At 38.5% G+C, this 57,472-nt stretch carries 59 protein-coding genes (2 of these 59 only partly in view); 31 read left to right on the top strand and 28 right to left on the bottom strand.

All coding sequences use genetic code 11. From position 1 onward, the window contains the following. The 7 genes from ACZ5L8_RS10505 to ACZ5L8_RS10475 all read left to right on the top strand — a co-directional run. Positions 1-924, top strand: partial view of a CsgG/HfaB family protein gene (locus ACZ5L8_RS10505; protein ID WP_464437280.1) — the 3' portion only. 486 nt of this gene lie to the left of the window's left edge; the window shows 924 of its 1,410 coding nt (coding positions 487-1,410); its start codon lies off the left edge, out of view; the stop codon is at positions 922-924. Continuing rightward, positions 924-2,435 carry a carboxypeptidase regulatory-like domain-containing protein gene (locus tag ACZ5L8_RS10500; protein WP_464437279.1) on the top strand — a complete coding sequence of 504 codons (1,512 nt, stop codon included), beginning with the start codon at positions 924-926 and terminating at the stop codon, positions 2,433-2,435. The genes ACZ5L8_RS10505 and ACZ5L8_RS10500 overlap by 1 nt, the downstream gene beginning before the upstream one ends. Before the next feature lie 88 nt (positions 2,436-2,523). Beyond that, on the top strand, positions 2,524-3,702 hold the full coding sequence (locus ACZ5L8_RS10495; RefSeq protein WP_464437277.1) for an AIR synthase related protein: 1,179 nt from the start codon (positions 2,524-2,526) through the stop codon (positions 3,700-3,702). Between the two features lie 19 nt (positions 3,703-3,721). Beyond that, positions 3,722-4,717, top strand: coding sequence for a DUF3078 domain-containing protein (locus tag ACZ5L8_RS10490; RefSeq protein WP_464437275.1), 996 nt, complete (start codon positions 3,722-3,724; stop codon positions 4,715-4,717). Positions 4,718-4,757: 40 nt separating this feature from the next. Continuing rightward, positions 4,758-5,492, top strand: a complete 735-nt coding sequence (locus ACZ5L8_RS10485; RefSeq protein ID WP_464437273.1) for a hypothetical protein — start codon at positions 4,758-4,760, stop codon at positions 5,490-5,492. 95 nt (positions 5,493-5,587) lie between these two features. Beyond that, positions 5,588-6,121: a hypothetical protein gene (locus ACZ5L8_RS10480; protein WP_464437272.1), complete on the top strand. Its 534-nt coding sequence runs from the start codon at positions 5,588-5,590 to the stop codon at positions 6,119-6,121. 38 nt (positions 6,122-6,159) lie between these two features. Beyond that, the gene (locus ACZ5L8_RS10475; protein ID WP_464437270.1) at positions 6,160-6,864 is read left to right on the top strand and encodes a Bax inhibitor-1/YccA family protein; all 705 of its coding nucleotides are present in this window, start codon (positions 6,160-6,162) and stop codon (positions 6,862-6,864) included. 44 nt (positions 6,865-6,908) lie between these two features. On the opposite strand, the gene rpe is transcribed toward ACZ5L8_RS10475, so the two are convergent. The 10 genes from rpe to tamL all read right to left on the bottom strand — a co-directional run bounded on the left by rpe (position 6,909) and on the right by tamL (position 19,312). Further along, a complete protein-coding gene (rpe, locus tag ACZ5L8_RS10470) occupies positions 6,909-7,568 on the bottom strand; it encodes a ribulose-phosphate 3-epimerase (RefSeq protein WP_464437268.1) in 660 nt (219 codons plus the stop codon). A 231-nt stretch (positions 7,569-7,799) separates the two neighbouring features. Then, a complete protein-coding gene (locus ACZ5L8_RS10465; RefSeq protein WP_462597376.1) occupies positions 7,800-8,663 on the bottom strand; it encodes a sigma-70 family RNA polymerase sigma factor in 864 nt (287 codons plus the stop codon). 173 nt (positions 8,664-8,836) lie between these two features. Next, positions 8,837-10,036: a glutamate-5-semialdehyde dehydrogenase gene (locus ACZ5L8_RS10460; protein ID WP_464437265.1), complete on the bottom strand. Its 1,200-nt coding sequence runs from the start codon at positions 10,034-10,036 to the stop codon at positions 8,837-8,839. A gap of 8 nt (positions 10,037-10,044) precedes the next feature. Next, positions 10,045-10,827 (bottom strand): glutamate 5-kinase, encoded by a 783-nt coding sequence (gene proB / locus ACZ5L8_RS10455; RefSeq protein WP_464437263.1) that lies wholly within the window; start codon positions 10,825-10,827, stop codon positions 10,045-10,047. Then, positions 10,824-11,630 carry a pyrroline-5-carboxylate reductase gene (proC, locus tag ACZ5L8_RS10450; protein WP_464437261.1) on the bottom strand — a complete coding sequence of 269 codons (807 nt, stop codon included), beginning with the start codon at positions 11,628-11,630 and terminating at the stop codon, positions 10,824-10,826. Before proC ends, proB begins: the two co-directional genes overlap by 4 nt. A 275-nt stretch (positions 11,631-11,905) precedes the next feature. Next, positions 11,906-14,152, bottom strand: a complete 2,247-nt coding sequence (locus tag ACZ5L8_RS10445; RefSeq protein ID WP_464437259.1) for a polyribonucleotide nucleotidyltransferase — start codon at positions 14,150-14,152, stop codon at positions 11,906-11,908. A 194-nt stretch (positions 14,153-14,346) separates the two neighbouring features. Beyond that, positions 14,347-14,616, bottom strand: a complete 270-nt coding sequence (gene rpsO, locus ACZ5L8_RS10440) for a 30S ribosomal protein S15 (RefSeq protein ID WP_462597381.1) — start codon at positions 14,614-14,616, stop codon at positions 14,347-14,349. Between the two features lie 101 nt (positions 14,617-14,717). Then, complete coding sequence (gene accD, locus ACZ5L8_RS10435; RefSeq protein WP_462597382.1) at positions 14,718-15,575, bottom strand: acetyl-CoA carboxylase, carboxyltransferase subunit beta; 858 nt, start codon at positions 15,573-15,575, stop codon at positions 14,718-14,720. Between the two features lie 33 nt (positions 15,576-15,608). After that, positions 15,609-16,676, bottom strand: a complete 1,068-nt coding sequence (gene fbaA, locus ACZ5L8_RS10430; RefSeq protein ID WP_464437257.1) for a class II fructose-bisphosphate aldolase — start codon at positions 16,674-16,676, stop codon at positions 15,609-15,611. 71 nt (positions 16,677-16,747) lie between these two features. Then, positions 16,748-19,312 carry a translocation and assembly module lipoprotein TamL gene (gene tamL / locus ACZ5L8_RS10425; protein WP_464437255.1) on the bottom strand — a complete coding sequence of 855 codons (2,565 nt, stop codon included), beginning with the start codon at positions 19,310-19,312 and terminating at the stop codon, positions 16,748-16,750. A 40-nt stretch (positions 19,313-19,352) separates the two neighbouring features. On the opposite strand from tamL, the gene ACZ5L8_RS10420 reads away from it, so the two are divergent. Then, complete coding sequence (locus ACZ5L8_RS10420) at positions 19,353-20,075, top strand: TrmH family RNA methyltransferase (protein ID WP_464437253.1); 723 nt, start codon at positions 19,353-19,355, stop codon at positions 20,073-20,075. A 23-nt stretch (positions 20,076-20,098) separates the two neighbouring features. Here the strand turns inward: ACZ5L8_RS10420 and porT are convergent, their stop codons facing one another. Together porT and ubiE are read right to left on the bottom strand one after the other, a co-directional pair. Further along, complete coding sequence (porT, locus tag ACZ5L8_RS10415) at positions 20,099-20,824, bottom strand: type IX secretion/gliding motility protein PorT/SprT (protein WP_464437252.1); 726 nt, start codon at positions 20,822-20,824, stop codon at positions 20,099-20,101. Between the two features lie 4 nt (positions 20,825-20,828). Then, complete coding sequence (gene ubiE, locus ACZ5L8_RS10410; protein ID WP_462597387.1) at positions 20,829-21,557, bottom strand: bifunctional demethylmenaquinone methyltransferase/2-methoxy-6-polyprenyl-1,4-benzoquinol methylase UbiE; 729 nt, start codon at positions 21,555-21,557, stop codon at positions 20,829-20,831. Between the two features lie 129 nt (positions 21,558-21,686). Between ubiE and trkA the strand changes: the two genes are divergently transcribed. The 4 genes from trkA to ACZ5L8_RS10390 all read left to right on the top strand — a co-directional run bounded on the left by trkA (position 21,687) and on the right by ACZ5L8_RS10390 (position 26,220). Beyond that, positions 21,687-23,033 carry a Trk system potassium transporter TrkA gene (gene trkA, locus ACZ5L8_RS10405; RefSeq protein ID WP_462597388.1) on the top strand — a complete coding sequence of 449 codons (1,347 nt, stop codon included), beginning with the start codon at positions 21,687-21,689 and terminating at the stop codon, positions 23,031-23,033. Positions 23,034-23,044: 11 nt separating this feature from the next. Then, positions 23,045-24,544 (top strand): TrkH family potassium uptake protein, encoded by a 1,500-nt coding sequence (locus ACZ5L8_RS10400; protein WP_464437249.1) that lies wholly within the window; start codon positions 23,045-23,047, stop codon positions 24,542-24,544. A 39-nt stretch (positions 24,545-24,583) separates the two neighbouring features. After that, on the top strand, positions 24,584-25,552 hold the full coding sequence (locus tag ACZ5L8_RS10395; protein ID WP_464437247.1) for a YpdA family putative bacillithiol disulfide reductase: 969 nt from the start codon (positions 24,584-24,586) through the stop codon (positions 25,550-25,552). 110 nt (positions 25,553-25,662) lie between these two features. After that, a complete protein-coding gene (locus tag ACZ5L8_RS10390) occupies positions 25,663-26,220 on the top strand; it encodes a fasciclin domain-containing protein (protein ID WP_464437246.1) in 558 nt (185 codons plus the stop codon). Between the two features lie 51 nt (positions 26,221-26,271). On the opposite strand, the gene ACZ5L8_RS10385 is transcribed toward ACZ5L8_RS10390, so the two are convergent. From ACZ5L8_RS10385 to ACZ5L8_RS10375, 3 genes are read right to left on the bottom strand one after another with little or no spacing between them, the layout of a single operon-like run. After that, positions 26,272-26,589 (bottom strand): cupin domain-containing protein, encoded by a 318-nt coding sequence (locus ACZ5L8_RS10385; protein ID WP_464437244.1) that lies wholly within the window; start codon positions 26,587-26,589, stop codon positions 26,272-26,274. A gap of 11 nt (positions 26,590-26,600) precedes the next feature. Further along, positions 26,601-27,800 (bottom strand): pyridoxal phosphate-dependent aminotransferase, encoded by a 1,200-nt coding sequence (locus tag ACZ5L8_RS10380; protein WP_464437243.1) that lies wholly within the window; start codon positions 27,798-27,800, stop codon positions 26,601-26,603. Positions 27,801-27,815: 15 nt separating this feature from the next. Continuing rightward, the gene (locus tag ACZ5L8_RS10375; protein ID WP_464437241.1) at positions 27,816-28,919 is read right to left on the bottom strand and encodes a fatty acid desaturase family protein; all 1,104 of its coding nucleotides are present in this window, start codon (positions 28,917-28,919) and stop codon (positions 27,816-27,818) included. A gap of 133 nt (positions 28,920-29,052) precedes the next feature. On the opposite strand from ACZ5L8_RS10375, the gene rsmG reads away from it, so the two are divergent. Next, entirely contained in the window at positions 29,053-29,682 is a 630-nt protein-coding gene (gene rsmG / locus ACZ5L8_RS10370) for a 16S rRNA (guanine(527)-N(7))-methyltransferase RsmG (protein ID WP_462597395.1), read from the top strand. Positions 29,683-29,702: 20 nt separating this feature from the next. Here rsmG and ACZ5L8_RS10365 read toward each other — a convergent pair whose 3' ends face one another. The 5 genes from ACZ5L8_RS10365 to ACZ5L8_RS10345 all read right to left on the bottom strand — a co-directional run bounded on the left by ACZ5L8_RS10365 (position 29,703) and on the right by ACZ5L8_RS10345 (position 34,861). Then, the gene (locus ACZ5L8_RS10365) at positions 29,703-29,978 is read right to left on the bottom strand and encodes a hypothetical protein (protein WP_464437239.1); all 276 of its coding nucleotides are present in this window, start codon (positions 29,976-29,978) and stop codon (positions 29,703-29,705) included. 158 nt (positions 29,979-30,136) lie between these two features. After that, positions 30,137-31,762, bottom strand: coding sequence for an L-glutamate gamma-semialdehyde dehydrogenase (gene pruA / locus ACZ5L8_RS10360; RefSeq protein ID WP_464437238.1), 1,626 nt, complete (start codon positions 31,760-31,762; stop codon positions 30,137-30,139). Between the two features lie 128 nt (positions 31,763-31,890). Continuing rightward, positions 31,891-32,277: a Co2+/Mg2+ efflux protein ApaG gene (gene apaG / locus ACZ5L8_RS10355; protein ID WP_464437236.1), complete on the bottom strand. Its 387-nt coding sequence runs from the start codon at positions 32,275-32,277 to the stop codon at positions 31,891-31,893. A 62-nt stretch (positions 32,278-32,339) separates the two neighbouring features. Beyond that, complete coding sequence (locus ACZ5L8_RS10350) at positions 32,340-33,569, bottom strand: DUF3667 domain-containing protein (RefSeq protein WP_464437233.1); 1,230 nt, start codon at positions 33,567-33,569, stop codon at positions 32,340-32,342. Between the two features lie 32 nt (positions 33,570-33,601). Further along, on the bottom strand, positions 33,602-34,861 hold the full coding sequence (locus tag ACZ5L8_RS10345; protein WP_464437231.1) for a type IX secretion system plug protein: 1,260 nt from the start codon (positions 34,859-34,861) through the stop codon (positions 33,602-33,604). A gap of 229 nt (positions 34,862-35,090) precedes the next feature. Between ACZ5L8_RS10345 and ACZ5L8_RS10340 the strand changes: the two genes are divergently transcribed. The 8 genes from ACZ5L8_RS10340 (at position 35,091) to ACZ5L8_RS10305 (ending at position 42,584) form a co-directional block, all read left to right on the top strand. After that, positions 35,091-36,443, top strand: a complete 1,353-nt coding sequence (locus tag ACZ5L8_RS10340; protein ID WP_464437229.1) for a Na(+)-translocating NADH-quinone reductase subunit A — start codon at positions 35,091-35,093, stop codon at positions 36,441-36,443. Between the two features lie 6 nt (positions 36,444-36,449). After that, positions 36,450-37,661 (top strand): NADH:ubiquinone reductase (Na(+)-transporting) subunit B, encoded by a 1,212-nt coding sequence (locus ACZ5L8_RS10335; protein ID WP_462597402.1) that lies wholly within the window; start codon positions 36,450-36,452, stop codon positions 37,659-37,661. A 2-nt stretch (positions 37,662-37,663) separates the two neighbouring features. Further along, entirely contained in the window at positions 37,664-38,398 is a 735-nt protein-coding gene (locus ACZ5L8_RS10330; RefSeq protein WP_462597403.1) for a Na(+)-translocating NADH-quinone reductase subunit C, read from the top strand. Positions 38,399-38,400: 2 nt separating this feature from the next. Further along, on the top strand, positions 38,401-39,048 hold the full coding sequence (locus ACZ5L8_RS10325) for an NADH:ubiquinone reductase (Na(+)-transporting) subunit D (RefSeq protein WP_462597404.1): 648 nt from the start codon (positions 38,401-38,403) through the stop codon (positions 39,046-39,048). A gap of 41 nt (positions 39,049-39,089) precedes the next feature. Then, on the top strand, positions 39,090-39,812 hold the full coding sequence (gene nqrE / locus ACZ5L8_RS10320) for an NADH:ubiquinone reductase (Na(+)-transporting) subunit E (protein ID WP_464437226.1): 723 nt from the start codon (positions 39,090-39,092) through the stop codon (positions 39,810-39,812). Between the two features lie 2 nt (positions 39,813-39,814). Beyond that, positions 39,815-41,119, top strand: coding sequence for an NADH:ubiquinone reductase (Na(+)-transporting) subunit F (gene nqrF, locus ACZ5L8_RS10315; protein WP_464437224.1), 1,305 nt, complete (start codon positions 39,815-39,817; stop codon positions 41,117-41,119). A gap of 101 nt (positions 41,120-41,220) precedes the next feature. Continuing rightward, complete coding sequence (locus tag ACZ5L8_RS10310) at positions 41,221-41,583, top strand: Na(+)-translocating NADH-quinone reductase subunit F (RefSeq protein ID WP_464437223.1); 363 nt, start codon at positions 41,221-41,223, stop codon at positions 41,581-41,583. Then, complete coding sequence (locus tag ACZ5L8_RS10305) at positions 41,580-42,584, top strand: FAD:protein FMN transferase (protein WP_464437222.1); 1,005 nt, start codon at positions 41,580-41,582, stop codon at positions 42,582-42,584. The genes ACZ5L8_RS10310 and ACZ5L8_RS10305 overlap by 4 nt, the downstream gene beginning before the upstream one ends. On the opposite strand, the gene ACZ5L8_RS10300 is transcribed toward ACZ5L8_RS10305, so the two are convergent. The 3 genes from ACZ5L8_RS10300 to map are packed head-to-tail and all read right to left on the bottom strand — an operon-like array spanning position 42,581 to position 44,723. Beyond that, a complete protein-coding gene (locus ACZ5L8_RS10300; protein WP_464437219.1) occupies positions 42,581-43,357 on the bottom strand; it encodes a class I SAM-dependent methyltransferase in 777 nt (258 codons plus the stop codon). The genes ACZ5L8_RS10305 and ACZ5L8_RS10300 overlap by 4 nt on opposite strands. Further along, the gene (locus tag ACZ5L8_RS10295; RefSeq protein ID WP_462597409.1) at positions 43,354-43,893 is read right to left on the bottom strand and encodes an HNH endonuclease; all 540 of its coding nucleotides are present in this window, start codon (positions 43,891-43,893) and stop codon (positions 43,354-43,356) included. Before ACZ5L8_RS10295 ends, ACZ5L8_RS10300 begins: the two co-directional genes overlap by 4 nt. Before the next feature lie 11 nt (positions 43,894-43,904). Beyond that, positions 43,905-44,723, bottom strand: coding sequence for a type I methionyl aminopeptidase (map, locus tag ACZ5L8_RS10290; RefSeq protein ID WP_464440946.1), 819 nt, complete (start codon positions 44,721-44,723; stop codon positions 43,905-43,907). Positions 44,724-44,977: 254 nt separating this feature from the next. On the opposite strand from map, the gene ACZ5L8_RS10285 reads away from it, so the two are divergent. Continuing rightward, on the top strand, positions 44,978-48,049 hold the full coding sequence (locus ACZ5L8_RS10285) for a lamin tail domain-containing protein (RefSeq protein ID WP_464437217.1): 3,072 nt from the start codon (positions 44,978-44,980) through the stop codon (positions 48,047-48,049). A gap of 20 nt (positions 48,050-48,069) precedes the next feature. Then, complete coding sequence (locus ACZ5L8_RS10280) at positions 48,070-48,249, top strand: hypothetical protein (protein WP_464437214.1); 180 nt, start codon at positions 48,070-48,072, stop codon at positions 48,247-48,249. Positions 48,250-48,286: 37 nt separating this feature from the next. Here ACZ5L8_RS10280 and trxA read toward each other — a convergent pair whose 3' ends face one another. Next, on the bottom strand, positions 48,287-48,583 hold the full coding sequence (trxA, locus tag ACZ5L8_RS10275; RefSeq protein ID WP_464437211.1) for a thioredoxin: 297 nt from the start codon (positions 48,581-48,583) through the stop codon (positions 48,287-48,289). Positions 48,584-48,696: 113 nt separating this feature from the next. Here trxA and ACZ5L8_RS10270 point away from each other — a divergent pair, with 113 nt between their 5' ends. Beyond that, entirely contained in the window at positions 48,697-49,269 is a 573-nt protein-coding gene (locus ACZ5L8_RS10270) for a hypothetical protein (protein WP_464437209.1), read from the top strand. On the opposite strand, the gene ACZ5L8_RS10265 is transcribed toward ACZ5L8_RS10270, so the two are convergent. Continuing rightward, positions 49,253-50,281, bottom strand: a complete 1,029-nt coding sequence (locus ACZ5L8_RS10265; protein ID WP_464437208.1) for a response regulator — start codon at positions 50,279-50,281, stop codon at positions 49,253-49,255. The two genes, ACZ5L8_RS10270 and ACZ5L8_RS10265, sit on opposite strands and share 17 nt — an antisense overlap. Positions 50,282-51,235: 954 nt before the next feature. Here ACZ5L8_RS10265 and ACZ5L8_RS10260 point away from each other — a divergent pair. After that, positions 51,236-51,811, top strand: coding sequence for a Panacea domain-containing protein (locus ACZ5L8_RS10260; protein ID WP_464437205.1), 576 nt, complete (start codon positions 51,236-51,238; stop codon positions 51,809-51,811). Continuing rightward, entirely contained in the window at positions 51,811-52,257 is a 447-nt protein-coding gene (locus ACZ5L8_RS10255; protein ID WP_464437203.1) for a hypothetical protein, read from the top strand. Before ACZ5L8_RS10260 ends, ACZ5L8_RS10255 begins: the two co-directional genes overlap by 1 nt. A 58-nt stretch (positions 52,258-52,315) precedes the next feature. On the opposite strand, the gene ACZ5L8_RS10250 is transcribed toward ACZ5L8_RS10255, so the two are convergent. The 3 genes from ACZ5L8_RS10250 to ACZ5L8_RS10240 form a co-directional block, all read right to left on the bottom strand. Further along, complete coding sequence (locus tag ACZ5L8_RS10250) at positions 52,316-52,477, bottom strand: hypothetical protein (RefSeq protein WP_464437200.1); 162 nt, start codon at positions 52,475-52,477, stop codon at positions 52,316-52,318. A gap of 73 nt (positions 52,478-52,550) precedes the next feature. Then, the gene (locus tag ACZ5L8_RS10245; RefSeq protein WP_464437198.1) at positions 52,551-52,751 is read right to left on the bottom strand and encodes a hypothetical protein; all 201 of its coding nucleotides are present in this window, start codon (positions 52,749-52,751) and stop codon (positions 52,551-52,553) included. A gap of 1 nt (position 52,752) precedes the next feature. Continuing rightward, complete coding sequence (locus tag ACZ5L8_RS10240; RefSeq protein ID WP_464437196.1) at positions 52,753-53,121, bottom strand: helix-turn-helix domain-containing protein; 369 nt, start codon at positions 53,119-53,121, stop codon at positions 52,753-52,755. Positions 53,122-53,297: 176 nt separating this feature from the next. Between ACZ5L8_RS10240 and ACZ5L8_RS10235 the strand changes: the two genes are divergently transcribed. The 5 genes in view from ACZ5L8_RS10235 to ACZ5L8_RS10215 are tightly spaced (at most 12 nt apart) and all read left to right on the top strand, a layout consistent with a single transcriptional unit that may run on beyond the window. After that, entirely contained in the window at positions 53,298-53,570 is a 273-nt protein-coding gene (locus ACZ5L8_RS10235; RefSeq protein ID WP_464437195.1) for a hypothetical protein, read from the top strand. Between the two features lie 12 nt (positions 53,571-53,582). Beyond that, positions 53,583-54,065, top strand: coding sequence for a hypothetical protein (locus ACZ5L8_RS10230; RefSeq protein WP_464437193.1), 483 nt, complete (start codon positions 53,583-53,585; stop codon positions 54,063-54,065). 12 nt (positions 54,066-54,077) lie between these two features. Continuing rightward, positions 54,078-54,509 (top strand): hypothetical protein, encoded by a 432-nt coding sequence (locus ACZ5L8_RS10225; RefSeq protein ID WP_464437191.1) that lies wholly within the window; start codon positions 54,078-54,080, stop codon positions 54,507-54,509. Between the two features lie 3 nt (positions 54,510-54,512). Then, positions 54,513-54,707: a hypothetical protein gene (locus ACZ5L8_RS10220; protein ID WP_464437189.1), complete on the top strand. Its 195-nt coding sequence runs from the start codon at positions 54,513-54,515 to the stop codon at positions 54,705-54,707. Continuing rightward, a protein-coding gene (locus ACZ5L8_RS10215; protein ID WP_464437187.1) for a primase-helicase family protein crosses the window boundary here: on the top strand, positions 54,704-57,472 show its 5' portion. The gene runs 192 nt beyond the window's last position; 2,769 of the gene's 2,961 nt are visible here — the first part of the coding sequence; its start codon is at positions 54,704-54,706; the stop codon falls past the right edge of the window. Before ACZ5L8_RS10220 ends, ACZ5L8_RS10215 begins: the two co-directional genes overlap by 4 nt.

Genomic DNA, 57,472 nt, shown 5'->3' with positions numbered 1-57,472 from the left:
GCAAGATATTTTGGTTTAGGAGGTTCAGCAAGATATCGTCAGGATAGGATCACCCTTTATTTACGAATGGTTTCAACCAGTAATGGTGAGATATTGAAAACCGTTTATGTTTCAAAAACCATTCTTTCTCAGGCGCTAGATGCTAACTTCTTCAGGTTTGTGAAATTTCAACGTTTGCTAGAGGCCGAAACTGGAATTACGCAAAATGAGCCGGTACAGTTAGCTGTAAAAGATGCGGTAGAGAAGGCTGTACATTCACTAATTGTAGAAGGAGTTCAAGATGGATACTGGTCTGCAAAAGGTGGTAGAGAGATAAATGATACGCTTGTCGCGAAATATGTTGAGGATAAAAAATATGAAGAGTCAATAGATCTTTATGACAGAGTCTATAAAGAAAGAGATTCTAAACTTTCTCTAGGTATTTCTGGCGGAGCAAGTTTAATAGATGGGGATTATGCAGATCAGCAATTAGGCTTTATGGGGAGACTTGGTCTTAAATATAAGCTCAATGAATTCTTTAGTGTTGAAGGTGCTGCCACAGTATCACAATTAGATAACGGAATGCAATTTTCAAGTAAAATCGCTGCATTAGATCTTAACGCACATCTTAATATTCTACCTAAGGATGATTTTGCACCTTTTATTTATGCCGGTACAGGAATGCTCACCAATTTAGAAAATACAGGAGAAGTAAAGAAAAACACTTACGTGAAATTTCAATACGGAGCAGGCCTTGAGTATTTCGTTTCTAATAGCTTCGGAGTAAAGGTTTTTGCAGAACACAACATCACATTCACAGATTACTTAGATAAAGTTGTAAGTGGTAAACGAGATGATTTCTATCTCAATTTTGGCGTAGGCCTTAACTACTATTTTAAATCTTCTAAGAAAAAAGAACGCCCAGTCATAAATATTGAAAACTAATGAAAAAGATTATTACATACTTCTTTTTTGCAGCATCCTTGTGTTATTACGGGTGTAGCGAAGACCGAATAGAAGGAACAGGCGAAGGAAAATTAACAGGTACGGTAGTAATTAAAACAACTAACGAACCGGTTGAGAACGTTAAGATCACAACCACTCCTGCAAGTACAACTGTTTTTACTAATGCAGATGGTGATTTTGTAATTAACAGTATTGAGAATGATGAATATTCAGTAAAAGCTGAGCTTGATGGTTATTTAACGGCATTTGAAGCGGCAACTGTACTTGTGGGAGAAACAAGTAATGTGGTTATTGAATTGCAAACATCTAATGAAAATAATAGATCACCTAAAGAGCCGCAATTGCTATCTCCTGCAGATGGAGCTACAGATGTAACTACAGAAGCAGAATTTATCTGGTCTTCTAGTAAAAATGATGACGATGATCTTACTTATATTCTAGAATTAAGAAATAGTGCTTCGAATGATGTTGAAACATACGAAGTTGTAAATGACACAACTTATGCTGTAAATGATCTCGCTCTAGGCGTAAAGTACTTCTGGCAGGTAAGTGTAAATGATGGTTTAAATGCAGAAGTTCGCAGTTCTGTGTCTCAATTTAGCACTCAAGCTCCACCGTCAAACCAGTACCTCTTTACACGAATGATAAATGGTAACAGTGTTATCTATTCAGGAGATTTTAGTTTAGAATCTAATGAAGGAAGTGAGTTTAAATTAACTAGTGAAAGTTTTAATAGCTTCAGACCTAAGAGAAATTTAAATACAGATAAGATCGCATTTTTAAGAACAACAGGAGAAGGCGTGCATATTTACACAATGGATCTGGATGGCACTAATGTGAAAAAGATCACGTCAAATATTCCTGTTAATGGTTTCCGTATTGATCAAATCACATTTGCTTGGGCAGAAAGTGGAGCAAAGATTTTCTATCCTAATTTTGATAAACTGTATAGCATCGACCCAGATGGAGGCGGTGTAGAATTGATCTATAAAACGGCTGATGGTAGTTTTATCAGTGAGGTCTCTACATCTGATCTTAATACAAATGTAATCGCTGTGAAGACAAATGACTTTGAAGGTTATAACGCTAGGATATTCACGGTTAATCTACAAACATCTGCTGAGCAAGATGTGATCTTTGAAAATATGCCTGGAGCTGTTAGCGGGATTGATATTCAGGATAATCTTGATAAAGTGATTTACAGTTATGATGTTTCGGGTTCTGAGAATACGATTTATAGAAGATTTCAAAGCAGGATCTTTATTTATGATATCGCAACTTCTAGCGAAGAGCAATTAAATACTGATGTAAATGCGGGAGATAATGATCTCTTCCCGCAATGGTCTCCTACAGAGGGTAGTGTGGTCTTTACACGTGCTGGTAATAATATTGGGAGCACGCCTAGCGTATATCTTATTGGTTTAGATGACGATTTTAACAATGCGGATAAGAAATTGTTCAACAACGCATCTCAACCTAACTGGGAATAAATAGTGTATAAAATGTTAAATACCATAAAGCGTCCCATCTACAGTGGGACGCTTTTATTTACTATTTTTGCGACATATTTTTACAAGCATGAGTGAAAACGTCTCAAAACGTTATGCCCAGCGTGGTGTTTCAGCGGCAAAAGAAGATGTGCATAAAGCCATTAAGAATGTAGATAAAGGTCTTTTTCCTAAGGCTTTTTGTAAGATCATTCCAGATCATTTAACCGGTAGTGAGGATCACTGTCTTGTGATGCATGCAGATGGAGCTGGTACAAAATCATCTCTGGCTTATATGTACTGGAAGGAAACAGGAGATATTTCTGTCTGGAAAGGGATCGCGCAAGACGCACTCATCATGAATATTGACGACTTACTTTGTGTAGGCGCGACAGATAATATTCTGCTTTCTTCAACCATCGGTAGAAATAAAAATCTTATTCCTGGCGAAGTCCTTTCCGCTATTATCAACGGTACAGAAGAGCTTATAGAAGAGCTTGGTAATTTTGGCGTAAGCATAAAAAGTACAGGTGGCGAAACTGCAGATGTGGGCGATCTTGTACGCACGATCATTGTAGATAGCACGGTTACAGCAAGAATGCGCCGTGATGAAGTGATAGATAATGCTAATATTAAAGGAGGCGATGTAATTGTTGGTTTAGCTTCTTTTGGTCAAGCCAAATACGAGAAAGAATACAACGGCGGTATGGGAAGTAATGGTCTTACTTCTGCGCGTCATGATGTTTTTAGTAAGAGCCTTGCGGCGAAATTTCCCGAGAGTTTTGACGATGCAGTGCCAGAAGAATTAGTTTATTCTGGTGGTAAGTCATTGACTGATGCTGTAGAAGATAGTCCGCTTGACGCTGGTAAATTGGTGCTGTCTCCTACAAGAACGTATGCGCCAATTATTAAGGAGATCTTTAACCAGATTGATAGAAAAAATGTACATGGAATGGTGCATTGTAGCGGTGGTGCGCAAACTAAGATCATGCACTTTGTAGAAGGTTTGCATGTGATTAAGGATAATCTTTTTGAAATTCCACCGTTATTTAAACTCATACAACAAGAAAGCGGTACTGAGTGGAAAGAGATGTACCAAGTGTTTAACATGGGCCATCGTATGGAATTGTATGTAGAAGAAGAAATTGCAGAAAAATTAATTGAGATCTCAAAATCATTTGGCGTAGATGCTAAGGTAGTGGGCAGAGTAGAGAGCGCTGAAAAAAATAAACTTACGATCGAAAGCCCTTATGGCACTTTTGAATACTAAATTTTAAACCTACCATATTTTGAAACTTCGCTCACTTCTATTTACACTATTTGTATTGGTTTGTGCTTCTAAAGCATTCTCTCAGTTTCAATTTCCATTGCCTGTAAATCCTCAATATTTTGCAGATTGGGATAAGAATCAAAGACAAAAAGAGATAAAGTCTCAATGGGTGAAAAAGAACAGAGCCGGCCTTGATCTTAACGAGGTTGCCTTTGTAAACTGGAATGCCGGTGGTGCAAATTCTGTTTCTGCTCTTGCAGAAATGAGCTTTGAGCGTAATTATAGTGATATCATGACTAAGTTTCGTAACCGTCTTGTGATGCGTTATGGTGTGAACAGTCAAGAAGATCGCGAACTTAGAAAAACTGACGATAAGCTAGAATTCAACTCAGAGTTTGGACATCGTAAGGATTCTTCAAGCAATTGGTTTTATTCTGCTAAACTTCGTTTACAAACACAGTTTACAAACGGTTATAATTATCCTGATAGAGATAATCCTATTTCAAAATTCATGGCACCAGGTTATGGATTTCTTGGTGTGGGAGCAGAGTATGGTAAGAAATTAGAAAATCTTTCAATTTATCTTTCTCCTGTAACGTATAAAGCAACATTTGTATTTGATCAAGATTTGGCAAATAAAGGCGCTTTTGGTGTAGAAGGCGCTCAATATAATGAAGCTGGCGAAATCATTAGAGAAGGAAAAACAAACCGTAGTGAGGTGGGTATTCTTGTGCAAAGTCAATTTAATGCACGCGTGGTTGAGAATATCGCACTATCTAATAACGTAACTTTTTACACAGATTATCTTAATAGTTTCGGTAATGTAGATGTTGATTGGGAAGTGAATTTCAACTTCAAAGTTAACAGCTTTGTACTGGCAAAACTGGGCTCGCACCTCAAATATGATAATGATGTGAAGTTTACTGAGAAAAATGATGCCGGCGAAACGATCGCCATGGGAGCAAGAACTCAGTGGAAACAACAATTAGGTATAGGCGTAATAGTTGATTTCTAATACTTTTGACTTACTTTTGCACTCTTGATGCATACAAGAGATGTCCCTAAAACCCCTATCATTTTTATCTAAGAATCTAGTGATTCTTGGTATTGTACTAATTCTCGTCAATCTGGCGGTTATTTTCTTTGGTACCATAGAGCATAGCAGATTGATACGGCTAGTAACCATTTGCGTAGTTTCAGCTATATTCTATCTTAAGAGAAGTGCTAACAATTTCTGGATCTTAGGTGTACTTTGTCTATTTGTCGTAAGAGATCTTTTCTTTCAATTTTATGAAAATTCTTGGGGATACAAAGGGTATCTCACGTTCGGTATTTTGGCGTATGCCACATTAATAGCAGAGCGCTTACCAAAGCTTAAAGATATTAAGATCACAAGTGGTTTTGTGCTTATCACTAGCGGACTTATCGCTGCTAATACCTATACCTTGTACTCCATCATGGAGATGTTGAGCTACGATTTTAATGACGCGCTAGAGGTGGTTTTATTCTATCTTTTTGGTGCTGTGATGATGATCATGGCGGTTGTGGCTATAAGCTATAACAACAAGTTTAATAGCACGCGCTCGCTGCTGTATAACTATCTGGTTTTTGTCTTCATATTCTCTGATGTTGCCGCGCTCATGGCATATTATTTTGGACTTTTTGAGTTTTACTATGTAGATCGTGCATTTATGATTACTGGCGTTTTGTTGCTGGTAAATTATGGTTCAAACTATCAAAGTGCAAAAGAAGAGTTTTATCAATACGAGATGATAGATAAGAAGCTTTAATAGGCTTTCGCCAAAAGAAATCTGCCACACGAATTCACTAAAAGAATTGTAAATCATACACTGATTTTTTTAGCTTTACGCTAAAAGTAATCAGCATGAAACAATTATTAGGAATAGGATCAAGAATCAAACACGCAGACCACGGCGCTGGTGTTGTGACAAATGTAACTTCAAAGCATTATTGGGTAACTTTTATTGAAAGTGGCCTTGAAACATTGCCACTAGATGAAGAGTTTGAAGTAGTTGAAGCCGTAGAAGATGAGGTAGATTCTGTAAGCTTTTATGAGGTTGAAAGTACACTAAGAAAGCTCCTGAAAAAGTATAGCGACATTAGTGAGATCGTGCCTATAGCAGATAAATACAAAGGCGGAAAATTTGTTCTTGTGCCAGCAGATGAGAATCTTGCGTCAAAGGAAGTAGGCATTGAGACCTTTTTTCATAAGATCGTGATGGTAAGAGATCGCCTGCGTGTGATGGAACAAAAGATCAATAGCAGTAAAAATCTTGATGATACTGAAAAGATAGACCTGCAGCAATATATCACAAGAATTTATGGGAGTTTGACAACCTTTAATGTCTTATTTAAAAATAACTCTCAATCCTTTAAAGGCGAAAGTTCTAAGAAATAACTATATTTCAAAACAATAACCTAATCAATTAAAATTATATGGAAGAAGTTCAACTGCCTGTTGAAACCGTTTCAACGCTTTCGCAGGAGCGACAAGTTGCATTTTACCGCAAAACGTATATGCACGTTGCACTAGCTGTGCTATTATTTATCGTGGTAGAAACTATTTATTTTCAAATTCCACCATTGCTAGAATTTGCTTTGTCTTTAACTGATGGTTGGACGTGGCTTTTACTTCTAGGTGGATTTATGTTTGTGACTAATTATGCTGAGAGAACAGCCTTAAAAAGCTCAGATAAATCTAAGCAATACTTAGCGCTGGTATTTTATGTACTTGCAGAAGCATTTATTTTTATACCGCTAATATTCATCGCGATCATGACTGCAGAAGAAGGCGGTTTTCAGATTCTTAATCAGGCAGCTGTGTTGACATTGTCACTTTTTACGGGTCTTTCTGCCATTGTTTTGCTGACTAAAAAAGACTTTAGTTTCTTAAAGTCTATAGTTGCAGTTGGATTTTTTATCGCGCTGGGACTTATGATCGCTGGTGTCGCTTTTGGATTTAATCTTGGGCTTTGGTTTAGCGTTGGGATGATCGTCCTTGCGGCAGGTTCGATTTTATATCAAACTTCAGATATGATCCACAAATATCAAGAAGAGCAATATGTTGCTGCAGGTTTAGGTCTGTTTGCTTCTTTAATGTTACTATTCTGGTATATTTTGAGCATTCTTTCTAGAGACTAGAAAAAATACAGATAATAAAAAAGGCGCTCAATGAGCGCCTTTTTTTATGAGTTGATCTCTTTGTTTAAATTCTTGATCGTCGCTTCAGGATCGTCCGATTTAAAAATATAGCTTCCGGCGACTAAGGCGTCTGCACCGGCATCAATAAGCTGTTTTGCATTCGCATCGCTTACGCCTCCATCTATCTCTATTATAGCAGAAGAACCGCTCTCTACGATCGTTTGTTTTATTTGTTTCACTTTCGCGAAAGTGTTATCAATAAAAGATTGCCCCCCGAAACCTGGATTTACGCTCATCACAAGAATAATGTCAATGTCTTTGATAACATCTTGAAGTAAACTGGTGTTTGTATGTGGATTTAAAGCAACGCCGGCTTTCATACCGTGAGATTTAATCTCTTGCAAAGTTCTGTGTAAATGTGGGCAAGCCTCGATATGAACTGATAGATTATCAGCACCTAGATCTGCAAAATCTTTAATATAACGTTCTGGCTGGATTATCATCAGGTGAACGTCTAACGTTTTTTTGGCGTGTTGAGCAATAGCCTTAACCACCGGCATCCCAAAAGAAATGTTAGGAACAAAAACACCATCCATCACATCTATATGAAACCAATGTGCTTCACTGTTATTTACCATCTCAATATCGCGCTGAAGATTAGCAAAGTCTGCGGCGAGTAGGGAAGGAGCGATAATTTTAGTCATAGAAATGTGGTTTTTATCAAAGATAAAGGATAAAATTTATTTTGGGTTTAACCCAAAATGAAAAATCCCCGGTAATCAGCCGGGGACCATTCATCAATCAAAAAACGAACAGTTATGATGAACTGTTGTTACTGTGTATATTGTAAAAGCTCAATGCTTCTTTTTCAAATCTAAGGCGAAATTTACTAATTTTTTTTTAGTTAATCACGCATTTAACCTTGCTATAACGTATCAGCCTAAATATGTCTTAAGAATTTTGCTGCGTGATGTGTGTTTAAGACGGCGAATTGCTTTCTCTTTTATTTGGCGCACACGCTCACGAGTAAGATCAAAAGTTTCTCCTATTTCTTCTAAAGTCATAGGGTGCTGATCACCAAGACCAAAATACAATCTTATAACATCTGCTTCACGAGGAGTTAATGTCTCAAGAGCTCTCTCGATCTCAGTCTTTAATGACTCGTGTAGCAATTCTCTGTCAGGATTAGGTGACTCACCGCTACGCAAAACGTCATAAAGGTTACTGTCTTCTCCTTCAATAAGAGGAGCATCCATACTTACGTGACGGCCAGCGTTTTTAAGGCTTTCTTTCACGTCGTTGATGGTCATGTCTAGCTCTTTCGCGATTTCTTCAGGGCTAGGAGGACGCTCGTTTGCTTGCTCAAGAAAAGCATAGGTCTTATTAATTTTATTAATAGAACCAATCTTGTTAAGTGGTAAACGCACTATACGAGATTGCTCTGCCAAAGCTTGAAGGATAGATTGTCTAATCCACCATACCGCATAAGAAATAAACTTAAAACCTCTAGTTTCATCAAAACGTTGAGCAGCTTTAATAAGCCCCATGTTCCCTTCATTAATAAGGTCTGGAAGCGTAAGCCCTTGGTTTTGATATTGCTTTGCAACCGAAACTACAAAGCGTAGGTTAGCTTTAGTCAACTTCTCTAACGCACGCTGGTCACCCGCTTTAATACGCTGTGCCAGTTCCACTTCTTCATCTGCAGTAATAAGGTCTACTTTACCTATTTCCTGAAGATACTTGTCCAATGACGCGGTCTCTCTGTTAGTGACCTGCTTGGTGATTTTGAGTTGTCTCATTTGACTACAAAAACAATTAGATTAGATAATACAGTGTGATTCCTGTATAGTCTTATACGTAAGCAGGTCAAAAAATGTTACAGAAAGGTTAAACCATTTTGAAAATAATTTTTAATTGATTATAAATCAATTAATTGCAAAATGTTAAAATTTAATTTTTAGTTCACTAAGACTTAGACCCTTACGTGTCCGTCTCCGTAAACGTAATATTTGTTTGTTACTAACTGCTTCAAACCTAACGGTCCTCTATGATGTAGCTTGTCTGTACTTATCGCCAGCTCTGCGCCAACGCCCATCTGACCGCCATCTGTAAAACGCGTAGAAGCATTGTGATAAACCGCTGCACTATCTACAAGTTCCATAAAGGCATGAGCTACATCTTCATCTTCGGTAAGTATTGAAGCACTGTGGCCACCGCTGTATTTATTGATTCTATTTACAGCTTCGTCAAGACCTGTTGTGGTATCAATCAAGATCTTTAATGCTAAGAATTCCTCATACCATGTTTGATCAGATGGTATTTCTTTGGCTTCCGCCAAAAGAGGTTTTACTTTGGCTCCAGCCAAAATATCTACATTCTTACTTTTAAGTACTTCTCCTAGTTCCTTAACCTTAGCCTCAAATTCTGGAATGTTCTCATCGATAAGAACTTTATCTAAAGCATTACATCCAGAGATTTTATCAGTTTTTGCATTTACAATAACCTCTACGGCTTTCTTCCAGTCTGCATTTTTATGAACGTATAAAAAGTTATTACCACGGCCACTTATAAGAACAGCACATTTAGCATGTAGTTTTACAAACTCAATTAGGCGTTCGCCTCCACGAGGTACGATAAGGTCTAATGGTCTTCCTGGATTTTTCAAAAACTCTTGAGTTTCCTCACGATTAAGTTCTAGCATTGTGATCCAGTCTTCTTCAAGTCCATTTGCTGCTAACGCTTCGTGCCAGCATTTCACTAGGATCTTGTTACTGTGATATGCTTCTTTGCCACCTTTAAGTAAGATCTTATTATTTGCTTTAAAAGCTAAAACCGCTGCTTCTATCGTAACATCTGGTCTACTTTCATAAATAATCATGATAGTCCCAAAAGGAGCTGTTCGGTTTACGATATTCAGTCCGCTATCTAGTGTTGTGTTAGAGATCTCACGATTTACAGGATCGTCTTGATCTTTAACTTCCTTGATAGCTCTTATCATATCGTCCACCTTAGCATCGTTCACAACCAGACGGTCATAAAGCGCTTGATCATCACGATTAAAAGCTTCTAGATCTTTTTTATTTGCTTCAATTATTTCGTCACGTTTAGTGTCTATGATATTGATCATAGATTCTAATACGTCATTTTTTTTCTGTTTATTTAAAATTTGCATTTCTGTTTTTAAGCTTGAAATTTTGTTCCTATTTTTCTTCCATCTAAAATGTCTACGATGACATTTTTCCTCTTTCCATCAGCAATATAGGTTGTGATGTCTTTTTTGGCGGAAGCCTTAGCAATCTTAAGTTTGCTTTTCATCCCGCCTCGACCTTCACCTTCAGCTTTAGAACTTTCTTGTACGTATTGTTCTACAGGTTCTTCTGGGTGAACTTCATTTAATTTTTCTGAATCCTCATCATCTGGATGACCAGTATAAAGTCCATCAGTATCTGTAAGCAGTATCAAAGTGTCTGCTTGCGTTAATTCTGCCACAAGACTTGCCAATTCATCATTATCAGAGAACATAGACATGGTAAGTGATACAGCATCATCCTCATTTGCAATGGGTATGATACCTTCGGCTAACAAGCCTTCGTAGCACTTAATCATGTTCTCGCGGTGTTTACCTGGGGCAAAATCTCGTTTTGTCGCAAGTACCTGCGCACAGCGCATACCGTAATTATTGAAGAGACTATAATAATGTCTCATCATTCTAGGTTGACCTACAGAAGAAAATATCTGTCTTCTTATCGAAGGATCTTGCTGTGCGCAGTCACCCAAAATCTCTTTACCAGCAATCGCTGATCCAGAGGATACTAAGATTGGCATAATGCCTCGTTCATAAATTTCTGCGATCTGTCTTACAAGTTCCTGTAGTACGGGGCCAACAATTCTATTATCCCGGTTTGTCATAACGTTGGTACCTACCTTAATTACGACACGGGGTGTTTGTTTTTCAAAATTCATGATTCTTCTCCTAGTTCTGTTGCTCTGTTAAATGCCGCGTATGCAGCTTCTTTAATTAATTCTTTTACATTATTATCTTCCATGCTGTCAAGAGCAGCTTGGGTTGTTCCACCTTTTGAAGCAACACGATCCATCCAAGTCTGGGGTGAAAGGTCTGATTCATTAAATAATTTTACTGCTCCTTCAAAAGTTTGAGAAACCAATACTCTTGAATCGTTTGAACTAAAGCCCATTTTTAATGCAGCTTCCATCATAGATTGCATGAAGTAGAAAATGTAAGCAGGACCGCTACCAGAGATACCAGTAGATTTGTCAATGTAATTTTCATCCTCTACGTGTATAGATTCTCCTGTTGTGTCTAGTAGATTTCTTACCATAATAAGTTCTACGCGACTTACATCTTCAGATTCTGTATATGAAGTAACTCCTTTTCCTACTTTAGCGGGAAGGTTAGGCATTGTGCGTACTACCTTAGAAACTCCAAGACCATCTTGAATAGTTTTAATAGTAACACCTGCCATTAGTGATATGACCACTTGTTCATCACGCACAAGGTCTTTAATGTTTCCAAAGAGCTCTTCGGCGTGATATGGCTTTACTGCTATAAAGATCATGTCTGCCACTGGCACACATTCTTCTATATCATCATAAACTGCAAATTGATCCATTTCTTGAAGTTTCAATCTTTTTTCGGCTGAAACATCAAAAAGCATCAATTTTCTTTTGTTGAGATATGGCGAAGCTGCCATTCCCTCTGCGTAGGTTAGGCCCATATTTCCAGCGCCTAATACCAGTACTTTCATTACGTGTGTTTTTGTTTTTATAATTCGCTCTATTAAGCGCAATGACCGTGCGAGGCTGCCAAAAACCCTGTGTCAGGTACTTATTGAGAAAAATAAACGCTGTTAGGCCTTATTCTCTTTGGCTTAAAGCCAAATAGCTAAACAAATGTTAAAGAAATTACGGTAAACTGCAGTTTTGACACTTTTCGCCGAAAAGGCACATTTTACTGAAAGAATGACAGAAAACGAAAAAAGGCGCCACAAGGGCGCCTTTAAGAATTATATCAAAAAATAACTTAGTCGTTATTGCGATTACGGTTGCGATCGCGGTTGTCACGATTTCCACCACGTTTGTCGCGGTTTCCATCACGACTACCACTGCGCTTGTCGTCGCTACGTGGAGCACGTTCTTTGTAACCTTCTGGCTTAGGAAGGATCGCTTTGCGCGAAACTTTCTCTTTCTTAGTTCTTGAGTCAATACCGAAGTATTTAACATCGATGATATCGCCAAGATTTACAACATCAGTAACATTGTCCGTGCGTTCCCAAGCTAGTTCGCTAATGTGAAGCAATACTTCATTTCCTGGAGCGTCAGTATATTCTACAACAGCACCAAAGTCTAGAAGCTTGATCACTTTTACTTCATAAACGCTACCTACTTCTGGTTTGAAGGTGATAGAGTCAATCTTAGCAAGAACGGCGTTGATACCTTCTTGACCAGTACCAAGGATCTCAACAATTCCTTCTTCAGTCTCAGGGTCTTCGTTAATAACGATAGTAGTTCCTGTTTCTTTTTGAAGTTCTTGGATCACTTTACCACCAGGTCCTATAAGTGCACCAATGTATTCGTTTGCGATACGAGTGGTAACCATTTTAGGAGCATACTCTTTAACGTCTTCACGAGGAGTAGCAATAGTTTCGGTGATTTTGTCTAGGATGTGTAAACGGCCATCGCGCGCTTGTTTTAAAGCATTTACAAGAATCTCATAAGAAAGACCTTTTACTTTAATATCCATTTGACAAGCAGTGATACCATCTGCAGTACCAGTAACTTTAAAGTCCATATCACCTAAGTGATCTTCATCACCTAAGATATCTGATAGAACTGCGTATTTTCCTGATTCACCATCAGAGATCAATCCCATAGCGATACCAGAAACAGGTTTCTTAAGTTGAACACCAGCATCCATCATTGCCATTGTACCTGCACAAACGGTAGCCATAGAAGAAGAACCGTTAGATTCTAAAATCTCAGAAACAACACGTACAGTGTATGGGCAATCTGCAGGAACCATTCCTTTTAAAGCACGTTGTGCTAAGTTACCGTGACCTACCTCACGACGAGAAGTACCACGAATAGGACGCGCTTCACCAGTTGAGAAAGGAGGGAAGTTGTAGTGAAGATAGAATGTTTCTTCACCTTCATAAGATGGCATATCAATTTGATTTGCCTCTCTAGATGTTCCTAAAGTAACCGTTGCTAATGCTTGAGTTTCCCCACGTGTAAAGATCGAAGAACCATGTACGGATGGCAAATAATCAGTCTCACACCAGATAGGGCGAATGTCTGTAGTCTTACGACCATCAAGACGAAGACCTTCATTTAAAGTAAGATCTCTTACTGCAGCTTTTTCAGCTTTGTAGAAATATTTAGAAACTAAGTCTCCAAAATCTTCTAATTCCTCTTCAGAGAAAGTAGCTTTTACTTCTTCTTTGATAGCGTCAAAAGCAGCACTGCGCTCATGCTTAGATGAACCAGCTTTTGCTACTTCATAAACTTTATCATAAGTAAGTTCACGAACTTTTTGCTCAAGTTCTGCATCTTCACGCTCTGGCTCGTACTCACGAGTTTCTTTTTTACCGAAAGCTTCAGCTAAACGCAACTGAGCAGCGCACTGTACTTTTATCGCTTCGTGTGCAGCTTTGATCGCTTCAGTCATTTCTTCTTCAGAGATCTCGTTCATCTCACCTTCTACCATCATTACAGAATCTGCAGAAGCACCAATTACCATATCAATATCAGATTCGGCTAACTGAGCGCGTGATGGGTTGATGATGAATTCTCCATTTACACGACCTACGCGAACTTCAGAAATTGCGCACTCAAAAGGAAAATCAGAAAGTTGGATCGCTGCAGAAGCTGCAAGACCTGCCATAGCATCTGGCATTACATCCTCGTCATGAGACATTAACTGAATCATAACCTGAGTCTCTGCGTGATAATCTTTTGGGAAAAGTGGGCGAAGAACGCGGTCTACAAGACGCATTGTTAAAACTTCACCATCACTAGGGCGAGCTTCTCTTTTAAAGAAGCCTCCAGGGTAGCGACCTGCTGCCGCAAATTTTTCGCGATAATCTACTGTTAAAGGAAGAAAATCAACATCACTTTGCTTGTAGTTAGAAACTACCGTACAAAGCAACATACATTTACCAGATTGAACTACAACAGAGCCATGAGCCTGTTTTGCTAGTTTACCGGTCTCGATAGAGATCTCTCTACCATCGCCAAGGTCAATGACCTCTTTGTAAGTTTGTGGAATCATATAATGTTTTTCATCGTTTTCACACTTGCGTGCGAAAGGTTAAAATAAATGCCTCTTTGAAATCAGTTGAGGCTTGTGTTGTTGTGTTGTGTGTTGTAGTGCCTAAACCAATGAAAAACTAAGGGTAGCTTTTGTGTCCTAGTTAAAGGATAATCTGTAAAAGAACAAAAGGGGCAAAAATGCCCCTTTGTGAATTATTTTCTTAAACCTAATTCCTTAACGATCGCACGGTAACGGTTGATGTCTTTTTTAGTAAGATAGTCAAGTAAAGCTCTACGCTTACCTACTAGCATTACTAGAGAACGCTCAGTGTTAAAATCCTTACGGTTTTTCTTAAGGTGCTCAGTTAAGTGGTTGATACGGTAAGTAAACAAAGCGATCTGTCCTTCAGCAGAACCTGTATCGTTTTTTCCTTTTCCGTGTTTTTCAAAAATTTCTTCTTTTGTTTCTTTAGTCAAATACATGCCAATATTCTTTTAAATGATTTTTATGTACTAAACAGGCTTTTCCTGTTTAAGGGCGCAAAGATACTCTAAAAAATAACTTTGCAAAACCTGAATTTTAATTAATTACGCACCGGCTGGTTTCTGATCAAATCTAGATATAGATTCACTTGTTTCTTAAGCTCTTTTCTATGAACGATAAAATCCATAAATCCGTGTTCTTTAAGAAATTCAGATGTTTGGAAACCTTTAGGTAATTCTTTACCAGTTGTGTCGCGTACAACACGAGGACCAGCAAAACCTATTAGCGCACCTGGTTCAGCAATATTTATATCTCCTAGCATCGCAAATGATGCTGTTGTACCACCTGTTGTAGGATCTGTACATAATGAGATATAAGGTATTTTGGCATCAGCCAACTGTGCTAATTTTGCAGAAGTTTTTGCAAGCTGCATTAATGAAAGTGCAGCCTCCATCATTCTTGCGCCACCAGATTTTGAAATTATCATAAGTGGTACATCGTTCTTTAAAGAGTAGTCTGCAGCACGGGCGATCTTCTCACCTACAACTGATCCCATAGATCCACCGATGAATTTAAAATCCATAGCGGCGATCACAAGATCTTTGCCCATACTTTTTCCTACTGCTGTACGAACGGCATCCTTAAGTCCTGTTTTATCCTCTGCTTCTTTAAGGCGATCAACATATTTCTTGTTGTCCTCAAAGTTTAATGGGTCTTTAGAGCTTAGGTTTTTGTCCAGTTCTTTGAATTTACCTTCGTCAAAAAGAATGTCAAAATACTCCTTACTTCCTATGCGCACATGATAGTCGTCTTCTGGACTTACATAAAAATTGCGCTCTAATTCTTCTGCATCAATGATTTTTCCTGTTGGGGATTTATACCAAAGCCCTTTAGGAACATCTTTTTTGTTTTCGGTGGCAGTTTGTATGCCTTTTTCCTTACGCTTAAACCAAGCCATAAATTAGGGTATGATTCAACCTTAAGCTTATGCTTAAAGTGTATTTACATTATTTAGATCTTCAAAAGCTTTTGTAAGCCTTTTGCTAAAGTTATCTTCTCCTTTGCGTAACCATACGCGAGGATCATAATACTTCTTGTTAGGGGAATCTGGGCTAGTAGAGTTACCTATTTGCGCTTGAAGGAAGTCTGCATTTTCATCCATGTACATACGTACACCTTCTGCGTAAGCCCATTGAAGATCTGTATCGATATTCATTTTTATAACACCGTATCCTATCGCTTCGCGAATTTCTTCTACGGTAGATCCGCTTCCTCCGTGGAAAACGAAGTCTATTTCATTTTCGCCTACACCATAATTCTTAGTTACGTAGTCTTGTGAGTTTCTAAGGATTTTTGGCGTAAGCTTAACATTACCTGGTTTATATACACCGTGTACGTTACCAAATGCTGCAGCGATAGTAAATTGATCACTTACCTCTTTAAGTTGCTCATAAGCATAAGCTACTTCTTCTGGCTGAGTGTATAATTTAGAATCATCTACATCTGTATTGTCAACACCGTCTTCTTCACCTCCTGTAATACCTAGCTCGATCTCTAGTGTCATATCCATCTTGCTCATACGCTTAAGGTATTCTTTGCAGATAGCGATGTTCTCTTCTAGAGGCTCTTCACTAAGATCGATCATGTGAGAGCTATAAAGTGAGTGACCGTGAATTTTGTAATATTCTTCACTTGCGTCTAATAGACCGTCGATCCAAGGTAAAAGTTTCTTAGCACAGTGGTCTGTGTGAAGGATTACTGTTGCGCCGTATGCTTTTGCAAGTTCGTGAACGTGCTTAGCCCCAGCGATACCACCTAAGATAGCAGCTTTTTGACCTTCGTTAGACAAACCTTTACCAGCATTAAACTGTGCGCCACCGTTAGAAAATTGAATGATCACAGGGCTGTTAAGCTTTGCTGCAGTTTCTATAACAGCGTTTACTGTTGTAGAACCTATTACGTTTACCGCAGGAATGGCGTAACCATTTTCTTTTGCGTGCTTAAATATTTCCTGTACTTGTCTTCCAGTAGCAACTCCTGGTTTAATATTATGACCCATTTTTTGTCTTTTTAAATTTTAAGTGAGGGCGTAAAATTAAGAAATTATTATCCTTTTAATGTGTAAATTATCTAGAAAGGATAGTTGATACCTACGTTAAACACCGCTTTTGTGAAATTATATTGCTTAAACCATCTAGCTCCCTCAGGTAAAGCGGGATTATATGTTTTAAAACCTGTATCAAATCTTAGCACAAAAAAGCTAAAATCATAACGCAACCCGAAACCCGATCCCACGGCGATATCTCTAAGACTGTTAAAGCCGCTAAATCTCGCATTCTCATCGTCCACGTTGTCAAGCGCATTCCAAATGTTACCAACATCCGCAAATAATGCTCCTTTAAGATCACCAAACAATTGAAACCTTTGCTCAATATTAAAAGCGAGTTTCATATTCGCTTCATTAAAATCATTAGGGCTATTTGTTCTTCCTGGTCCTAAGCGATAGGCTTGCCATGCTCTGTTGTCATTAGATCCACCGGCAAAATAACTTCTAATAAAAGGGATGTTATTTGAGTTTCCATAAGGTATTGCGATACCACCAAATGCTCTGATCGCTAAAATATTCTCATTGCCCAGGTCCCAATGTTTTATAAACTCAAGTTCTGGTTTTACATATTGAGAGAACGTAACCCCCAGAATTTTAGAATCTCCGTTTCTATCTTGCTCAAGGTTTGCAATGTCACTTAGCAGTCTTAATGTGTTTCCTGCTATTTCTAGCTTGGCGCGAAAACTAGTGAACTCATTATCAAAGAGTCCGCTTCTGGTGTTTTTGTAATAGGTAAAAGATGAAGCCAGAATTAAATTGTCATCAGTAAGTCGCTGTCTTCTTTCTTCAATACTTCTTACTTGTCTGAATTCATTGTTCTCTAATGCGATGCTTCCATTTTGCACTGCATTGATGAAACCCATGGTCCCGTCAGGAATGATCAAAGCAGGATTGCCGTTGCTATCTGTATTAAAAAATGGACTTGAAGAATCAAGATTGTCTAGCGCAATGTCGTTAAGATTCTCGTAGCTGTTTCGGTAAACATTAAAATAATTGTCCACATTTAAATTGCGGATGTATTGTATGTCAAAAAGATCAAACCTAAAATTCAGATTATTTGAAGGTGACCATCTATAATTAATTCCGCCGGTGATCTGCTGCTTATCAAGACCAATATTTTGCTGTGTACCAAAACCTACATTAAACGAAGTTTGAGGTGACATTTCTGGAAGGATGAATCCTCCTGTGCGAATAGGGAAAAATATCCTTGGCATGTTCAGGCTGATATCTGCTCCTAGTTCTGTGATGTCAAAAAATGCAGTATCGTTACCCGCGTCATAAGAATTACCAATGCTTCCACGACCACTAATTTGTAGCGTTTCAAGACCGCCGAATAAATTTCGCACAAGCAAAGAACCACTACCGCCTATCCCAAACTTCTGAATGTTAGAAGTAGAAACATCAAAGTTTGCTCTCAAGTTAAATCGAGGTAGCGGCGTGAGATAAAAGTTTGCGATAAGATCTGTGCCGTCAGGATCGTCTGGGTCTTCGCCAAAACGTAGATCAGGGTATCTAAAGGTTCTAAGCTGGCTTAAGCGTACTAAAGATTTGTTCCTAGCATCATCGCTATACAGATCGCCCGGCTCGATGAAAATTGCATCGGTGAGATATTTAGGTTTGTAATCTATCTCATCAAAGGCATAAATATTATAATTATTCAGGCTTACCGAATCTTTTCGAGCATCATTTCGTGCGGCGTAGCTATAATCTGTATACACATTGATCTTGCTGATGTGGTGTACTTTTAGATTCTCTTCATAAAGCGTGTCGCTCACCTCGATCTCTCTATTTTTAATGTAGAGCTCAAGATTTACTTTGTTGCCTGTTTGTACGCTATCGCCAATAAAACTGATGTAATCTCTATCAAAATAAAAAACACCTTTGTTTCTAAATAGTGAAGTAAGCCTCGTCGTTTCGGCATTTATATCTAGCAGTTCGTATTGATTGCCGTTTACGAGTTTAGACTCGTTTTTGTATTTGTTGTAAATGCTATCAACTTGTGGTGATCTGATAAATGTTTTTAACGAGTCTATCATGTATGGATTTCCCGTTTTTACATTATATGTTACTTCACCTTTTTTTGAAGAACTATCTCTTTTTACATCAAAGCTAGTTTCAACATTAAACCAGCCTTTACTATGATAATAATCGTTAAGTCTATCTGCACTGCGCTGCACTAGGTCACCATTTATTATCGCTGGTGGTTCGCCTGTGTTTCTAATAGTACGATTAAGGTTGCGGCGGTAATCTAGATAGTTGTTGAGTTGCTTTCGCGAAAGCAACGCGGTAAGAAATTCTCTGCGCGAGTCATTCTCAATAAATTTTGCATTAAGAATACTATCAATGTTAGGTCTTGCCCAGTTGTACACATAAAGTCTTACCGGTAAGTTTAAAAGCGGTAATCTTGTGTTAGGTTCAAGATAAGGTATGTCGTTAATACGGCTACTGTTTTCTTCCTCGCCATTAACCATAATATTGTTCTTGGTAAGTAGAAATTTACCGTCAGGAACTCTTTTTACGGCATTACAACCAGTGATTGCTACCGTAAGAAGAATGAATAGTATTATTTTTGGAAAGCGTTGTAGCAACTGGTTTACCTCAAAATGACTTCAAAAATACACAATAAGCATGGTTAGCAAAAGCCAAATAAAATTAATAACGAGCCTGGGTCAGAAAAAGTACAGAAACCGCCACGGACTTTTTGTGGTTGAAGGGCTTAAAGGTATTGAAGAGTTTATTGCTGGCGGCTACAAATTGCATAGCCTGTTTACTTTAGATGGATATTTTAATGAAGTTGACGCTTCTCAAAAACAGATCGAAGACAAGGCGCAATTGCAGAAGATTACTTTTCTTAAAACCGCGCCAGAGGCTATTGCGGTTTTTTACATTCCGCAGGGGGAAGTTGCGCAAAAACCCGGTTTAAAGGTGGTGCTTGACGATGTGCGCGATCCCGGTAATCTGGGCACGATCATTAGACTTTGCGACTGGTTTGGGGTAAAACAATTGATCTGCAGCGAGCAAACGGTAGATTGTTACAATCCTAAGGTGGTTCAAGCAACAATGGGTTCGCTGGCGCGTGTTGATCTGGCTTACGCCAAAATTGACGATTACTTAAAAAATGCCACAGCAACAAAGTATGGCGCTTTTATGGAAGGTGAGAATGTTTATGATCACGATCTAGAAACAGAAGCCATTCTTGTAATGGGTAACGAAGCAAACGGTATTTCTTCAGAAATTGAAAGTTTGATCGATCAAAAGATCAGTATTCCAAGATTCAGTGAAAAAACTGAAAGTCTCAATGTGGCTTCGGCGACTGCGATCTTGCTGAGTGAGTTTAAAAGACGCGGGTAGTTTTTTGGCTTTAAGCCAAAAAATTATTGAAACGTAAAATTCAAGAAAACACCACGAGACATCATTTTGTCAATGTTGCTGGTGTATGGACTGTTAGGGTCTTCGTCGCGCACAAGTTCATCAGTAAGTGCGAAAACTCCGCGAATGCTAGGCGTGAATTTGAAAAAGAAGAGATACATGTCTACCCCAAAACCAACTTCGTAATATAACGTTCCGGTTTTCATCCTAAATTGACCGGCGTAGTTATCATCAGGATTTTTCTCGTTACTCGATAAGTTGTGCGAATAACTAAAACCGCCCACTACAAATGGTTTTATGTTGTTAAGTCGCTTTGTCGAGACCTTTAAAAGCAATGGTATATGAATGTATGTGCTTTTTATTTCACGTTCAAAGTCGGCTTCGCTTGCATCTGCAGGAAATGTGGCATCGCCTATTTGATTAGGAAATGTAAGATTGCGGGTGTTATAGTAAAGGCCAGGTTCTAGACGAAGATTAAGGTAATCGTTAAGTCTAAGATCGCCTACAAGGCCTACATTAAAACCTAAGGTTTTGCCGGTGTAAACGTCATTAACTTTAGTCTCGTCATAATTGAATTTAAAGTCATATTCATTAAGACCAAAGTAATATCCCCACGTCCAGCGCTGCTTGTCAAAATTTTCAAGATTTGTAAGTTTTTCTCTTGCGAATATCTGTGATTGCGTGCTGTGGCTAATCGCTGCGATGGCAAGAAAAAATAAAATCTTTTTCATATAATTATTTTGAAGCTGTGTAAATGGTAGCTACACCCATGGTTTGTGGCAAGTCTTGCACAGATGTAAACCCTATTTTCTTCAAAATATTGTTCAGTTCTTCGCCGTAAGGGAAAATTGAAGCGCTCTCGCTTAAATACGCATAAGCATTTTTGTCTTTGCTAAAGATCTTACCTATTCCTGGAAGGATGAACTTGCTATATAAGTTGTAACCCTGTTTAAAAGGTGTTTTTGTAGGAACAGAAGTTTCAAGGATTACAAAGATCCCATCAGGTTTAAGCACACGCAGGATCTCAGAAAGGCCTTTTTCTAGGTTTTCAAAATTACGTATCCCGAAGCCTACGGTAATCGCATCAAAGTAATTGTCTTCATAAGGAAGCGCTTCAGAGTCTGCTTGCTGCATTTCTATGACGGTGTCAAGATTTGCTGCTGTGATCTTCTTTCTTCCTACGCTTAGCATTCCGTTAGAAATATCTACGCCTATGATCTTTTTTGCGCCTGTGTTTGCAAGTGCAATGGCAAGGTCGCCGGTACCTGTTGCGATGTCAAGAACTGTTTGTGGGTTCTTTTCGCTGACAAGCTTAACAACTTTTTTTCTCCATTTAATATCTATACCAAAGGAGATTACGCGGTTTAGACCATCATATTCATTTGAGATGTTGTCAAACATCTGTTCTACCTGTTCCCTTTTTGACTGTTTAGAATCTTTGTAGGGGTTTACACTTTTTTTCATCTGCAGAATTTGCCGCAAATATACTACTTGTTGCGCCATATTGAGGCGTATGCAATAGAAGCTTACAAATCTGATGCATTGTCATCTAATCATGTATATTTGCATTGATTTTTTACTTGACCTGCCTGTATGAAGATAGTCATTGCTGGTGCGGGAGAAGTAGGTTTTCATCTTGCAAAACTGCTCTCCTTTGAATCCCAGGACATAACTTTAATTGATGTAGATAAGACAAATACGGTCTATGCAGATACGCATCTTGACATTAGAACGATACGTGGTGATGCTACGTCTATCGCTATTTTAAAGGATGCACGTATAGATCAGGCAGATCTTATTATTGCTGTAACTTCTAGCGAGACTACCAATATCACTGTATGTGTGCTCGCAAAGCAAATGGGCGCTAAGCGTACCATTGCAAGAATTTCTAACACAGAGTTTATAGAAAATCAATCTGTAGCAGGTTTTAAAGAATTTGGTATAGATGAGCTTATTTCTCCAGAGAGTTTGGCTGCCGCCGAAATTGAACTTCTCCTTAATCAAAGTGCTTTTAACGATAGTTATGAGTTTGAAAATGGGGCGTTGACCATGGTGGGAACTTCGCTAACGCGTACGGCTTCCTTTGTGGGTAAAAGCGTGAAAGAAGCAGCGAGAATTTTTCCAGAATTACACTTTATGCCTATTGCGGTGCAGCGCATGGGTACGCAATACACGCTGATCCCGCGTGGAGATACAGTTTTTAAAGAAGGCGATCAGGTGTATTTTATGACCGTAAAAGGCGGTGTGGATGAGATCTATAAATTGACGGGTAAAGCCAAAAAGGAGATCAAAAATGTGATGATCCTTGGTGGAAGTAAAATAGGTAATAAAACAGCGCAAGATCTTTCGTCTGGTTTTCATGTGAAACTGGTTGAGAAAGAAAGAGAAAAAGCTGTTGAACTGGCTGAACAATTGTCAAAAACTCTTGTGATCAATGGTGATGGCCGTAACGTAGAGCTTCTGGAAGAAGAAAATATTTACGATATGGATGCCTTTATCGCGGTTACAGGAAATAGCGAGACAAATATTATGTCTTGCCTTGTGGCGAAATCTAAAGGCGTTAAGAAAACGATCGCCTTAGTTGAGAATATGGATTATTTTCAACTGAGCCATAGTATAGGTATTGATACCTTGATTAATAAAAAACTGCTTGCGGCAAACACGATCTTTAGATATATAAGAAAAGGAGATGTGGTTGCTATGACAAAGCTTAATAATATGAACGCAGAGCTTCTTGAGTTTATCGCAAAGCCTAACTCAGAAGTTATAGGAAAAAAGATCAAAGATCTAGATTTTCCACGTTCTGCGACGATAGGTGGTGTAGTAAGAAACGGAAAAGGAATTATCGCTCTAGGAGATTATAGAATAGAAGTGGGCGATAGAATTGTAGTATGCTGCTTGTTGAGATCTATCAACAAGGTAGAGCGTATGTTTGCTTAATTACTTTTTAAGTGCCAAGACTCAATTATAAGATCATTTTTCACCTCATGGGTTTGCTGTTGCTTTGCAACGGTGGCTTCATGATACTTAGCGCAATTGTAGGTTATATCTATGATGGTGTAGATTCTGCATTATCTATTTCTAGCGCGGGACTTCTTACTGTCTTTGTGGGAACATTACTCATGTTCTTGACTAGAGACCACAAAAAAGAAATTCAGAAGAAAGAAGGATACATTGTTGTGACCTTCGGGTGGATATTTATGTCGCTAAGTGGAAGTTTGCCTTATATTTTCAGTGGCTCGATCCCTTCTCTCACAGATGCCTTTTTTGAAACAATGAGTGGTTATACCACAACGGGTTCTTCCATCGTGAATGATATTGAAGCGCTTCCTAATGGTATCTTGTTCTGGCGTAGTACCACGCACTGGATAGGCGGTATGGGAATTATAGTTTTGGCTATAGCCATATTACCATTACTGGGAATAGGAGGGATGCAGCTCTTTGCAGCCGAAGCTCCTGGGCCTAGCGCAGATAAATTACACCCGCGAATTACAGACACGGCAAAGCGTTTGTGGCTTATTTATTTTGGCTACACAATTGCCGAAACCATCTTACTTAAGATTGCAGGAATGTCGTTTTTTGACGCTGTTAATCATGCGATGAGTACACTGTCTACAGGTGGGTTTAGTACGAAGAATGCAAGTCTCGCTTATTGGAATGATAAGCCGCTTATTCAATATATTATCATACTTTTTATGTTCCTTGCCGGGACGAATTTTGTCTTGAGTTACTTTGCTTTTAAAGGTAGAATTCGTGAGATCTGGGAGGATGAAGAGTTTAAATTATACTCCACCTTTATCATAGGATTTACGCTAGTTACGGCTATTGTGATCTTGTGGCAAGCAGATGTGAGTATATCTTCTGTGAGCCATCCTATGGTTCTAGGAGAGACTGAAAGTGCCATTAGACACGCACTTTTTCAAGTGCTTGCGGTGATGACCACTACCGGTTTTGTCTCGGCAGATTATACACTATGGGCGCCATTTTTAACTGTAGTTTTCTTCGGGATGATGTTCTTGGGAGGTTCAGCAGGTTCTACGGCGGGAGGTATTAAAATCGTTAGACATTTGATCACCATTCGCAACGGTGTGCTAGAGTTTAAAAGAACCTTGCACCCTAATGCCATCTTGCCGGTGCGTTATAATAACAAAGCCATCCCACAGAATATCGTATTTAATATTCTAGGATTTTTCATTCTTTATCTACTTTCTTGGATCGTTGGTGCGTGTGGTCTTGCGATGCTTGGCTTAGATTTTCCTACTGCATTGGGTGGTGCGGCCTCGTCCTTAGGTAACGTTGGGCCTGCATTTGGCGACCTTGGTCCGGTGAATAATTACGATTCTTTGCCAGACATCGGGAAGTGGTGGTGCTCGTTTTTAATGCTCATAGGTAGATTAGAACTCTTCACTGTTTTGATTCTCTTAACGCCGTTTTTTTGGCGCAATCGCTAGGTGTATTGTAATTTTGGGCTTACGCCAAAATCTCACAACTTGGAAAACCACGAACTTATCATCATTGGTGCCGGCCCCATAGGTCTTGCATGCGCCATTGAAGCAAAAAAAGCAGGAATAGATCATCTTATAATTGAAAAAGGTGTGCTGGTAAATAGTATTTACAATTTCCCCGAGCAGATGACATTCTTTTCAACATCTAATTTGCTTGAGATAGGTGATGTGCCTTTTGTGTCTCACACAGACAAACCTACTAGAAAAGAGGCGCTAGAGTATTACCGCAGAGTTTATGAAAGTTGGGATCTCAACATTAAGCTGTATACAGAAGTTCTCGAGATGAAGCCAGAAGATGGCGGAGGATATTTGGTGAAAACCAATAGAGGAAACTTTAAAAGCAAAGCTGTGATCGTGAGTACTGGTTTTTATGATACAGCTCGTAAACTCAATGTTCTTGGTGAGGGTTTACCAAAAGTGAAGCACTTTTATGACAGTCCGCACCCTTATGTGGGGCAAAAGATTCTTGTAGTGGGCGCGGCAAATTCTGCTTGTGACGTAGCTCTCGAAACATATTATAAAGGCGCAGAGGTTACCATGGCGATTCGGGAAGACGCCATTTACCCTAAGGTGAAATATTGGATTCGTCCTAACATCGAGAATCGCATTAAAGAAGGCGCGATCACTGCACATTTTAATACCGTGGTAAAAGAGATCAAGCCGCATACAGTGATTTTAGAAACTCCTGAAGGTGACATTGAGATCGAGAATGATTTTGTGCTTGCGATGATAGGATATACGCCTAATTATGCACTTTTCAATAAACTGGGACTCGTGATCGAGGAAGATAAAAATAAATTGCTAGCGCATGATCCTGAGACTTTAGAGACTCCGCTTAAAAATGTTTACGTCGCAGGTGTGATCAATGCCGGGATGCAGACCAGTAAACTTTTTATAGAGAACACCCGCGTGCATGCAGAGATGATCATTGAGCATCTTAAAAATGATCTTTAGGCTTTCGCCAAAGAAAATCTACTTCGTTAAAGTATTGCCAAAAAGGTATTTGTAGCAAACTAAAGCACTGCTTTTTGCGCTATGTAGTTGTAATAAAAATCAATACAACTATGAAAAAGTTAAAAACTATCCTTTGCATTTTTGCAATTATCGCTGTGGCTAGTACTGCAGTTGCACAAGAAACAAAAATGGTAGGAGGCGCAGAGATGTATCCGTCTAAAGATATCGTTTCAAACGCTGTGAATTCTAAGGATCACACTACACTTGTGGCGGCCGTAAAAGCTGCTGGCTTGGTAGAAACATTACAAGGTAGCGGACCTTTTACTGTTTTTGCACCCACAAACAGAGCTTTTGAAAAATTACCTATGGGCACCGTAGAAGAACTTCTTAAGCCAGAAAACAAATCAAAACTAGCTGCTATTCTTACTTATCATGTGGTGCCTGGTAAATACAGTGCGGCAGATATTAAAAGTGCGATTAAAAAAGGTGGAGGTTCAGCCGAATTCACAACAGCACAAGGAGAAAAGCTTTGGGCGGTAATGGCTGGTGATGCGATCATGATCAAAAATCTGGAAGGTACAATGGCGACAATTACCATTGCAGATGTAAATCAGTCTAACGGTGTGATTCACGTGATCGATACCGTGGTGCAACCGCTTTCGCTATAGCCAAAAACATAAAATAGAAAATAAAAAAAATCAGCTGTGAGGCTGATTTTTTTATTTGTATTCTTCTCTTACCGGAGTAAATGTGTCTAGCACTTTGCAAGCAGTTAATGCTTTGCCGCCGTGCGGTGCGTTTGGCGGAATGACTAAGACATCACCTGGTTTTAAAATATGCGTTTCGCCATCCAGTTGAAGTTCAAATTCTCCTTCATAGACTTGCATCACCTGCTCATGAAAGTGATTATGCTCTGGGATCACAGCATTCTCATCGATCTCCCAAAACGCAAGTGTAGATTGCTCTGTATGTATAAAACGCCCGTGAAATCCAGGAAAGACCTCACGAGCGTTTATATCTTTTAAGTTGTATTTCATTTACATGAAAATTACGCAGCTACAGCTTCTTTGATTCGCTTAAGCGCTTCTTTGATCTGCTCTTGACTTGCTGCATAAGAAATTCTTATGCAGTTAGGACCGCCAAAAGCATCACCAGTTACAGTTGCAACGTTAGCTTCCTCAAGAAGGAACATTGAGAAATCTGAAGCGTTTTTGATTTCTTTTCCCTTTAAGGTTTTTCCAAAATAGTAAGAGATATTAGGGAAAACATAAAAAGCACCTTCTGGCTCGTTACATTCAAAACCTGGGATGTCTTGTAAAAGATCAAGAATCAATGAACGACGCTCTTTAAACTCGTCAACCATATATTGAATCTTGCTTACAGGAGACATTAATGCGGTGATCGTAGCGCGCTGTGCGATACAGTTTGCACCACTTGTTACCTGCCCTTGTATTTTATTGCAAGCTCTAGCGATATAAGAAGGAGCACCAATGTACCCGATTCTCCATCCTGTCATTGCAAATGCTTTTGCAACTCCGTTTACTGTAACTGTGCGATCATACATGTCTTCAAATTGAGCCATGCTCGCGTGTCCACCTACGTAGTTTATATGCTCGTAAATTTCATCACTTACAACAACGATCTGTGGGTAATCTTTAAGAACATCAGCAAGTGCACGAAGTTCTTCTTTGCTGTAGATAGATCCACTAGGGTTACATGGTGAACTATACCAAAGCATTTTTGTTTTTGGAGTAATTGCAGCACGCAATTGCTCTGGAGTCATTTTAAAATCGTCCTCAATAGTGGTCATGACTTCTACAGGCACACCTTCGGCAAGCTTAACGATGTCGCTATAACTTACCCAGTAAGGGCAAGGTAAAATAACTTCGTCGCCAGGGTTGATGCAAACTTGAGCAACATTATAAAGTGCTTGTTTAGCACCAGTGCTCACTACAATTTGACTTGGTTCGTAAGAAAGATTGTTGTCTCTTTCAAACTTGGTGATGATAGCTTGTTTAAGCTCAGCATAACCATCTACCGGAGTATATGAATTGTAGTTTTCGTTTACAGCATCTATTGCTGCTTGTTTAATATAATCTGGTGTGTTGAAGTCTGGTTCTCCAAGACTAAGACCTATTACATCTTTACCTTCACCTCTAAGTTCGCGAGCTTTAGCAGCCATTGCTAAAGTTGCTGAGGTGGCTAAATTGTTGATTCTGTCAGATAATTGGTTGGTGGTTGTTTCCATAGAAAACAATAAAGGTTATACGGTTTGCAATGCAGGGCGCATGCCCATTTCTTTTAGATATTTAAAGTGTGCTAAGATCGCAGCACGAGTCGTTTTGTACTCGTTGTACGGTAGGTTGCATTCTGCCGCAGTTTGCTTAACGATCTTAGAGATTTTTGTATAGTGTATATGGCTTAAGTGTGGGAACATATGATGTTCTACTTGGTGATTTAATCCACCAGTAAACCAGTTTACAATTCTATTTTTAGTTGAGAAATTCACTGTGGTGAAAAGCTGATGAATCGCCCAAGTATTCTTCATGCTGCCGCTATCATCAGGTAATGGCATATCTGCCTCTCCCATAACGTGAGCCAATTGAAAAATCACACTTAGGATCAATCCAGCTGTGTAATGCATAAAAAAGAAACCTAAAAGGATCTTCCACCATGCGATATCCATAATAAGAATAGGAAGCACGATCCAAACAGTTACATAGATCAGTTTTGTGATCACGAGTTTAGTCCACTCAACTCTTGGATTAGGGAATTTACCATAACTAAGCTCACGCTTTAGGTAATTTCTCATTTGCTTAAAATCTGTAGTGATCGCCCAGTTAAATGTTAGCAATCCATAAAGCAATACAGAGTAATAATGTTGAAAACGGTGATACCATCTCCACTCACTATGTCTAGAGAATCTTAAGATTCTACCAGCTTCAAGATCTTCGTCATGCCCGTGAATGTTGGTGTACGTATGGTGTAAAACGTTGTGTTGTACTTGCCAGTTGTAAACATTTCCCGCAAGGATATAAATACTTCCACCCATGATCTTGTTTACCCATTTTTTCTTTGAGTAAGAACCATGATTACCATCATGCATCACGTTCATACCTACGCCAGCCATACCTACACCCATTAAAATGGTAAGTAGAACCTGAGCCCAAGTAGGAAGATCTAAAGTAAGTAAAACAAAATATGGAGCAAGAAAAAGACTGAACATAACTGCTGTTTTTACATACAGTTGCCAGTTTCCTGTTCTTTCAATGTTATTTTCTTTAAAGTAGGTGTTAACTCGTTTATTAAGGGTTCTAAAGAACTTTGCAGAGTCCGTTCTAGAAAAACGTATTGTATTGGGATTCATTCTTTCAAAAAATTTATGTGCATTTAAGTTGGTGCACAAATTGGTCCAAAAATACTATTCTATTTGCTAAGGAGGTATAGATTTTACCGAATTAACGCGATAAAGATTAATTTTGTTGCCCCAAAAATAGCTAATGGAGATTATCTTAAAATATTTTGATGGCCTTACGGCGAAACAAATTGCTCAATTTGAGAAGCTAAGCGAACTCTACAAAGACTGGAATTTAAAGATCAATGTAGTGTCTCGTAAGGATATTGACGAGATCTATTTGCGTCATGTTTTACACTCGCTAGGAATCGCCAAAGTGCAGTCTTTTAAACCAGGTTCAAAGGTTCTTGACGTAGGAACCGGCGGAGGTTTTCCAGGAATTCCGCTGGCGATACTATTTCCTGAAGTAGATTTTCATCTGGTAGATAGTATAGGTAAAAAGATCAAAGTAGTAGAAGAAGTTGTAGAAGGTCTAGGTCTAGAGAATGTAAAAGCTACAAATGATCGTGTAGAGAATGTTGACGGTCAATATGACTTTATCGTGAGTCGTGCCGTAGCCCACATGGAAACTTTTACAAGATGGATAAAAGGTAAGATCGCTAAAAAAAGTGAGCATGAAATGCGCAACGGGATTCTTTATCTTAAAGGAGGCGATCTGGAAGAAGAGTTGCAGAAGTTTCAAAGCGCTAAGATCTATGCGCTTTCAGATTTTTATGAGGAGGACTTTTTTGAAACTAAAAAGGTGGTGTATTTACCATTAAAATATAAAGGTTGACCGCGTGGCCAACCTTTATATTATGTTCTTAGCATTCTAAAGTAAGTAGAGTTACATAGTGAACCAAATTTTCTCAAATGGTTCGACACTTTTGTAATAAAACCTTCAGAAGTGTCATTGCTTACTTCCAGTAGAGATTCTTCAAGCTCTGCTAGTTTTTCTTCTACCGCATCAGGATTTTTTACCAGATACAGCTTTTCTTTTTTGCGTGTTACTTTTCGACTGTCTTTATCCTTTGTGACGTCAATCACAGAATATTTCATCTTAAGTAAATACATTTTATTCTCATCATTCATCTTCCTTCATTTTTGTGATCAGTACAAAAGTACAATATCTATATCATTTATGTAATAATTAATTTACATTTAGATAACATTAAATTTACATTAAACGTATAAACAAATAAAAACCACATAGTTGAATATGTGGTTTTTGTATTAGATTTATTTTGGGTTTAACCCAAAAAAGGATATCTATAATCTGTAGGAGTTACAAATGTCTCCTTGATCAATCTAGGAGAAACCCATCTTAAAAGGTTAAGTGAGCTACCTGCTTTGTCGTTAGTTCCTGAAGCTCTTGCTCCACCAAATGGCTGCTGACCAACAACCGCACCCGTAGGTTTATCGTTGATATAGAAGTTACCAGCAGAGTTTTGCAATGCGTCTGTAGCTTGCGCTAAAGCTGCGCGGTCTTTACCTATAACAGCTCCTGTAAGTGCATAATCGCTAGTGTTGTCTACAAGCTCCAGCGTTTCTTCCCATTTGTCATCTTCATAAAGATAGATGGTCACAACTGGGCCGAAAAGTTCTGTATGCATTGTTGTGTACTGTGGATCTGTAGTTAGTAAAACAGTTGGCTCAATAAAGTAACCTTCTGATTTATCATAATTTCCACCCACAACAACTTCTACGCTGTCATCAGCTTTTGCTTCGTCAATGTATTTTGCAAGTTTGTCAAAAGATCCTTCATGGATCACAGCAGTGATAAAGTTGCTCATGTCTTGTGGAGAACCCATTTTAAAAGACTCTACATCTTCCACAACATAATTCTTTACATCTTCCCAAAGTGACTTAGGTAAGTAAACACGGCTTGCTGCGCTACATTTTTGACCTTGGAATTCAAATGCGCCACGAGAAATTGCAGTTGCAACTTGTTTAGCATTTGCTGTAGGGTGTGCAAGGATAAAATCTTTACCACCAGTTTCACCTACGATTCTAGGGTATGTTTTATAGCTGTGGATATTCTGGCCGATCTTCGCCCAGATATCTTTAAAAACATGCGTTGAGCCTGTAAAGTGAATTCCAGAAAAATCTGGACTTGCTAATACAGTATCTGTGATCATTTCTGGATCACCCATTACCATATTAATTACACCAGCTGGCATTCCTGCTTCGCGGAAAACATCCATCACTACTTTAGCAGAATATACCTGGCTGTCACTAGGTTTCCAAACAACAACATTACCCATAAGTGCTGCTGAAGCCGGAAGGTTACCAGCGATCGCAGTAAAGTTAAACGGAGTTACCGCATAAATAAATCCTTCTAATGGGCGATATTCTACACGGTTCCAAGCAGCAGAGCTACTCTCTGGCTGGTTCATGTAGATCTCAGACATGTACTGCACATTAAAACGCAAGAAGTCTATTAACTCACAAGCCGAATCGATTTCTGCTTGATAGATTGTCTTAGACTGTGCAAGCATAGTTGCTGCGTTGATCTTCGCGCGGTAAGGTCCTTGTATAAGTTCTGCAGCTTTTAAGAAAATTGCAGCTCTTTGTTCCCATGACATTTTAGACCATGTTTTTCTAGCTTCTAGAGATCCCGCGATAGATTCTTCTACGTGAGATTTCTCAGCAAGATGATATTCTCCTAAGATGTGCGCATGCTCATGAGGAGGAGACATAGTGCGAGTATTACCTGTTTCTACATCTTTACCATTAATATAAAGAGGAACATTTACTTTGCTGTTGTATAAATCGTCATAGGCTTTTAATACCTCTTCGCGTTCAGCGCTGCCTGGCGCGTAGTCCATAACAGGCTCATTGATAGCAACAGGTACATCAAAAAATCCTTTTCCCATAGTTAATTTTGTTACTTGTTCTTATTATAAAATACGCAAAGCAATGTACGAAAAACTGTATGGAACGCATAGCAGCTTTTTATAGCATTTTCATGAAAAGGATTGCGCTGTGATTAATCGGTAATTCTCTAGTTAGAACCGAAGGGCGCGATTAAATTAAAAGTGGGAATTAAAACCTTGAGTCTTTGTCCTGTGTTAAGGTCTGTCATGGTGTAATGACCATTCATTGAGCCATAAGGAGCATTTAAAGCACAGCCCGAAGTGTATGTGTGCGAATCGCCGGGAAAGATTATTGGAGTTTCACCTATAACACCTTCGCCTTTTACGACTTCTGTTTCATTTAAAGAGTCAAAGATATTCCAGCGGCGTCTTTGTAATTGCACGGTGTGTTTACTATTGTTTGCAATAGTTATCTTGTAAGAAAAGGCATATTTTAAAACAAGGTCTTGATAAAACGTGCCTTCGTAATTGGTTTTTACTGAAACCTTTATGCCGTTTGTAACCTGAGATATCATCTTGTAGGGAAGCTTTTAAGCTAAAAGTACTAAAAAAACCGTACTAACTACACTTATTTAACCTATCCATAAGATACCGCTGTGAACATCAAGAAGCATGCGCCTAATCCTGAAGCGATAATTGCAAATATGATATGAATGGTGATGAATTTAAAAATGGTTCTTTTCCGGCTTTCTTTGTAGAAGTTTCTGATGGCTTTGTAGAAATAAAACGGGCAAATAGCGCTTAGAAATATCGTTACCAAGTAATCATCTCCTAGAAGAAAATCTGGCAGTAAAAGCAAGAACAGACCAAGAAATAAAAAGGTGAATATGTGGAATATGAAGATCATGTGTTCCATGTAATTCACAGGTCTTCGTACTTTGAAAAACTTATACGGCACGGCGATAGAGTGCAATGTGATCTGACTTAAAACTGGTGTTGCCATGATCTTTTGCCAGTATTTGTTGCTGTTATTTTTTATGGCAGATTTTATTTCGCCGTAAGGCCGCCTCTTAAAATATATAAGGAGAAAGAATAGTGCTAAAAACGGTGTGAGAAAGAAGATGAAAAACGGTAATTGTTTAGCAACATAGTTAATGAACATCCCGGGGTTTTTATCGATTCTTTCAAAAACTGCGTTGCGCTGATACATCCATCTATTCATGGGTGTGTGGCTGTATCTTAAACTGTCTAGCGCTTCATCTGGATCTGTGATCTCTGATGCGTAATAAAAGGAACTAAAGAGATTGAATTTACTTTTAAGACCGCCTAGATAGGAGAGTGTGTCAACCTTTTCTTCTGATTCGTACTCAAAATATTCATTATCCTGAATGAAAGCATAATCCAGGTCAATTGAGTCTTCTACTTTTTTATAACCTAGCGCTTTCTCGATATTGTCTGTGGTAAACGGGCGTAAGTTTTTAAAGCTGTTTGATGTGGTGTTGGGTTCAAAATACGAGATCAAATTTGCGACTAAGAAATACAAAATGCTGATGCTTAAAAAGAACCTGAAAGGATTTGCATACTTCAACCGTTTGCCGTCTACATAATTGCGCGTGATCGTGCCGGGCTTAAGAATAATGTCTTTAATAGTGTATCTAAAACGACTATCGTAAGTGATGATGCTATTGAGAAATTCTCCAAAAAAATCTTTAAGCGAGAGTCTTTTTACAGAGTTTAATTGACCGCAATATGAGCAGTAGCGATCGCTAATTTCTAGCGGGTGGCCGCAGTTAAGACATTGTACGCCGCGATATCGCAAAGATTTGCGACCATTTTTAATAAGGCTGGTTTCCTTTTTTTCTTCCACAGCCTAAATATAAAACGATTTTTGAATTTAGATCAATTACGTCTCACATTGCTAATGTTTGTACTTAGCGCATTACCAGCTCCTATGAGTTCATCAAACCTTCCGCCGGGTCTTCTATAATATATAAGGACGTCGTATTCATTTTCTGTTTGCCAGAAATCGCCACTTATCGGGTTGTTGGGTAGTCGCACGCCATTTTTTGCCACGACATATCGGTAGTTGTAAAAACCTTGTTTAAGAAGAAGCGGTAGTTCGTAGATTTGATTTTCTTCGTTGTAAATCATCTTTACCGCATCGTCAATTTCAAAATTATTGAAATTGCCGTACACATAAATTTCTTCGCCGGCAGGCAGTTTTTTATGGTCAAGCCCAAAATGTACCCAAACATATTCAGAATTATAATTTGCATCGCCCTGAAGCGATCGCACCACATAATTACCATTAATGTCTGGATTGTAAGTGTATTCTAGATTTGCTCGCGTAGGGATTACATAAAGATAGTTGTGGTACAAATTTATCAACTCAATATATTGAATGGAGTTGTTGCTCACACGCACATCCTTATTATCAAAAAACAAAAACTCATTACCAGCAAAAAATGAAGTTTCTGTGTCGTAGCGATATTCTAGCACGTTGCCTATGGTGTATTGTGGTTTAAAATTTCTTATCGCAGTCTTAAGGTCATTATTCTGTATAATGACGGGTTTTATATTCTGATCAGGATTGATCAACGGATCTTCGCCGCCATCTACTCTAAAGTTTACCGTTTGTTTATGATCTACAAATTTTAGATCTCGTGATCTTAAAATTTCAACACCTACAGCAACTTGCGAGTCGTATACCATAAACTTTCGTGAAAAGATCACTTCATCGGCGTTGTTGTAAATAATGAGCATGTAATTGCCGCTTTTTTGCAGTGCTCTTGTGTTTTTGTTTGGAATCGCAAGTTCATAATGCGTGTAGATCTGCAAAGTGCTTACAGAATTTGTGTAGTCAAAAATGCGAACACCATCAAAACCTTCCATGTATTCTGTTTTGGCTAAAGCCGAAGGAGTCCAGTCGTAATTATAATGTTGGATTTTATAATAATAATCAGTTTCGTCACCAATGATATCGTCAAAACTCAGTCGTAGGGTTTCGCCTAATTTTATGAGCGGTAACTGACTTTGATCTGTATTTCCTTTAAACTGTACTGTTTTTATGTAGGCTGGCGCCGAAATTTCTTTAGCTACTTGCGCGAGAGAACTTTTTGCTGTGAGCAAAAAAAGAAAACAAACGATAAAGTTTTTCATGTGTAATTTTGAGATTTATCAAAGGTAATTCAAATATTGTGCCTGTGTAAAATACACCGAAAATACGGGGTAAATTTACTAGCTATAACGTTTGCATAACCTAATCTTACTGGTTTAACAATTTTATCCTTTTCTCGTATGGCTTAAGCAGGTAAAATTTGTAAATTTGCGCACCTCAAAAACCCGATTCTTTGTCGGGGGAGGGCAAAAACATTAACATAATTTTCCTATGTCAAAAGACATTAAGATCAAAAAAGGTCTTGACATTAATTTGGTTGGAGAAGCTGAGAAAGTCATAGCTGATGCTCCCAAGTCGAGGACTTACACGATCAAACCTTCGGATTTTCATCTTATTACTCCTAAGATGGCAGTTAAGGAAGGCGCACAGGTAAAGACAGGACAACCTATTTTTTATTCAAGGGAAGATCAGAACCTTAAATTTGTATCTCCTGTAAGTGGTACACTTGCTGAGATCAAAAGAGGTGCTAAACGTGTGATCACACACATCATCATTGAGGCAGATGGCACTGATGAAGCGGTAGATCACGGAGCTCTTGATGTGGCAACCGCAAGTGCAGAAGCCATAAAAGAGAGGTTGCTTCTAGGCGGTGCATGGCCTTTCATAAAACAGCGTCCCTATGATATCATCGCTGAGAATGATGTCGCTCCGGACGCTATTTTTGTATCTGGTCACAACAGTGCACCTCTTGCTCCAGATAGTAATTTTACCTTAAAAGGTAAAGAAGCTTCGCTGCAGGCAGCGCTTACAGCTCTGGGTAAATTTACAGAAGGTGGCGTTCACGTTTCTGTAGAAAAAGGAGCTGATAGTGTGTTTAGCGGTATAAGCGATATTACACTTCACACGGTTTCTGGACCACACCCTAGTGGTAATGTGGGTACGCAGATCAACAAAATTAGACCTATTAATAAGGGTGAGGTTTTCTGGACGATAGCTGCAGAAGATCTTGTGATCATTGGTGATCTTTTCCTTACGGGGAAATTTAATCCTGAGCGCATAATATCTGTTTCTGGGTCATCTGTAAAGAAACCTAAGTATTATAAAACAAGAATAGGAGCTGAGGTTTCTACTTTTGCTTATGATGCAGGTGTGGAAGGTGATAATGTAAGAATGATTTCTGGTAATGTGCTTACTGGTGACACGGTTGCTCCTGATGGTAACTTAGGTTATTATCATAAGGAGTTTGTTGTGATCCCAGAAGGTAATGATTACGAATTCTTCGGTTGGAACAAGCCAGTGTTTAACAAGGTTTCAAAGACCAGAGCATTGACGTTCTCTTGGTTGTTCCCAAATAAGAAATACGATCTAGATACAAATACTAACGGTGAACACAGAGCTTTTGTTCTTACGGGAGCTTATGAGGAAGTTTTTCCTTTAGATATTTACCCGATGCAAATCCTTAAATCTTGTATGGTTGAGGACCTTGATAGCATGGAGCAAATGGGTATGTATGAAGTGGCGCCTGAAGATTTTGCACTCACTGAATTTATATGTGTTTCAAAACAACCTCACCAGGCGATTATTCGCAAGGGGTTAGACTTGATGCAAAAAGAAATAGGATAATTAGATATGGGATTAAAGCAAAAATTAGATTCCATTAAGGAACAGTATAAGGGCAAGAAAATGGCGCCGGCGTTTAACGCGTTGCACACTTTTCTTTACACCCCTAATGAAGTTACGCATAGTGGTAGTCACATTCGTGCGGTAGATGATCTTAAGCGTACGATGAATACCGTGATCATGGCGTTGCTGCCAGTTTTGGTTTGGGGTATTTTCAATGCGGGTTATCAGCATTATGCAGCTATTGATGCTGCTAATGGTATTGCAAGAACTCCAGATCTTTTTGGAAACTTTTTCACATGGGAGAACTTTTCGCTGGGAGCGATAACAGTATTGCCACTAGTGATCGTTTCTTATGGTGTGGGTCTTCTTGTTGAATTTATCTTCGCGGTTATTAAAGGTCACGAAGTTGAAGAAGGATACCTTGTAACTGGTATGCTAGTGCCATTGATCGTGCCAATTGACATCCCACTTTGGATGCTTGCGGTAGCGGTTGTTTTTGGTGTAGTTATCGGTAAAGAAGTTTTTGGTGGTACAGGGATGAATATTCTTAACCCTGCACTTACTATTCGTGCTTTTCTTTTCTTCGCTTATCCTACATGGATGAGTGGTGATAAAGTTTGGGTTCACGGAGCAGTAGAAAAGGCGGGTCAGCCTGATGCTATTTCTGGAGAAACTATCTTAGGTACGCTTGCGCAGTCTGGAGATATGAGTTATTCAATCTCAGATATGTTTGTAGGCTTTATACCAGGTTCTGTAGGTGAGACTTCAACGTTATTGATTCTTCTAGGTGGATTATTTTTAATCTACACTAAGATCGCTAGCTGGAGAATTATGGTGAGCGCTGTAGTAGGTGCTCTTGCAATGGGCTTGATCTTTAACGGTGTCGTAGACGCAGGATGGATCGGAGAAGGAAGTAAGTTCTACGGATTGATGGAGTTCCCATTTTGGCAACATCTTATCATTGGGGGTCTTGCTTTTGGTATTGTGTACATGGCAACAGATCCTGTTACCGGTTCACAAACTAATGTGGGTAAATACTGGTATGGTTTCTTTATTGGTTTCATTTCTGTAATGATCAGAGTGTTTAACCCTGCATATCCAGAAGGTGTTTTCCTTGCGATACTATTGATGAACGTATTTGCTCCTACAATTGACCACTACGTGGTAAGAGCAAACGTGAAGAGAAGAATGAAAAGATTAAAACTTAAAACGGCTTAGTAATGAATACCGAAAAGAATAGTTACACGGTAATCTTTGCAGTTGTGATGGTACTGGTTGTGGGTGCATTGCTTGCATTTGTTGCAGCTTCACTTAGACCAAAGATCGAAATCAACGAAAAGTTTGAAAAACAACAGAACATCCTTTATGCTATGGGCGTTAATAACGACGTTGATGGCGGTGCGGTAGAGTTTATACCTACTAATGAGGTTGAGGCTGAATTTGGACAATACATAAAAACTCAATACATCATTCAAGGTGACAATATCACTGAGGATCCTGAGGCTTACCTTATCGATCTTAAGCAAGAGCTTAAAAAAGACGAAGCTGAAAGAAAACTTCCGGTTTTCATAGGAGAAAAAGATGGTGAAGATTATTACATCGTCCCAATGTACGGTAAAGGTCTATGGGATGCTATTTGGGGCTTTGTGGCTTTAGATAAAGACTATGTAGTAAAAGGAGTTTATTTTGACCACAAAGGAGAAACTCCTGGTCTGGGTGCTAATATTAAAGAGCGTTTCTTTATGGACGACTTTAATGGTGAGCAGATCATGCAGGGTACAAAATATCAAGGGATCACAGTTGCTAAAGGTAACAACGACCCTCTTAATGAGAACAAAGAGGACGGAGAAGTTGATGCGCTTGCAGGAGCAACCATTACTGGTAATGGTGTAACTGCGATGATCAATAGCACACTTAAATTGTACGTCCCTCACCTTAAAGATTTAAAGATATAATTATGGCTTTATTATCTAAAAAAGAACAGGGGCTCGTTTTTGACCCACTTACAGATAACAACCCTATTACTATTCAGGTATTAGGTATATGTTCAGCACTTGCAATTACAGCACAGTTAAAGGCATCTATCGTGATGGCGGTTTCAGTACTGTTTGTACTTGCTCTTGGTAACGTTGTTATTTCGCTTATGCGAAATATAATCCCACCAAAGATCCGTATCATCGTTCAACTGATCGTTGTTGCTGCGCTTGTAATTATCGTTGACCAATGTTTGAAAGCATTTCAATATGAATTGAGTAAGCAGCTTTCGGTTTTCGTTGGTTTAATCATTACAAACTGTATCATCATGGGGCGTTTTGAGGCATTTGCGTTAGGTAATGGTCCTTGGCAATCTTTCCTTGATGGTATTGGTAACGCTTTAGGTTACGGTATTATCTTGGTGATCGTTGGATTCTTTCGTGAGCTTTTAGGTTCAGGAACATTATTAGGATTCCAAGTGTTAGGAGACCCTATCGCTAAGACTGGTCTTTATGCTATAGGATACGAGAACAATGGTTTTATGCTTCTTTCGCCTATGGCGTTAATAGTATTAGGGATCATTATCTGGGTACAGCGTAGTCGCAACAAATCCCTGATCGAAGAACATTAAAATATCACATCGGGTAACCGATTGTAAATTCCAATTATACAATGGAACATTTAGAATTATTTTTTAAGTCAATATTTATAGACAACATGGTATTTGCAACATTCCTTGGGATGTGTTCTTACCTTGCGGTTTCTAAAAAAGTATCTACAGCTGTAGGTCTTGGCGCAGCAGTAATCTTTGTACTTGCGGTTACTGTACCTATTAACTGGTTGCTTGATCACTACGTGCTACGCAAAGGAGCTCTTGAGTGGTTAGGCCCAGAATATGCTGACTATGATCTTAGCTTCATGTCTTTCATTCTATTCATTGCTACCATTGCAACAATGGTACAATTAGTAGAGCTAGTAGTTGAGAAGTTTTCACCATCATTATATAATAGTCTTGGTATTTTCTTACCACTTATTGCAGTAAACTGTGCGATCTTAGGAGGTTCACTTTTTATGCAATCTAGAGATATCGCTTCTTTAGGTCTTGCTTTTAACTATGGTATCAGTTCTGGTATCGGTTGGTTCTTAGCGATTCTTGCTATTGCAGCGATTAGAGAAAAGATTCGTTATAGCAATGTGCCAGGTCCACTAAGAGGACTGGGTATTACATTTATTATCACTGGTCTTATGGCAATTGGTTTCATGAGTTTTGGTGGTATGCTTACTGGTGATAATGATGATTCTGCTGAAGAGCAAGCTGAAGTATCACAAGTAGATGAACTTAAAGAACAACCTGCAGAACCTATTGCAGAAAATACTAAAGAAATAAACGAATAATTATGTTCTTAGCTAGTACAATAGGAGTAATAGTAGCAACAGTAGCAGCTTTCTTGGCACTTGTCATTCTTTTAGTTGCATTATTGCTTTTTGCTAAACAAAAACTTTCGCCATCAGGCCCAGTAAAGATCACTATCAATGGTGAGAAAGAAATTGAAGTAGGTTCAGGAGGATCTCTTCTTTCTACACTAGGTGGTAAAAAAGTATTCTTACCATCAGCTTGTGGTGGTGGTGGTACTTGTATTCAGTGTGAATGTCACGTTATCGAAGGTGGTGGTGAAGCACTACCTACAGAAACTCCACACTTTACTCGTAAGGAGCTTGCTGCTGGTGCACGTCTTGCTTGTCAGGTAAAAGTGAAGCAGGATATGAAGATCCAGATCCCAGAAGAAGTTTTTGGTATCAAAAAATGGGAAGCTACTGTAGTGCGTAACTATAACGTGGCATCTTTTATCAAAGAATTTGTAGTTGAGATCCCCGAGGATATGGACTACAAAGCTGGTGGATATATCCAGATCGAGATCCCTAAATGTGAGATCAAATATTCTGATATTGACATTACAGCTCACCCAGAAGAGCACGAAACTCCAGACAAGTTTCAGCAAGAATGGGATAAGTTTGGTCTATGGCCACTTGTAATGAAAAATAATGAAACTGTAGAGCGTGCATACTCTATGGCTTCTTACCCTGCAGAAGGTCGTGAGATCATGCTTAACGTGCGTATCGCGACTCCGCCATGGGATAGAGCTAAAAATCAATGGATGAGTGTTAATCCAGGTGTTGCATCTTCTTACATTTTCAGCCGTAAAAAAGGTGATAAAGTAACTATCTCTGGTCCTTATGGAGAGTTCTTTATCAACGAGTCTGAGGCAGAAATGCTTTACGTAGGTGGTGGTGCAGGTATGGCGCCGATGCGTTCTCACTTATATCACCTATTCAAAACATTGAGAACTGGTCGTAAAGTTACATATTGGTACGGTGGTCGTTCTAAACGCGAACTTTTCTATCTTGATCACTTCAAGCAATTAGAAGATGAGTTCCCTAACTTTAGATTCTTCTTGGCACTTTCTGAGCCTATGGAAGAAGACAACTGGAAGGTAAAAGAAGATCTTGATGCTCCTGGAGATGGTTTCGTAGGATTCATTCATCAGGTAGTGATCGATCAATATCTAAATAAGCATGATGAGCCAGAAGAAATCGAATTGTATTTCTGTGGACCTCCGCTTATGAACAAAGCAGTACAAAAAATGGGTGAGGATTTTGGTATCCCAGATGAGAACATCCGTTTTGATGACTTTGGAGGATAACAATATCGCTTCCGCGAAAGCGACTCAAGAATAAACACTAAAACCGATGCAATGCATCGGTTTTGTTTTATAATCAAATCACGGCAGTTTAACTTTGCGCTATGGCAGAATTACTCAACGAACAAGAACTTCATAACCTTGCGATGAACATCGTGGGCAAAGATCTAGAAGAACAAGGATTTGAATTTTTAGCGGTAAATAGCAAGCTTAAGAAGAATCCACAGTTTGTTGCTTTAAAAGATAAAAAGTTGCACTTTGTTATTGTGAAAGCGATCACTTATCCAGAAAATGTAAATGCTTATGATCAAGAGAATATGGATAAAATGAGAGATCATGCTCTTAAATTTAATGCGCGCACTTTTTACGCTAACGTAGGTTTAGGTAGCGCTGAAGACTATAGCAAGCCGCTTGAACACGGTACAGATTATGCGATGGTTTATAATGGAATTATAGAATACAAATGAGAAGAATGCTTATCGCTGTTGTTGCAATGCTGTTTTGTTTAGCATGTAAACAGCCTAATACTGAGATTCATGTTTTGCAAGGCGAAGCTTTAGGAACAACGTATCAAGTTAAGTTTTATGGAGATCATTTTGATGCTGGAGCAAAATTTGATTCTGTTATAAATGCCATCAATAATACGTTTAGTACATATTGGCCCAATTCAAAAATCACAAGAATAAACCATGGCGATACAACGGTTGTGGTAGATGCTATGTTTGATGAAGTTTATGGTCTTGCAGGAGCGGTTTATGCAAGCTCTGAAGGCTTTTATGATCCTACTGTGGGAACATTAGTAAATGCTTACGGTTTTGGTCCAGAGGGTCAAATAAATAAGCTGGATGATCATGTGATAGATTCTCTAATGCAATACGTAGGTTTTGATAAGATTTCACTTGATGACAACGGTTATATTCATAAAGAGAATCCTAATGTATATCTAGATTTTAATAGTATTGCAAAAGGATACTGTATAGATAGAGTGGGAGCGATGCTAGAGCAAAACGGTGTAGAGAATTATTTAATTGAACTAGGTGGTGAGCTTCTCGCAAAAGGCAAAAATCTAAGTAAGAACAAATCTTGGGCTGTAGGAATTGAGAATATTGAAGCGCCTGTGGATGATCGAGGCTACACAAAAGTCGTTGTTTTAAAAAACAGAGGCATGGCCGGTTCAGGAAACTACAGGAAGTTTAGAGTAGATGAAGCCACTGGCGAGCGATATGTGCATACGATTAATCCGCTTACCGGTCAGGCGCATAAAAGTGATGTTCTTAGTGCTACGGTTATCGCAAATACTTGTGCAGAGGCCGATGCTTATGCAACAACTTTTATGGCAATGGGTCTAAAAAGATCTCAACAACTGCTAGAAAAATTAGATACAGTAGATGCTTATCTTATGTATAATGAAGGGAGCGAGATCAAAGTTTATATGAGCAAAGGCTTTGACAAATACCTCAGAGATTAAGCTTTTGGCTTAAAGCAAACGGGTAATATCTCGCCTTCTGCAAGTCTAAACTTATCAATTTCTTCAGGGGTAAGTTTACTGGTATAATCTACTTCTTGTACTTCAAAACCGATGTTTCTTAATTTGTCAAAGTAATCTCTACCGTAAACACGTACGTGATCATATTGACCAAAGATCTTTGCACGTTCAGCGCGGTCTGTGATAGTATTGTCTTCAAAGGTTTTTGCTCTTGATAGATCTTGCGGGATTTGTAAGATCGCCATTCCGCCGGGTTTGAGGATGCGTAGCATTTCTTGCATAGCCTTCGTGTCGTCTGGGATGTGTTCTAAGACGTGATTGCAAAAGATGATGTCATAGGTGTCATCTTCAAAGGGAAGATCGCAAATGTCAGCCTTAACGTCTGCTAACGGCGAATTTAGATCTGTGGTTGTGTAGTCTAAATTGTCCATTTCGCGGAAGCGCTTATAAAAAGCCTGTTCTGGTGCAAAGTGTAGCATTTTGGCTTTCGCCAAAAAGAAATCTGTTTCGCGTTTAAGGTAAAGCCAGAGCAAACGGTGTCGCTCTAAAGATAAGGTAGAAGGCCCCAAAACATTGGGGCGCGTCTTACCGTAACCGTAGGACAAAAATTTCTTGAAACTTTTGCCGTCAATAGGATCTGTATATCTGTTACCTTTTAGCGAAAGCGCTATAAAAGGTTTGATAAGGTAGCTTAACCTTATGAGAACAGGCCTAGGTATTGTATTAAGTGCCTTCTTAAAAAGGGAATTTATCATACTTCTAAACTACCCCAATTCTCACCGGTCTTGATGCGATGTAATTGCATCTCTGAAACACCAAATTGCTTTGCCAGCACTTTGAGTCTCGTACGGCGGTTAGGGTCTAGCAATTTCTTTTTTAAAATTTTTGCTTCAGCATAGGTGAGTTTTGTGTAGTGACGCTCTCCAGAAGTTCGCCTTTTAATATCCAGCGGACTTGTTTTTTGATGTGCGTACCTTTCTTTGTGGGTTACCCATTTAAGGTTTGAGATCCTGTTGTCAGTTTTCTCGTGGTTTAAATGAATTACGGCCGTCTCTTCTTCTTTTTGCTCTAAGAAGGCATTAGCCAACAGTTTGTGAAGGTAAAAGTTGCGCCTCTTGCCATTTGCAAGTTTTACATTAATGGTAGTGTAACCGTTGATGTTACCTCCATTAATGATCGCGCCCTCAGGGTTTGTTACGTAGCTTTTTACTCGCCCGTAGGTGGACAAGCCTACGTAATACCCCTCTTCCCAATTATCTTCACGATAATCTTTCCAAGTTTCGAGTTGCATGATTAAATATATTATAGGGTGACTTGGCTAGCTCTAAAAGGCAATTCTTCATCGCTTTTTATACCTAGCGCGTCGTAAATATACTTAAAAGTTGACAAAAGTTCAGGTTTTCCGTCAACCAAGGCTACATCATGCTCAAAATGAGCGCTTGGTTTGTTGTCTCTTGTAGTGATCGTCCAGCCGTCTCGATGCTGTTTAATCCTATGTGTACCGAGGTTTACCATAGGTTCAATTGCGACAACCATGCCTTCAACAAATTTTTTGCCTCGACCTCGTCTTCCGTAGTTTGGCATGTCTGGAGCTTCATGCATTTTGGCTCCCAAGCCATGACCTACAAGTTCTCTTACGATACCATAACCGTGTTTCTCACAGTGTTGTTGTATTGCAAATCCTACGTCGCCTACGCGATTTCCTTCTTTAAATTCTGCAATACCTGCGTAAAGTGATTCTTTAGTTACGTCAAGGAGTTTTTTTGTTTCGGCGTCTATTTCGCCAACAGCAAAAGTATAGGCGTGATCACCATAAAAACCGTTTTTAAGAGCGCCACAGTCTATAGAAATTATGTCGCCCTCAACAAGTGGAGTGTCATTAGGAATACCATGAACAACCTGATCATTAGGGCTCATACATAGAGAATTAGGGAAGTCGTATAATCCTAAAAATCCTGGAACCGCTCCTTGCTCACGAATAAATTCTTCAGCCAGTTTGTCTAAATATAACGTAGTTACACCGGGCTTAACTTCACTCGCCAGCATACCTAGAGTTTTTGAAACGATAAGAGCACTTTCGCGCATTATTTCAATTTCTTCTCTTGTTTTAGGGATAATTATAGACATGGCTTCTGTGTTTTTAGACCTCTTCAAATTAGGGTTTTGTGAAGTCTTTATGTGTTCTTTTTTACTTCTGTGAAAAGCAAAATTACGGTATTTATAAGGATTGACAATTACGTTTTCCCGTAATATATAACGTTTTGATTATCAGTCGTCCAAAACTTTTAATAGTTGGTCTAAAACTTGAAAATATAATTTTATTTTATATTCTAATCAGTTAGTTTGTAGGGCTTTAATTATAAATTTTCTAGGATATGAAAAGAAAATTACTCAAACTTTTACTACTTATAGTTTTGCCTGTTTCTTCTTTTGGGCAAACTAATGCTTGGATCAATGAGATCCACTATGATAATCAATCGCCAAGCGGCGATAATAACGAAGCTATCGAGATCGTAATTGAAAATATAGACGATATCGCTAATTACTCGCTCGAACTTTATAATGGAGGTACTGGTGCAGAATATGAGACCTATACTTCTTCTAGTTTTGTGGCGGGAGATACTTCTGGGAATTTTAGTATTTACTCAATTCTCACGCCCGGTATTCAGAACGGAACGCCAGATGGTATCGCGCTTATTTATAATGGTACGGTGTTGCAGTTTTTAAGTTATGAGGGAAGTTTTACCGCTTTAGATGGAACTGCAAATGGTATGGCTTCCACAGATATAATAGTTAAGGAAACCTCAGGAGTTACAGATCAACAATCTTTACAATTATCGGGTAACGGTTCGCAGTATGCAGATTTTACTTGGCAAGATGCGTCTACCTCAAGTTTTGGTTCTTTAAATACAGGTCAGACGCTTGGCGCCGGCGGCGCAAATTTGAGTCCAGTGATATCGAGTATAGCGATCGACCCAGAAAATCCCACTTCTTCTGATGTAGTTTCGGTGACGGCTAATGTTGTAGATAATGATGGTTCAATAGCTTCGGTTGTGTTGAATTGGGGAACTACAAGCGGTAGTCTTACTAATGTAATCATGATGTCAAATTCTTCAGGAGAAACTTATGTGACTTCAGAGGATATTTCGGCGCAAGCCAATGGAACAACCGTATATTTTGAGATCGTAGCAACAGATAATGAAGGCGCCGAAAAAACCTCAGATGAACAAAGTTATACGGTAAATGATCCGTCGCCTCCTGGCGCTATAATTATTACAGAGGTCATGGCAAATCCTGCTAGCGTAGGTGATGCTGATGGCGAATATTTTGAAATTTATAATACTACTTCTTCTGCTGTTGTCATGGATGGATGGCGTGTTGTAGATGCTGGATCAAATGATCATACAATAAGTTCTTTTACGCTTGGCGCGAAAAGTTTTGCGGTTTTTGGAAGAAATGATGACACGGCGACAAACGGCGGAATGACCGTAGATTATGTGTTGAGTTCTTTTTCACTAGGCAATACCGATGATGAGATTATTCTACTTGATGAAAATGATAATGAGATAGATCGCGTGGAATATGACACGAGTGGAGATTGGGAAATTGTAGCGGGTGCTTCAATGAGTTTTATAGGTTTAGCTGATGAAGATAATAATGATGCTGCGCTTTGGGTGACATCCACTTTTGTTAACGGTCTGGATAGTGATGCTGGTTCGCCGGGTGTAAATGGAGCAGAGCAGTTTCTAGAAAATACCTCTGTTTATGAAAGTGGGGGTTGGTCTAATGGCGCTCCTGGTGGAAGTACTTCTTCTATGAATTTCTTAGTCAAAGATGGTATTTACAACACCGGTTCTTCTGAAATAAATGTACAGAGTTTGCAAGTACGAGATGGTGCAGGAGTAAATATTGAAAGTGTTCTTGATCTAGAAGGAAGTGTTTTTAACTACGGCGCATTCACTTTTAAAAGTACAGCGATTGCAAATGGAGAATTAGACGAGATAAATTTGAACGCGCAGTTTGTAGGTGATTTTACAGTTGAAAGATTTTTCGACGATTATTTGTCTTACAGAATTGTGAGTCCGGCGGTGACGACATCGACTTCAATTTACGGGAACTGGCAGGAAAATGGTGCTTCGCCAGTGGATTATGGAACACACATCACAGGTTCTGAGACTGGGGCAAATGGTTTTGATGCAACTGGCACAGGAAACCCTTCAATGTTTGAGGTTGATTATTCTGATGTGCCTGCATTTGCTGCGATCGCAAATACAGATGCAACAAATCTTGAGGCTGGTAATCCATACTTATTGTACGTGCGCGGAGATCGAAATATTGATCTAGGCGGTGCTACACCGGCTGATAGGTCAACAACTTTGCGGGCAACAGGAGCTCTAGCGACTGGCGATCAAGATGCGCAAATATTTTCCACGGAAGTGGGAGAAATATTTATGTTCGGAAATCCATATCAGGCGGCGGTTGATGTAAATGAAGTCTTTGCAAATGCTGGTACTCAAAATGTAAATCCAAATTTCTACTACGTTTATGATCCATCGATCGCTGATAATGGAGCGTATGTAACGGTTAGTTTACCTGCCGGCACAGCAACTCCTACAAGCGATGCAGATCAATATTTGCAACCGGGTCAGGGCGCTCAAGGCGAAACAGTAACAAGTGCGATCGCCGAGGTGGTTTTTGAGGAAAACGACAAAGCCGTGGGGAATCATGCAGATGTTTTTAGAAGTTCAAATGCTGTGATTGATGGTGAAACAATTACAGCTTCTTTGTATACCAAAGCATCTTTTGCTGAAGGGAAAATCTATGATGGTTTCTTGATAGAATTTGATGATGATAATGATGATGCAAGAACGCTTGTGGATGCGATTAAAATTTCAAATCTAGGTGAGAATATTGCGGTTGTGAATAGTGATTATCTGCTTAGTGTAGATCGAAGAACGCTTCCTGAAGAAGGTGAAATTGAACTTTCAATTTCAAATTATCAGCATTCAGAATATGTGCTTATGCTAAATGTTGCTGATGGTCTTGGCGCTATTCAATTAAAGGATTCTTATACAAATGAGACTATCGAACTCCTTTCTGGTGACAACCAGATAAATTTTACAGTAAGCGATGAGGCGAGTAAAGTTGAAGATAGATTCTCGCTTGTGTTTTCTAATACGTTTAGTGTGAAAGAAAATGCGGTTTCGGCTATTCAGATCTATCCTAATCCTACTGATGATGGGAGGTTTTCTATATCTGGTTCTCGTTTAATAGGAAAGCAATTAGGAGTGAAGATCAATGATATTTTAGGCAGGGAAGTGTATAACGAGAGTCATGATCTCAATACTGAAGAACTTTCATTAAAACCGCAATTGAAGACTGGTGTTTATCTGCTGTCTATTACTTGCGAAGGAAAAACGTCTGAACATAAATTGATCAAAAAATGATTACTATAAAGAAATACATTATGAGAAGAACTATACTAATTGCTGTGTTTGTGATCATGCTTTTTGACCTTTCAGCTTTTGCGCAAATTACGCTACCTGATGATTCTGCTACGGTTAATGATGCACCCATAGATGGTTTTGTTTTGGTTGGAGTCGCAGTGGCAAGTTTGCTAGGTATTGCAAAACTGAAACGGAAGTAGCATGTTCAAACGAAAAAGTCCGCTGATGCGGACTTTTTTAATGTTTATTGATCACGTTGATCAGATCAGATTTTGTGAGCAAACCGCTTTGGCGCCACACGGGTTGACCATTTTTATACAAGACCATTGTAGGAACACCACGCACTTGAAACTTTTGGGCGACAGCCTCATTCTTATCTACATCGATCTTAATGATCTTTATATTTTCGCCCAATTCTGCTTTAACGTCCTGCAAGATCGGAGCAAGCGTTTGACATGGGCCGCACCAAGTTGCATAAAAATCTAGCAAAACTGGAACGTTGGAGTTAATTATATTATTAAAGTTTTCTTTCATAGCTCAATTTCATTTAAACGTCATCAAAATATATGCTGCAAAAATATCTAAAAATGATACAGGTCATTTTTAGAATGGCGGTTATCTGAGATTTTTGAATAAAAATTACCCCTATGAAATGTTGCCACTGCGGTGCTTCTGTTCAAGTAACAGAAACTAGCACAGCTTTTTGTAGCGCTGCCTGCGAAAATGCTTATGAATTTATCACTAGATCTGGTTTGAACGAGTATTACAAAGCAGATAATTTTGGCGTAAAGCCACAAGAATTTGATGATTATAATTACGAGCATTTTGAAAAGGAAACCGTTATCAATCTTGTGAGTGACAAATACATTGGGATTCAAAAAGAAATCGTTTTTTATATACCTCAAATGCGAGATCAGCAAGATGTGTGGCTGCTCTCAAAACTTTATAATATGAATGTGGGAATTGGTATCTGTGTGGCAGATCTAAAAACCAAATCTCTTAAAGTGGCTTTTGATAGTAGATTGCTCACGGTAAAACATGTTATTGAAACATTAAATATGATAGGATTTCCTCCTGAGCTAGAGGTTAAGGGAGAACATTTTGCGCTAGGAAGCGATTTGAAGATCGCAAGCTGGATGTGCGAAAAACTACGTTTTAAAAGACTGAAGAGTATTTCAAAAACTGCTTTTAAAAATTTAAAGGTTAGTTTATTTCTTTAAGCTTGTCTCTGTCTAGAACTACGATACTTCTGCCTTTAATATTTATAAAGCCTTCGTTTTTAAAATCTTGAAGTGTTCTTGTGGCGCTTTCTTTTGCGATACCGGCAAGGCTGGCAAGTTCGTATCTTGGTATTCTAATGTCGCGCATCTCAATATTGTCTTGCGAGAGTTTAAGAAGTATTTGTGCGGTTTTGTAGCGCACTGTTCCGTAGGCCATTTGGCTAAGTTGCTGAGACATTCCGCCTAAACTCTCAGAGAGTAGATCAATGATCATCTCATTTACTTCACGGCTTTCGTATAGAATCTCGTTGAATTTTTCTAGCGTAAGCATTGCGATTTCGCTCTTAGTCACCGCCGAAGAATAATTTTTATAATTCTCCTGCTTACCTAAGCCCATCAACCCAAACATTTGGTTAGGTTTTATCAATTGTGATATAAGTTCTTTTCCATTTTTTTCAATAGAATACACTTTCACGATGCCATCTAGCAGTAAATAGACATATTTAATGGGCTGATTTTCTTTATAGATGATCTCATTGGGATTTACCGTGTGGATCTTGCCATTTTCCTTTATATAATTATAAAGTTCCGTAGCGTCCTTAAATTTGAACTTTTCGCCAAGCAGTGATTTTTTTCTTACCATTTTGGCTTTCGCCAAACGGCTCTGAATACTACTAAGAAGTTCAAACGGTTTTATAGGTTTTGGGATATAATCATCAGCGCCCAGATTCATGCCGCGTCTTATGTCGTGCATTTCCTTTTTACCAGTAAGAAAGATAAAAGGGATCAAAGCGGTTTTTACATCGCCAGAAAGTGTTTTTAAAACCTCGTAACCATCCATTGCCGGAAGCTCAATATCACAAAGAATAAGGCTAGGAGCAAAAAGTTTAGCGGCTTCTATACCTTCTTCACCAGTATATCTACTTACAGCATCATAGCCAGACTTCTGCAATAAATAAACGATATTATCACAAAGCATGCGGTTGTCTTCAATAACAAGAATTCGCTCCATACAAGGATCTGTTTTAAAATCAGATAATTAGGTTTTTAAATGACACTTAATTTGAAGAAGGGTTAGTTAGGCTTAAGATATTACATTTTTTAATACTTCCTGTTTATTTTTAAAAATTATACTAGTATTTCCGGTGAATATTAAGGCGAACTATATTGACCTAAGCTTATATATTGATTTACGTGATTTTAGAAAGTCTGGATGTAAGTAAGATAAAGATAAAAACTGTAGAATAAAAAAACGCCGTCTTAAAGATGGCGTTTGTAGTACCGGGAATGGGACTCGAACTTTTACCAGATTATTTACTAGCCTATTTTTAAATAGTTGATAATTAATTATTTATATATTTCTTAATTCTTGTTTTAATTGCGATTTGACCCAAATTTGACCCAGACCAATACGCGTTAACACCAGTGTTTTCGCCCGTTAGGGCGAATGCAGAAGGCATGAGCGCTAGCGAATCATTATAAAACCACTCTTGCTCCCAACGGGGCATCCCTTTTTTGACTGCATATCTCCCCAGCCCCCGCACCCCCGTATAAGTATAAAATGCAGGTGTATTCTTTATATTAATGGATGCCGTTTGCAATTTGTTAAATTTTCTTAAAATTATTTTTTAAGCCTGTTGCTTATTGGTCTGTGATGTGCGCTTAGCCCTTTACTGGCTTACAGTTTGACGCTTCTCTATATATATACTTTTATTTATTTATTATTTAATAGTATTATATAGTATATAAAGTGTATTTCTGTAATTAAAACGTTTAAAATGCTGTAAATCAATTTTTTAATGAATTACAAAATGAAATACAGAAAATACAAAATTATAAAATTGTACTACAATTGGAATAATTTTTGTTTCTTGCTATAGTAAGTGATTTGTTGAGAGTTAAATAGGTTAAATGAGTTAACATTTGCTAAATAAATTTTGAACAAAGTTTTTATTACTTTTGCACGATGACAAACAAGAACTATAACAGACTGTCTGCTGAACAGAAAGAGAAGTTAGGCAATTCTATAGTTTACCTTTCCAATAGAATTCCATACTTATCAAAGACTAAGCTTTTAAAGTTGATTTACATTTTAGATGAACAATCAATTAAAAAGAGTGGGATTCCTTTTTTCAATTTTGAATATAAAACTTGGAAGTTAGGACCCGTTGCTGAGGAGATTTTTGTAGATCTATCTTCGGAAACATTTTTATTGAAAGATTTTGTTGAAAAAACTACTTACGAGGATAATATTTTTATCATATCAAAAGCAGATTTTAATGACGATGAATTTTCGGAAAATGATATTGAACTCATGGAATTTGTTGTCAAAAGGTTTGGTGGTTTATCGGCTAATGAACTTGTAGAATATACTCATAAGCCCAATTCCCCTTGGTATATTACAGCTAAGAAAATGAATGTTCTTGACTTATTACTAAAGCAAGAAATAAACTCTACTGACTTCTTAGTGGACATGAAAAGTCTAATTGATCATGATGATAGAAAAAAATCTATTTATTCAGATTATTTAGATTTCCATTAATGTACGAGCAAGGTGCTATCATAAAATTCACTCCATTTTATTTTGAAGATGGTTCTTCAAAAGATAAATATTTTGTAGTTCTAAAATTAACTGATGATGGCGAAAGCTTATTAGCTTCTTTACCTACTAGAAGAGATAATGTGCCGAAAAAAGATGAAGTTAAAGAAGGATGTGTTGAGTTGCCGGGTATAAGCTTTAATTGTTTTGTTTTTGCTCCAAATGTTGAAGTAACAGATTGTGGTAAATGTTTTGATTTTAAAACTCACCTCTATGGGCATGCTTTAAAAAATTATGAGATGAAGCATCTCAATAGTTTTTATCAGGTAGAAGGCGCTGATTATGAAATATGGGGTAAGATGAAGAAAGACTACTTTGAAAAACTCTATGAGTGTTTCAGAACATCCAGAAACGTAAAAATGAAATTTAAGAGGTTCCTAAACTCTTAGTTTTTGAAGGGTATATGCAATTCAATAAGCTCTTAATACCTTACAAACATTCTGCTTTTTAAGGCAATAGTAAGGGCTCTCGCATAGTAAATGCTTCAGGACCTATAACTTTGCCTTCTTCTTTAAGTAATTCACTAAGTTTTACAGGCTTTGCATCTTTGCGATCTTGCCAGCCTAAACGTTCGCCCTTGTTTTTTAGATGTTTTCTTTTACCTGACATACTTGTAAATTTATAATTCAAAGCTAGTAATAAGCTTTGAATTAAGTATTTGGATTAAACATAATTCTATGTTTTACACCCTTAGTCCATTCAATCTATCTATAAAATTTTCTAAAGACTCCTCTTCCAGATTTATACCGTAAACCCCTTTTGGTTGGTTAGTGTATATTATTATTTCATAATTATCTGAAGTAACTTTAACTACAGTATCAGTGTTTATATATATTAATCCTTCTTCTTTCGATTGGATTGGTATGAACTTATTTCTTGCCATTTTATTTTGATTTAAGTTGATTATTCAAATTATCAATTGCGGTGATCAACACGCGCTCGCGTTGCTCTAGCTCGCGCACGCGTGCTAGTAATTCTTTCTCGCGATCGCTTAGCTCGCCATATTTTAAACCAGGATCATAAACCGGCTCTATTGCGCTGCTGCCACAATCAAGATCTAACTCTTTGCATATTTCCTGCTGGGGTATATCTAACTCACGCCAAAAAAGAAGTCTAATAAGCTTTACAAGTGACTTCTTTGCATCTCTATTTTTAGCTTCTAAGGCCTGCACTCCCGAAATACTTAGGCCGATTTTCTCGCCAAATTCCTTTTGAGTAAAATTTAATTTCTCCCTTAACTCCTTTATTTCCAATATAATAAAAATTTTAACACCCTAAACAAAGTGTAAAATACCTTAAATGAAGTTTTATTTTTATAATTTTACCTCAAACAAAGCTTACAAAAGGTGTTTTAGTTATTACACACCTTAAACAAAGTGCTTACAAAACCATAACAAAGTAAGCACAATAATTTACAAAAATCTAAAATATGATAACTGCTGACGACAGAAAAATATTACGGACGGTCTTGGGCTACGGTTACGCCAAAAAAGTGTTAAACCGTCTTAGCTGTAATAATGTGACTAAAGATGATGATGAACAGTATTCTGAGGACACTGTTAAAGCAGTTTTTAATGCGCGTCGAAGGAACATCGATATAGAGCTTGCCATCTGGCAAGTCTATGATGAGGAGAAGGCAAAGCGAATGGAAATTGAGCAAAAACGCAACGCGGCTCAACAGGCTGTAAATACTTCTAATTAAATACATACCATCATGAGCAATACAAAAGCTAAGCAAACCGGCCATACCATCACAGTGATTTATGGTCCAGAACTTTCGGGCAAAACAAGTCTTGCAAAAGACATTGCAAAGGGGTTTAAAGATCCTCATTTTGTAGATGGCTGTGAAGCGAGTATCAAGGATAGATTTTTGCTGCAGATGCTTAGAGAAAGACATGATTTACTTGTGATAGACAATGTTTCTTCTCATTTTATTTTTAGTAACTGGATGCGGCAATTTGCCAGAGAAAATCTTGTAGTAAACCCGAAGCTAGATGCTCCCATAACAATCGCAACACCTGATATTCTTATCGTGGTCAATGATATGCTTGATGAAGCGAGGCTTAAGGAACTTGAGCCATATATTTTAAGGATTACCGGCTTTAAAGAAACTATCCCCACACCAATTACTACCGCTCCCGCAACGTTGCAACACGAGCGTGTTGATGTGTTTAATCTTCTCAATACTTCTAACTAAACATTACTGTCCATGACTTTACAATTGCATCATCTATTTTATTTCCTTTTGGCTACAGCCATATTATTATACCTGTTTGTGTTTTTCTACAACAGGCACACGCTGGCATATAAATTTCGCACCCGCAATTATGTTGCTTTTTACAACGCGGTGATGTGCAATCATGATCTTACAGATGTGATGCGTACTAATCGCAGAGCGCTATTCTTAAAACAACGCCCCAGCATGTTGCGTCTTATGATTTATGGCCGTCCTTTTATCCTTAACCGTTATTACAGCGATGATCAGATCTCGTTTTTCTTTTCGCGTCAAGCGAAAAACAAACACAGGCACACTACAGATCATGTAAAAAGCCGGTATGATTTTGCCGTTTTTGACAAGCCCGTTGCAATGCTTGCAACAGGCAAATATGTAAACGGTGTTTTAACCCCGGTAAATAAGTAAATCATGGCGCAGGATGCAGCATACCACAGGCGACAAATACGCATTGCAAAAAAGCAACTGGCCTCACTGGGTACATTAAAGCATACCAGCGCGCAGGATATACACACTCTCAAAACGTTTTACAACAACCAGATCAATAAACACGCGGGGTATTTAAAGGCCCTTACGATCGTGGTTAACGAGGCACACACTTTATGAGCCAGTTTAAACTAGATAAAGACGAGCTGCTAAAACTTACTAATGGCGGTCTTGATATTCTTATACGCCTGTATCCACAAGGGGATAAGAAGGGTAGTAAATACCCGCATTTTAAAACCCACGACGAGGATACAGCGTCTACAATATTTTTTAAAACAAAGGATGGTATTTGGGGTATTAAGAACTTTGGTACTGGTGATTTTGTAAACGCTATAGATGCGCTTATCGCAAAAGAGAATCTGGACTTTTATGAGGCCTTGCAATGGGTAGCGCGTGAGTTTAATATAGAAGGTGGTGCGCGTTTTAGTGCGGCACGTATTGAGGTAAAACCGGCCACTAAAGGGCAAAAGGATGGTGAGTACTTCTTTGATTATCGTGATTTACTCACAGAGTATGAGCTTGAAGTGCTGGGGCCTAATGTTAATAATAAGACCGCGTTGCAATACGATCTTAAGAGCTGCAAGAAGTTTATACAGGTTAAGCAGTATAAGGACCATAAGAAGTATGGCAACAAGCTTATGCAGATCATCACTAAGGGTACTGATACCTATCCCATTTTTGTGTTTGATATGGGCGACTGGCAAAAGATCTATCAACCGCTTAACCAGGATAAACGCTACCGGTTTAGATATGTGGGTGAGAAATTGCCTCATTATTTGTTTGGTCTCGATCTCATTATGGATGAATATGAGCCACTTAAAGAGGGCATTAATGAGCATAATAAAGATGAATATGAAAAGGAATATGGCCGCAAAGGTGCAGAGGATCCTCGTGCGGAAGCCATTATAATTGCCAGTGGCGATCGTGATGCACTCAACGTGGCATCAATGGGCTATCCTGTAGTGTGGAAGAATAGCGAGAGCGAACCATTATCATACCTGCATTATAAAATGCTTAAAGAGCGCTGTAAGAAACTGTGTTACCTGGGCGATCTAGATATTACCGGTATTAGAGAAACTGTAAGCATTGCCCTTTTTTATACAGATCTGTGCATTATACGCCTACCAGAATGGATCACACAAGAAACGTACAGAGGTAAGCCCTGCAAAGATGTAACAGACTGGGCAAAGCTAGAGTATAGAAAAAAGAAAAAGCCAGAGAGTCTTAAAACAGCTTTTGAGCTGCTGGTAAAAGACGCGTTGCCCGCCCGTTTCTGGAATTTAAAATATAATGCTTCTGGAGACTTCCAAGGATATGAGTTTGATAATGAAGCGTGCTTGCGATTCTTGCAATATAATGGCTTTTACCGCTATGAAGAGGATTTTTCAAAAGAGGATTTCTCTTTTGTGCATATAGAAAAAAACATAGTGAAACGCGTGTTGCCCCATCACGTTTACAACTTCCCCATTGAGTATTTAAAATTAAAGTACAAGCCGGTAAAACTGCTTAACTACATACACCGCAGTGCGCAACTCTCTGATAAAAAGTTGTCACGGTTAGAAATGGCTCAGCCAGACTTTAGCAACCTGCATGGTGTAGACTGGCAATACCTCTTTTTTAAAAATAAGATCATACGCGTTGAGACTGATGGTATCAAAGAGTTTAAGTATGGCCAGGCAGATAATATCAATTTATGGGATAGCCAGATCATTGATAAAGAAGTACGCATTGATACAGATGCAATCTTTACCATAGATAAAAAGGATACTTCAGATTTTACACAGTGGGATATCACTATAAATAAACAGGACAATGAGTTCCTGAATTTTATGATTAATACCAGCCGTATCCATTGGCGGGAAACGCTGGATAAACCCTATAAATCACGCATTGCAAAAATTAAAGAAGCTGATACTGATAAAAAGCAACAGCTAACACATGCCATCATAAAAGAGCGTGAAGCTTATCGTGAGGCAAATAAATTCAACATTGCTGAAACTGCGTTACCGGACCATCTACAACAAGAGCAAAAGCAAAATTTGATCAATAAGATCTTCACCTTTGGTTACGCGTTGCATGGGTACAAATTGGGATCAAAGGCATGGAGCGGTTTTGCCATGGATAACCGCATAAGTGATGTTAATGAGAGTAACGGTGGCTCAGGTAAATCTATCGTGTGGCACAAAGCCCTGGTTGAAATATTACCCATTTATAAATACATCAACGGGGGAGATCCTGAGAGTGGTAAGGATAAACACTTGTTTGATGGAGTAGATCGCAACACGCAAGCGGTGATCATTGATGATCTGGATAGAAATTATCCTTTTCGCAAGGTGTACAATAACATAACCGGTGAGTTTACGGTAAACCCTAAGCATAGTAAACCTTATTCTTTGCGTTACCACGAAAGCCCTAAGTGCTTCTTTACTTCAAACTTTGGGATCATGGCATCTGACAGCTCCACAATGCGCCGGTTGCTTTTTACTGTGTTTTCAGACTATTACCACTTTAAAAGTGACGATGATAATTACAGCTGGTCCTATCGTGATGAGACTGGCAATGATCTGTTTTCTGACTTTGACAATGACCAGTGGGATCGCTTCTATAGCTTTTGCATACAAGCACTACAATTCTACATGAGTACAAAAGAAAAGGTTGATCCACCTATGGAAAATGTGGCTAAGCGTAACGCGTTGGAGCGCTTTGGTAACGCATTTAAAGACTGGGCAGATAACTTCTTTGAGACCCGTAAAAATCGCTTTATAGCGAAAAAATATGCGATGAAACATCTGGAGATAGATGGAGGTTTCAGAGGGATGACCAGCAACACCTTTAAAAAGAAGCTTAATGAGTGGGCAAAGTTTAACGGCTATGTAATGAATCCT

The organism is Leeuwenhoekiella obamensis, from assembly GCF_055391795.1.
This window is presented reverse-complemented; position numbering and strand designations above follow the sequence as displayed.

What these genes read in the sequence shown, in the direction of transcription:
- rsmG (WP_462597395.1), top strand. Translation starts at nt 29,053, where the DNA reads ATGGAGATTATCTTAAAATATTTTGATGGCCTTACGGCGAAACAAATT.
- ACZ5L8_RS10235 (WP_464437195.1), top strand. Translation starts at nt 53,298, where the DNA reads ATGATAACTGCTGACGACAGAAAAATATTACGGACGGTCTTGGGCTAC.
- ACZ5L8_RS10245 (WP_464437198.1), bottom strand. Translation starts at nt 52,751, where the DNA reads ATGGCAAGAAATAAGTTCATACCAATCCAATCGAAAGAAGAAGGATTA.
- ACZ5L8_RS10265 (WP_464437208.1), bottom strand. Translation starts at nt 50,281, where the DNA reads ATGGAGCGAATTCTTGTTATTGAAGACAACCGCATGCTTTGTGATAAT.
- ACZ5L8_RS10420 (WP_464437253.1), top strand. Translation starts at nt 19,353, where the DNA reads ATGGTTAGCAAAAGCCAAATAAAATTAATAACGAGCCTGGGTCAGAAA.
- trkA (WP_462597388.1), top strand. Translation starts at nt 21,687, where the DNA reads ATGAAGATAGTCATTGCTGGTGCGGGAGAAGTAGGTTTTCATCTTGCA.
- ACZ5L8_RS10250 (WP_464437200.1), bottom strand. Translation starts at nt 52,477, where the DNA reads ATGTCAGGTAAAAGAAAACATCTAAAAAACAAGGGCGAACGTTTAGGC.
- ACZ5L8_RS10230 (WP_464437193.1), top strand. Translation starts at nt 53,583, where the DNA reads ATGAGCAATACAAAAGCTAAGCAAACCGGCCATACCATCACAGTGATT.
- fbaA (WP_464437257.1), bottom strand. Translation starts at nt 16,676, where the DNA reads ATGGGTCATAATATTAAACCAGGAGTTGCTACTGGAAGACAAGTACAG.
- ACZ5L8_RS10255 (WP_464437203.1), top strand. Translation starts at nt 51,811, where the DNA reads ATGTACGAGCAAGGTGCTATCATAAAATTCACTCCATTTTATTTTGAA.
- ACZ5L8_RS10345 (WP_464437231.1), bottom strand. Translation starts at nt 34,861, where the DNA reads ATGAAAAACTTTATCGTTTGTTTTCTTTTTTTGCTCACAGCAAAAAGT.
- rpe (WP_464437268.1), bottom strand. Translation starts at nt 7,568, where the DNA reads ATGACTAAAATTATCGCTCCTTCCCTACTCGCCGCAGACTTTGCTAAT.
- nqrF (WP_464437224.1), top strand. Translation starts at nt 39,815, where the DNA reads ATGTTCTTAGCTAGTACAATAGGAGTAATAGTAGCAACAGTAGCAGCT.
- ACZ5L8_RS10445 (WP_464437259.1), bottom strand. Translation starts at nt 14,152, where the DNA reads ATGATTCCACAAACTTACAAAGAGGTCATTGACCTTGGCGATGGTAGA.
- ACZ5L8_RS10220 (WP_464437189.1), top strand. Translation starts at nt 54,513, where the DNA reads ATGGCGCAGGATGCAGCATACCACAGGCGACAAATACGCATTGCAAAA.
- ACZ5L8_RS10330 (WP_462597403.1), top strand. Translation starts at nt 37,664, where the DNA reads ATGAATACCGAAAAGAATAGTTACACGGTAATCTTTGCAGTTGTGATG.
- porT (WP_464437252.1), bottom strand. Translation starts at nt 20,824, where the DNA reads ATGAAAAAGATTTTATTTTTTCTTGCCATCGCAGCGATTAGCCACAGC.
- ACZ5L8_RS10305 (WP_464437222.1), top strand. Translation starts at nt 41,580, where the DNA reads ATGAGAAGAATGCTTATCGCTGTTGTTGCAATGCTGTTTTGTTTAGCA.
- ACZ5L8_RS10270 (WP_464437209.1), top strand. Translation starts at nt 48,697, where the DNA reads ATGAAATGTTGCCACTGCGGTGCTTCTGTTCAAGTAACAGAAACTAGC.
- ACZ5L8_RS10385 (WP_464437244.1), bottom strand. Translation starts at nt 26,589, where the DNA reads ATGAAATACAACTTAAAAGATATAAACGCTCGTGAGGTCTTTCCTGGA.
- ACZ5L8_RS10310 (WP_464437223.1), top strand. Translation starts at nt 41,221, where the DNA reads ATGGCAGAATTACTCAACGAACAAGAACTTCATAACCTTGCGATGAAC.
- ACZ5L8_RS10225 (WP_464437191.1), top strand. Translation starts at nt 54,078, where the DNA reads ATGACTTTACAATTGCATCATCTATTTTATTTCCTTTTGGCTACAGCC.
- ACZ5L8_RS10260 (WP_464437205.1), top strand. Translation starts at nt 51,236, where the DNA reads ATGACAAACAAGAACTATAACAGACTGTCTGCTGAACAGAAAGAGAAG.
- proB (WP_464437263.1), bottom strand. Translation starts at nt 10,827, where the DNA reads ATGAATTTTGAAAAACAAACACCCCGTGTCGTAATTAAGGTAGGTACC.
- nqrE (WP_464437226.1), top strand. Translation starts at nt 39,090, where the DNA reads ATGGAACATTTAGAATTATTTTTTAAGTCAATATTTATAGACAACATG.
- rpsO (WP_462597381.1), bottom strand. Translation starts at nt 14,616, where the DNA reads ATGTATTTGACTAAAGAAACAAAAGAAGAAATTTTTGAAAAACACGGA.
- ACZ5L8_RS10485 (WP_464437273.1), top strand. Translation starts at nt 4,758, where the DNA reads ATGTCCCTAAAACCCCTATCATTTTTATCTAAGAATCTAGTGATTCTT.
- ACZ5L8_RS10480 (WP_464437272.1), top strand. Translation starts at nt 5,588, where the DNA reads ATGAAACAATTATTAGGAATAGGATCAAGAATCAAACACGCAGACCAC.
- proC (WP_464437261.1), bottom strand. Translation starts at nt 11,630, where the DNA reads ATGAAAGTACTGGTATTAGGCGCTGGAAATATGGGCCTAACCTACGCA.
- ACZ5L8_RS10365 (WP_464437239.1), bottom strand. Translation starts at nt 29,978, where the DNA reads ATGAATGATGAGAATAAAATGTATTTACTTAAGATGAAATATTCTGTG.
- ACZ5L8_RS10475 (WP_464437270.1), top strand. Translation starts at nt 6,160, where the DNA reads ATGGAAGAAGTTCAACTGCCTGTTGAAACCGTTTCAACGCTTTCGCAG.
- ACZ5L8_RS10340 (WP_464437229.1), top strand. Translation starts at nt 35,091, where the DNA reads ATGTCAAAAGACATTAAGATCAAAAAAGGTCTTGACATTAATTTGGTT.
- ACZ5L8_RS10380 (WP_464437243.1), bottom strand. Translation starts at nt 27,800, where the DNA reads ATGGAAACAACCACCAACCAATTATCTGACAGAATCAACAATTTAGCC.
- ACZ5L8_RS10335 (WP_462597402.1), top strand. Translation starts at nt 36,450, where the DNA reads ATGGGATTAAAGCAAAAATTAGATTCCATTAAGGAACAGTATAAGGGC.
- ACZ5L8_RS10285 (WP_464437217.1), top strand. Translation starts at nt 44,978, where the DNA reads ATGAAAAGAAAATTACTCAAACTTTTACTACTTATAGTTTTGCCTGTT.
- ACZ5L8_RS10295 (WP_462597409.1), bottom strand. Translation starts at nt 43,893, where the DNA reads ATGCAACTCGAAACTTGGAAAGATTATCGTGAAGATAATTGGGAAGAG.
- ACZ5L8_RS10500 (WP_464437279.1), top strand. Translation starts at nt 924, where the DNA reads ATGAAAAAGATTATTACATACTTCTTTTTTGCAGCATCCTTGTGTTAT.
- apaG (WP_464437236.1), bottom strand. Translation starts at nt 32,277, where the DNA reads ATGATATCTCAGGTTACAAACGGCATAAAGGTTTCAGTAAAAACCAAT.
- ACZ5L8_RS10460 (WP_464437265.1), bottom strand. Translation starts at nt 10,036, where the DNA reads ATGCAAATTTTAAATAAACAGAAAAAAAATGACGTATTAGAATCTATG.
- ACZ5L8_RS10375 (WP_464437241.1), bottom strand. Translation starts at nt 28,919, where the DNA reads ATGAATCCCAATACAATACGTTTTTCTAGAACGGACTCTGCAAAGTTC.
- ubiE (WP_462597387.1), bottom strand. Translation starts at nt 21,557, where the DNA reads ATGAAAAAAAGTGTAAACCCCTACAAAGATTCTAAACAGTCAAAAAGG.
- ACZ5L8_RS10280 (WP_464437214.1), top strand. Translation starts at nt 48,070, where the DNA reads ATGAGAAGAACTATACTAATTGCTGTGTTTGTGATCATGCTTTTTGAC.
- ACZ5L8_RS10465 (WP_462597376.1), bottom strand. Translation starts at nt 8,663, where the DNA reads ATGAGACAACTCAAAATCACCAAGCAGGTCACTAACAGAGAGACCGCG.
- trxA (WP_464437211.1), bottom strand. Translation starts at nt 48,583, where the DNA reads ATGAAAGAAAACTTTAATAATATAATTAACTCCAACGTTCCAGTTTTG.
- pruA (WP_464437238.1), bottom strand. Translation starts at nt 31,762, where the DNA reads ATGGGAAAAGGATTTTTTGATGTACCTGTTGCTATCAATGAGCCTGTT.
- ACZ5L8_RS10495 (WP_464437277.1), top strand. Translation starts at nt 2,524, where the DNA reads ATGAGTGAAAACGTCTCAAAACGTTATGCCCAGCGTGGTGTTTCAGCG.
- ACZ5L8_RS10390 (WP_464437246.1), top strand. Translation starts at nt 25,663, where the DNA reads ATGAAAAAGTTAAAAACTATCCTTTGCATTTTTGCAATTATCGCTGTG.
- ACZ5L8_RS10300 (WP_464437219.1), bottom strand. Translation starts at nt 43,357, where the DNA reads ATGATAAATTCCCTTTTTAAGAAGGCACTTAATACAATACCTAGGCCT.
- accD (WP_462597382.1), bottom strand. Translation starts at nt 15,575, where the DNA reads ATGGCTTGGTTTAAGCGTAAGGAAAAAGGCATACAAACTGCCACCGAA.
- ACZ5L8_RS10325 (WP_462597404.1), top strand. Translation starts at nt 38,401, where the DNA reads ATGGCTTTATTATCTAAAAAAGAACAGGGGCTCGTTTTTGACCCACTT.